This window comes from Alkalihalophilus lindianensis, assembly GCF_032843265.1.
GTDB classification, from domain to species: domain Bacteria; phylum Bacillota; class Bacilli; order Bacillales; family Bacillaceae_D; genus Alkalihalophilus; species Alkalihalophilus lindianensis.
In genome coordinates, this window is the sequence record NZ_JAWJBA010000001.1 from 689,554 (window position 1) to 747,224 (window position 57,671).

60 protein-coding genes and 1 riboswitch (2 of these 61 only partly in view) are annotated in these 57,671 nt (G+C 37.8%); of the genes, 45 read left to right on the top strand and 15 right to left on the bottom strand.

Going from position 1 to position 57,671, the window contains the following annotated elements; translation table 11 throughout:
* A protein-coding gene (locus RYX56_RS03815; protein WP_317120805.1) for a ComEC/Rec2 family competence protein crosses the window boundary here: on the top strand, positions 1–718 show its 3' portion. It extends 134 nt beyond the left edge of the window; the window shows 718 of its 852 coding nt (coding positions 135–852); its start codon lies off the left edge, out of view; the stop codon is at positions 716–718.
* A gap of 32 nt (positions 719–750) precedes the next feature.
* Positions 751–2,061, top strand: a complete 1,311-nt coding sequence (locus tag RYX56_RS03820) for an amidohydrolase (RefSeq protein ID WP_317120806.1) — start codon at positions 751–753, stop codon at positions 2,059–2,061.
* Positions 2,062–2,138: 77 nt separating this feature from the next.
* Here the strand turns inward: RYX56_RS03820 and RYX56_RS03825 are convergent, their stop codons facing one another.
* Positions 2,139–2,309 (bottom strand): hypothetical protein, encoded by a 171-nt coding sequence (locus tag RYX56_RS03825; RefSeq protein ID WP_317120807.1) that lies wholly within the window; start codon positions 2,307–2,309, stop codon positions 2,139–2,141.
* A gap of 111 nt (positions 2,310–2,420) precedes the next feature.
* On the opposite strand from RYX56_RS03825, the gene RYX56_RS03830 reads away from it, so the two are divergent.
* From RYX56_RS03830 to RYX56_RS03865, 8 genes are all read left to right on the top strand, one after another.
* Positions 2,421–2,591, top strand: a complete 171-nt coding sequence (locus RYX56_RS03830) for a YpmA family protein (RefSeq protein WP_317120808.1) — start codon at positions 2,421–2,423, stop codon at positions 2,589–2,591.
* Positions 2,592–2,602: 11 nt separating this feature from the next.
* Positions 2,603–3,091: a cell wall elongation regulator TseB-like domain-containing protein gene (locus RYX56_RS03835; protein WP_317120809.1), complete on the top strand. Its 489-nt coding sequence runs from the start codon at positions 2,603–2,605 to the stop codon at positions 3,089–3,091.
* Positions 3,092–3,196: 105 nt separating this feature from the next.
* Positions 3,197–4,381 (top strand): pyridoxal phosphate-dependent aminotransferase, encoded by a 1,185-nt coding sequence (locus RYX56_RS03840; RefSeq protein ID WP_317120810.1) that lies wholly within the window; start codon positions 3,197–3,199, stop codon positions 4,379–4,381.
* A 156-nt stretch (positions 4,382–4,537) separates the two neighbouring features.
* Positions 4,538–5,830, top strand: coding sequence for an asparagine--tRNA ligase (asnS, locus tag RYX56_RS03845; protein ID WP_317120811.1), 1,293 nt, complete (start codon positions 4,538–4,540; stop codon positions 5,828–5,830).
* Between the two features lie 156 nt (positions 5,831–5,986).
* Positions 5,987–6,688, top strand: a complete 702-nt coding sequence (locus tag RYX56_RS03850) for a DnaD domain-containing protein (protein ID WP_317120812.1) — start codon at positions 5,987–5,989, stop codon at positions 6,686–6,688.
* A gap of 20 nt (positions 6,689–6,708) precedes the next feature.
* Positions 6,709–7,365 carry an endonuclease III gene (gene nth / locus RYX56_RS03855; protein WP_317120813.1) on the top strand — a complete coding sequence of 219 codons (657 nt, stop codon included), beginning with the start codon at positions 6,709–6,711 and terminating at the stop codon, positions 7,363–7,365.
* A 29-nt stretch (positions 7,366–7,394) separates the two neighbouring features.
* Positions 7,395–7,859: a YpoC family protein gene (locus tag RYX56_RS03860; RefSeq protein ID WP_317120814.1), complete on the top strand. Its 465-nt coding sequence runs from the start codon at positions 7,395–7,397 to the stop codon at positions 7,857–7,859.
* Positions 7,860–7,942: 83 nt separating this feature from the next.
* The gene (locus tag RYX56_RS03865) at positions 7,943–11,512 is read left to right on the top strand and encodes a dynamin family protein (RefSeq protein ID WP_317120815.1); all 3,570 of its coding nucleotides are present in this window, start codon (positions 7,943–7,945) and stop codon (positions 11,510–11,512) included.
* Between the two features lie 32 nt (positions 11,513–11,544).
* Here the strand turns inward: RYX56_RS03865 and RYX56_RS03870 are convergent, their stop codons facing one another.
* Both RYX56_RS03870 and recU read right to left on the bottom strand, forming a co-directional pair.
* A complete protein-coding gene (locus RYX56_RS03870) occupies positions 11,545–14,232 on the bottom strand; it encodes a PBP1A family penicillin-binding protein (RefSeq protein ID WP_317120816.1) in 2,688 nt (895 codons plus the stop codon).
* A gap of 32 nt (positions 14,233–14,264) precedes the next feature.
* A complete protein-coding gene (recU, locus tag RYX56_RS03875) occupies positions 14,265–14,873 on the bottom strand; it encodes a Holliday junction resolvase RecU (protein ID WP_317120817.1) in 609 nt (202 codons plus the stop codon).
* 164 nt (positions 14,874–15,037) lie between these two features.
* Here recU and RYX56_RS03880 point away from each other — a divergent pair, with 164 nt between their 5' ends.
* Positions 15,038–15,988 (top strand): DUF2515 family protein, encoded by a 951-nt coding sequence (locus RYX56_RS03880; RefSeq protein ID WP_317120818.1) that lies wholly within the window; start codon positions 15,038–15,040, stop codon positions 15,986–15,988.
* 47 nt (positions 15,989–16,035) lie between these two features.
* On the opposite strand, the gene RYX56_RS03885 is transcribed toward RYX56_RS03880, so the two are convergent.
* A complete protein-coding gene (locus RYX56_RS03885; protein ID WP_317120819.1) occupies positions 16,036–16,158 on the bottom strand; it encodes a hypothetical protein in 123 nt (40 codons plus the stop codon).
* A gap of 218 nt (positions 16,159–16,376) precedes the next feature.
* On the opposite strand from RYX56_RS03885, the gene racA reads away from it, so the two are divergent.
* From racA to RYX56_RS03900, 3 genes are read left to right on the top strand one after another with little or no spacing between them, the layout of a single operon-like run.
* Positions 16,377–16,925 carry a chromosome-anchoring protein RacA gene (racA, locus tag RYX56_RS03890; RefSeq protein ID WP_317120820.1) on the top strand — a complete coding sequence of 183 codons (549 nt, stop codon included), beginning with the start codon at positions 16,377–16,379 and terminating at the stop codon, positions 16,923–16,925.
* 42 nt (positions 16,926–16,967) lie between these two features.
* Entirely contained in the window at positions 16,968–17,354 is a 387-nt protein-coding gene (locus tag RYX56_RS03895) for a YppE family protein (RefSeq protein WP_317120821.1), read from the top strand.
* 1 nt (position 17,355) lies between these two features.
* Complete coding sequence (locus tag RYX56_RS03900) at positions 17,356–18,207, top strand: sulfurtransferase (protein ID WP_317120822.1); 852 nt, start codon at positions 17,356–17,358, stop codon at positions 18,205–18,207.
* A 29-nt stretch (positions 18,208–18,236) separates the two neighbouring features.
* Here the strand turns inward: RYX56_RS03900 and RYX56_RS03905 are convergent, their stop codons facing one another.
* Positions 18,237–18,848 (bottom strand): trimeric intracellular cation channel family protein, encoded by a 612-nt coding sequence (locus tag RYX56_RS03905; RefSeq protein ID WP_317120823.1) that lies wholly within the window; start codon positions 18,846–18,848, stop codon positions 18,237–18,239.
* Between the two features lie 97 nt (positions 18,849–18,945).
* Complete coding sequence (locus tag RYX56_RS03910) at positions 18,946–19,149, bottom strand: hypothetical protein (RefSeq protein ID WP_317120824.1); 204 nt, start codon at positions 19,147–19,149, stop codon at positions 18,946–18,948.
* A 282-nt stretch (positions 19,150–19,431) separates the two neighbouring features.
* Here RYX56_RS03910 and ilvA point away from each other — a divergent pair, with 282 nt between their 5' ends.
* The 8 genes from ilvA (at position 19,432) to RYX56_RS03950 (ending at position 25,317) form a co-directional block, all read left to right on the top strand.
* Positions 19,432–20,679 (top strand): threonine ammonia-lyase IlvA, encoded by a 1,248-nt coding sequence (ilvA, locus tag RYX56_RS03915; protein WP_317120825.1) that lies wholly within the window; start codon positions 19,432–19,434, stop codon positions 20,677–20,679.
* A 70-nt stretch (positions 20,680–20,749) separates the two neighbouring features.
* Positions 20,750–21,658 carry a chemotaxis protein gene (locus tag RYX56_RS03920; protein WP_317120826.1) on the top strand — a complete coding sequence of 303 codons (909 nt, stop codon included), beginning with the start codon at positions 20,750–20,752 and terminating at the stop codon, positions 21,656–21,658.
* A gap of 263 nt (positions 21,659–21,921) precedes the next feature.
* Positions 21,922–22,557 carry a YitT family protein gene (locus tag RYX56_RS03925; RefSeq protein WP_317120827.1) on the top strand — a complete coding sequence of 212 codons (636 nt, stop codon included), beginning with the start codon at positions 21,922–21,924 and terminating at the stop codon, positions 22,555–22,557.
* 108 nt (positions 22,558–22,665) lie between these two features.
* Positions 22,666–23,583, top strand: a complete 918-nt coding sequence (gene rnz / locus RYX56_RS03930) for a ribonuclease Z (RefSeq protein WP_317120828.1) — start codon at positions 22,666–22,668, stop codon at positions 23,581–23,583.
* 64 nt (positions 23,584–23,647) lie between these two features.
* Complete coding sequence (locus RYX56_RS03935; RefSeq protein ID WP_317120829.1) at positions 23,648–23,911, top strand: YtzC family protein; 264 nt, start codon at positions 23,648–23,650, stop codon at positions 23,909–23,911.
* Between the two features lie 112 nt (positions 23,912–24,023).
* Positions 24,024–24,380 (top strand): thioredoxin family protein, encoded by a 357-nt coding sequence (locus tag RYX56_RS03940; RefSeq protein ID WP_317120830.1) that lies wholly within the window; start codon positions 24,024–24,026, stop codon positions 24,378–24,380.
* A 3-nt stretch (positions 24,381–24,383) separates the two neighbouring features.
* Positions 24,384–24,821, top strand: coding sequence for a BrxA/BrxB family bacilliredoxin (locus RYX56_RS03945; RefSeq protein ID WP_317120831.1), 438 nt, complete (start codon positions 24,384–24,386; stop codon positions 24,819–24,821).
* A gap of 73 nt (positions 24,822–24,894) precedes the next feature.
* Complete coding sequence (locus tag RYX56_RS03950; protein ID WP_317120832.1) at positions 24,895–25,317, top strand: TlpA disulfide reductase family protein; 423 nt, start codon at positions 24,895–24,897, stop codon at positions 25,315–25,317.
* 6 nt (positions 25,318–25,323) lie between these two features.
* Here RYX56_RS03950 and RYX56_RS03955 read toward each other — a convergent pair whose 3' ends face one another.
* Complete coding sequence (locus RYX56_RS03955; protein ID WP_317120833.1) at positions 25,324–26,046, bottom strand: metallophosphoesterase family protein; 723 nt, start codon at positions 26,044–26,046, stop codon at positions 25,324–25,326.
* Between the two features lie 169 nt (positions 26,047–26,215).
* Here RYX56_RS03955 and RYX56_RS03960 point away from each other — a divergent pair, with 169 nt between their 5' ends.
* From RYX56_RS03960 to RYX56_RS03975, 4 genes are read left to right on the top strand one after another with little or no spacing between them, the layout of a single operon-like run.
* Complete coding sequence (locus RYX56_RS03960; protein ID WP_317120834.1) at positions 26,216–27,349, top strand: conserved virulence factor C family protein; 1,134 nt, start codon at positions 26,216–26,218, stop codon at positions 27,347–27,349.
* A 12-nt stretch (positions 27,350–27,361) separates the two neighbouring features.
* A complete protein-coding gene (locus RYX56_RS03965) occupies positions 27,362–27,571 on the top strand; it encodes a hypothetical protein (RefSeq protein ID WP_317120835.1) in 210 nt (69 codons plus the stop codon).
* 19 nt (positions 27,572–27,590) lie between these two features.
* Positions 27,591–28,067, top strand: coding sequence for a PH domain-containing protein (locus RYX56_RS03970; RefSeq protein ID WP_317120836.1), 477 nt, complete (start codon positions 27,591–27,593; stop codon positions 28,065–28,067).
* A complete protein-coding gene (locus RYX56_RS03975) occupies positions 28,060–29,538 on the top strand; it encodes a PH domain-containing protein (RefSeq protein WP_317120837.1) in 1,479 nt (492 codons plus the stop codon). Before RYX56_RS03970 ends, RYX56_RS03975 begins: the two co-directional genes overlap by 8 nt.
* 7 nt (positions 29,539–29,545) lie before the next feature.
* Here the strand turns inward: RYX56_RS03975 and RYX56_RS03980 are convergent, their stop codons facing one another.
* The 4 genes from RYX56_RS03980 to RYX56_RS03995 form a co-directional block, all read right to left on the bottom strand.
* Positions 29,546–30,535 (bottom strand): DUF2777 family protein, encoded by a 990-nt coding sequence (locus RYX56_RS03980; RefSeq protein ID WP_317120838.1) that lies wholly within the window; start codon positions 30,533–30,535, stop codon positions 29,546–29,548.
* Between the two features lie 40 nt (positions 30,536–30,575).
* Positions 30,576–31,508, bottom strand: a complete 933-nt coding sequence (locus RYX56_RS03985; RefSeq protein WP_317120839.1) for an MBL fold metallo-hydrolase — start codon at positions 31,506–31,508, stop codon at positions 30,576–30,578.
* 92 nt (positions 31,509–31,600) lie between these two features.
* Positions 31,601–32,512, bottom strand: coding sequence for a hypothetical protein (locus tag RYX56_RS03990; RefSeq protein ID WP_317120840.1), 912 nt, complete (start codon positions 32,510–32,512; stop codon positions 31,601–31,603).
* A gap of 32 nt (positions 32,513–32,544) precedes the next feature.
* Positions 32,545–33,555, bottom strand: coding sequence for a toxic anion resistance protein (locus RYX56_RS03995; protein ID WP_317120841.1), 1,011 nt, complete (start codon positions 33,553–33,555; stop codon positions 32,545–32,547).
* 208 nt (positions 33,556–33,763) lie between these two features.
* On the opposite strand from RYX56_RS03995, the gene RYX56_RS04000 reads away from it, so the two are divergent.
* The 8 genes from RYX56_RS04000 to kapB all read left to right on the top strand — a co-directional run bounded on the left by RYX56_RS04000 (position 33,764) and on the right by kapB (position 43,287).
* Entirely contained in the window at positions 33,764–34,540 is a 777-nt protein-coding gene (locus RYX56_RS04000) for an NRDE family protein (RefSeq protein WP_317120842.1), read from the top strand.
* 334 nt (positions 34,541–34,874) lie between these two features.
* Positions 34,875–39,467 carry a glutamate synthase large subunit gene (gltB, locus tag RYX56_RS04005; protein WP_317120843.1) on the top strand — a complete coding sequence of 1,531 codons (4,593 nt, stop codon included), beginning with the start codon at positions 34,875–34,877 and terminating at the stop codon, positions 39,465–39,467.
* A 100-nt stretch (positions 39,468–39,567) separates the two neighbouring features.
* A complete protein-coding gene (locus RYX56_RS04010; protein ID WP_317120844.1) occupies positions 39,568–41,055 on the top strand; it encodes a glutamate synthase subunit beta in 1,488 nt (495 codons plus the stop codon).
* A gap of 99 nt (positions 41,056–41,154) precedes the next feature.
* Positions 41,155–41,805, top strand: a complete 651-nt coding sequence (locus RYX56_RS04015) for a YpjP family protein (protein ID WP_317120845.1) — start codon at positions 41,155–41,157, stop codon at positions 41,803–41,805.
* Positions 41,806–41,954: 149 nt separating this feature from the next.
* Entirely contained in the window at positions 41,955–42,347 is a 393-nt protein-coding gene (locus tag RYX56_RS04020; protein ID WP_317120846.1) for a hypothetical protein, read from the top strand.
* 97 nt (positions 42,348–42,444) lie between these two features.
* Positions 42,445–42,702: a hypothetical protein gene (locus RYX56_RS04025; RefSeq protein ID WP_317120847.1), complete on the top strand. Its 258-nt coding sequence runs from the start codon at positions 42,445–42,447 to the stop codon at positions 42,700–42,702.
* A 10-nt stretch (positions 42,703–42,712) separates the two neighbouring features.
* Positions 42,713–42,898, top strand: coding sequence for a hypothetical protein (locus RYX56_RS04030; RefSeq protein ID WP_317120848.1), 186 nt, complete (start codon positions 42,713–42,715; stop codon positions 42,896–42,898).
* 14 nt (positions 42,899–42,912) lie between these two features.
* Positions 42,913–43,287, top strand: coding sequence for a kinase-associated lipoprotein KapB (gene kapB / locus RYX56_RS04035; RefSeq protein WP_317120849.1), 375 nt, complete (start codon positions 42,913–42,915; stop codon positions 43,285–43,287).
* Positions 43,288–43,303: 16 nt separating this feature from the next.
* Here kapB and RYX56_RS04040 read toward each other — a convergent pair whose 3' ends face one another.
* Complete coding sequence (locus tag RYX56_RS04040) at positions 43,304–44,974, bottom strand: PucR family transcriptional regulator (protein WP_317120850.1); 1,671 nt, start codon at positions 44,972–44,974, stop codon at positions 43,304–43,306.
* A gap of 177 nt (positions 44,975–45,151) precedes the next feature.
* Here RYX56_RS04040 and RYX56_RS04045 point away from each other — a divergent pair, with 177 nt between their 5' ends.
* From RYX56_RS04045 to RYX56_RS04065, 5 genes are all read left to right on the top strand, one after another.
* The gene (locus RYX56_RS04045) at positions 45,152–46,336 is read left to right on the top strand and encodes a cystathionine gamma-synthase family protein (RefSeq protein ID WP_317120851.1); all 1,185 of its coding nucleotides are present in this window, start codon (positions 45,152–45,154) and stop codon (positions 46,334–46,336) included.
* A gap of 35 nt (positions 46,337–46,371) precedes the next feature.
* Complete coding sequence (locus RYX56_RS04050; protein ID WP_317120852.1) at positions 46,372–47,430, top strand: homoserine dehydrogenase; 1,059 nt, start codon at positions 46,372–46,374, stop codon at positions 47,428–47,430.
* 4 nt (positions 47,431–47,434) lie between these two features.
* Entirely contained in the window at positions 47,435–48,874 is a 1,440-nt protein-coding gene (locus tag RYX56_RS04055) for an aldehyde dehydrogenase family protein (RefSeq protein WP_317120853.1), read from the top strand.
* Between the two features lie 48 nt (positions 48,875–48,922).
* On the top strand, positions 48,923–50,107 hold the full coding sequence (locus RYX56_RS04060) for a M24 family metallopeptidase (RefSeq protein WP_317120854.1): 1,185 nt from the start codon (positions 48,923–48,925) through the stop codon (positions 50,105–50,107).
* 118 nt (positions 50,108–50,225) lie between these two features.
* The gene (locus tag RYX56_RS04065; protein WP_317120855.1) at positions 50,226–51,149 is read left to right on the top strand and encodes a DMT family transporter; all 924 of its coding nucleotides are present in this window, start codon (positions 50,226–50,228) and stop codon (positions 51,147–51,149) included.
* Positions 51,150–51,180: 31 nt separating this feature from the next.
* On the opposite strand, the gene dapA is transcribed toward RYX56_RS04065, so the two are convergent.
* Both dapA and RYX56_RS04075 read right to left on the bottom strand, forming a co-directional pair.
* Positions 51,181–52,068, bottom strand: a complete 888-nt coding sequence (dapA, locus tag RYX56_RS04070) for a 4-hydroxy-tetrahydrodipicolinate synthase (protein ID WP_317120856.1) — start codon at positions 52,066–52,068, stop codon at positions 51,181–51,183.
* A gap of 129 nt (positions 52,069–52,197) precedes the next feature.
* A riboswitch (Lysine riboswitch) is annotated at positions 52,198–52,380 on the bottom strand.
* Between the two features lie 86 nt (positions 52,381–52,466).
* Complete coding sequence (locus RYX56_RS04075; RefSeq protein WP_317120857.1) at positions 52,467–52,634, bottom strand: aspartyl-phosphate phosphatase Spo0E family protein; 168 nt, start codon at positions 52,632–52,634, stop codon at positions 52,467–52,469.
* 296 nt (positions 52,635–52,930) lie between these two features.
* Here RYX56_RS04075 and RYX56_RS04080 point away from each other — a divergent pair, with 296 nt between their 5' ends.
* Positions 52,931–53,554, top strand: coding sequence for a YhcN/YlaJ family sporulation lipoprotein (locus tag RYX56_RS04080; RefSeq protein WP_317120858.1), 624 nt, complete (start codon positions 52,931–52,933; stop codon positions 53,552–53,554).
* A gap of 48 nt (positions 53,555–53,602) precedes the next feature.
* Here the strand turns inward: RYX56_RS04080 and RYX56_RS04085 are convergent, their stop codons facing one another.
* Positions 53,603–54,166, bottom strand: a complete 564-nt coding sequence (locus tag RYX56_RS04085; RefSeq protein WP_317120859.1) for a DUF6376 family protein — start codon at positions 54,164–54,166, stop codon at positions 53,603–53,605.
* A 112-nt stretch (positions 54,167–54,278) separates the two neighbouring features.
* Here RYX56_RS04085 and RYX56_RS04090 point away from each other — a divergent pair, with 112 nt between their 5' ends.
* The 5 genes from RYX56_RS04090 to RYX56_RS04110 form a co-directional block, all read left to right on the top strand.
* Positions 54,279–54,437 (top strand): hypothetical protein, encoded by a 159-nt coding sequence (locus RYX56_RS04090; RefSeq protein ID WP_317120860.1) that lies wholly within the window; start codon positions 54,279–54,281, stop codon positions 54,435–54,437.
* 135 nt (positions 54,438–54,572) lie between these two features.
* On the top strand, positions 54,573–55,424 hold the full coding sequence (locus RYX56_RS04095; protein WP_317120861.1) for a Cof-type HAD-IIB family hydrolase: 852 nt from the start codon (positions 54,573–54,575) through the stop codon (positions 55,422–55,424).
* A 27-nt stretch (positions 55,425–55,451) separates the two neighbouring features.
* The gene (locus RYX56_RS04100; protein WP_317120862.1) at positions 55,452–56,423 is read left to right on the top strand and encodes a YbgA family protein; all 972 of its coding nucleotides are present in this window, start codon (positions 55,452–55,454) and stop codon (positions 56,421–56,423) included.
* Between the two features lie 752 nt (positions 56,424–57,175).
* Positions 57,176–57,379, top strand: coding sequence for a cold-shock protein (locus tag RYX56_RS04105; protein ID WP_317120863.1), 204 nt, complete (start codon positions 57,176–57,178; stop codon positions 57,377–57,379).
* Positions 57,380–57,538: 159 nt separating this feature from the next.
* Positions 57,539–57,671, top strand: partial view of a hypothetical protein gene (locus tag RYX56_RS04110; protein ID WP_317120864.1) — the 5' portion only. Its footprint extends 26 nt past the window's final position; only the first 133 of its 159 coding nucleotides appear in the window; it begins with the start codon at positions 57,539–57,541; the stop codon falls past the right edge of the window.

Below are 57,671 nucleotides of genomic sequence, written 5' to 3' on the forward strand. Positions count from 1 at the left end.
TTCTGTATTGTTTTTAGATTTACCAGAAGGTGAGTCGATTTTGCTGCATACAGCTGATAAACACAGTATATTAGTGGGGACGGGTACGAAAGGCTCTTTTGAAGAACTCAAGGAAAGGTTAGATTGTTTGGCGATTACTTCATTAGACCAAGTTATTCTACCTAACTTAGAGGATTCATATAGTGGGGCAACTCAACTTCTCATAGATGATATTGAAGTTAAACAATTGATTGTTGCCGAACAAGGGTTAAAATGGTCACAAGAACTATTTTCAAGCTCTTCAACTGAGGTGATAAGTTGGAGTGAGGAAACGGACTATCAATTACATCCTGATCTTCATTTTTCAGTCTTAAAAAGTAGTCACTCCATCGTCCCGTCTTTAAATATGGATGTTAAAATTGGCATTGATCATCGTTTGTTCTTAGCTAATGAAGCTTCAAAAGAACTTGAACACAATTGGATGGAGAAAGACCTTTCAACAGTAAATGTATTAAAAGTGGCAGAATACGGAAAGGCAAGGGGCACAGATGTTGAGTTTTTAGAGGCACTCGACCCCGAAGTAGCTGTTATTTTTAATCTACATGACCATATCCCTAGCTCTAGCGTGTTAGAGAGGTTACAGGAGACGTGGATAGATACGTATGAAACAAAGCAACATGGAACGATTATGATTAAAGTTCGTGATAATGATTATGATCTTTTTACCATTCGCTTTTAACAAAGGGTGAAACCAACAAGGTAGGTGAGCATATGTCTACATTGCTACATACAGTATCAATGTTAACGGGGGAAGATGTTAGGTGGATTGATGAGGGATATGTTATTTTTGATGAGGGGAAATTTCTGAAAATCGCTAGTGGCAAACCGATGGATTCAGAGTTAGAACAAGCGGATCATGTAATAGATGGTACTGGCAAGTGGTTATTTCCTGGTTTTGTAAATACACATGGGCATGCAGGTATGAGCTTGTTACGTGGATATTCAGATGATCTTCCTCTTGACCGCTGGTTGCAGGAAAAAATGTGGCCTTTTGAAGCGAAACTTGATAAAGCTTCGGTTAAAGCAGCTCGTAACCTTGCTATGGTAGAGATGATTCGTTCAGGTACGACCACCTTTTTAGAGATGTACCATCTATTTATGAACGAATTTGCTGAAGATATTGATCGCGTTGGACTTAGAGCTACATTAATGAGGTCCATGATTGGGCTATGTTCAGAAGATGAGCAAGTAGAAAAATTAAAAGAAGCTACTGATTTTGCAAAAACTTGGCATAATCAAGCAGGTTCAAGAATAAAAACAATGCTAGCCCCACATGCACCTTATACTTGCCCTCCTACATTTATTGAGCGAATTGTAGAAGAGGCGATTCACTTAGATGTGCCCATACATATGCATTTAGCTGAAACGAGAAAAGAAGTACGAGAACATATTCAACAATACCATCTACACCCCCTAGAACATTTAGAAAAAATGGGTGTGCTTGAAGAAGCCAGGTGGGTGTTTGCACATGGTGTTCACTTAAATGAAGAACATATTGACCTCTTAGGGCGCTATCAATTAGCCATTAGTCACAATCCGATCAGTAATTTAAAATTAGGTTCAGGTGTCGCACCTATTTCTAGAATGCTTCAAAAAGGAGTGAAAGTTGGAATTGGTACAGATAGTGTAGCCTCTAACAATACGCTTGATATGATTGAAGAGATGAGAATGGCTGCCTTTATCCACAAAGGTATAGAGGAAGACCCTATTTTAATTCCAGTTGAAACTGCCATTGAAATGGCTACCAAGAGCGGAGCAGATATCCTTGAACATGATCATGTAGGCATGATTAAAGAAGGGTATGAAGCAGACTTTATCCTATTGGATGCATCTGCTGCACATCTCCAACCAAAAGCACATCCGTTATCTCATTTGGTCTATGCTGCTAAGGGTTCAGACGTTACAGATATGTATGTTAAAGGACAGGCGCTAATGAGAAATAAAGAACTGTTGACGTTGGATGAAGAAAAAATTAAGTACGATGCCAATCAAGAATTTCGACGGATTCAATCCTTAATCTAAAAAGTCCTGCACCATAATGGGCAGGATCTTGTTGAGGTGTGAACTAAAAATAATAATAGTATTTTTGATTTAATATCTTAAGCTTGTTCTTTTGACGAAGGATCCTTTTCAAAATAAGCAGGGAATTTAGTTTGACGGATCGAAATGGGAAACAATTGATGCCAATCATGTCCACTGCGGCCAACAAAAGATATGGTTTCCTTCTGTTCTTGAAACAAAGAGGCGGTCTTTGATGTGTGATGCATCATCCATTCGCCTCCTTTCTTTAGCTTACTTTTAGTATGGCTTATAAGAAAGATGATATGACTAGAAAAACTTGAGCAAATAGGATTTGATTTGTGAAAATGGAGGAGAAAAAAATGGATCAAAAAATGGAAGTTCTATCTACGGTAAGAGTACAAAAAGCGAGTGATTTGTATAAAATTGTGGACACATTAAATCGAACACTAAAAGAACAAGATTTAATGTTTGGCTTATCAATGGATGAAAAAAACGAAGAGCAAATGGTTTTTACGATTTACAGAACATAGGTGGGAATTAAATGAAGAAAATTATTATCACGATTTTGACTGTTTTATGTATCGTCATTGCAGGTACAAGTGCATACGCCTATCATATTATTCGCGAGCCACTTGTTGAAAATTATACAGAGGCTTCTAATTTCGTTACAAGCAATGAGTTGTTACAGTCCATTGATAGTGTCCACTATTATCATGGGACTACAGCTCATTATGTTGTGAAAGGTTTAGATGAAGATGGTGATGAAGCGATCGTATGGGTTAAAGATGACTTTGAAACGGTCAATTATCGTAAAGCGTCAGATGGAATCACTTATGAACAAGCGCTTTCTATTGCAGAACGCGCACTAGGTGAGAGTCAAATTGAACAAATTCGCTTAGGCTTTACACGAGGGATCCCGGTATACGAAGTGATGTATAATGATGCCAATCAGCGAAAGGGATATTATTATTTAACGTTTGACGAAGGTACTTTTATAAAGCGTTATAGTATTCGAAATGTAACTGACTAAAAAAATTGCATAAATCGTTTGTCTTTTCAGAATCTACACTTGATTCATCTTAGAGGACACTCTATAGTATTAGATAGTCATGATAAGGGAGTTGACAATTTAGACATGAAATTAGCACAAAGAGTATCTGCATTAACCCCATCCTCAACATTAGCGATTACTGCAAAAGCGAAAGAGTTAAAAGAACAAGGTCATGATGTTATCGGTCTTGGTGCAGGCGAACCTGATTTTAATACGCCGCAATATATTATTGACGCTGCAGTGCGCTCTATGGAAGAAGGACACACGAAGTATACGCCATCTGGTGGTTTACCTGCATTAAAAAACGCAATTATTGATAAGTTTAAATCTGATCAAGACTTAACGTATGAGGCAAATGAAATCATTGTTGGCACAGGCGCCAAACACATCTTATACACGTTATTTCAAGCATTGTTAGATGAAAATGATGAAGTGATTATTCCTACGCCATATTGGGTTAGTTATCCTGAGCAAGTTAAATTAGCTGGTGGAGTACCTGTTTATGTAGAAGGACTCGAAAGCAATGAGTTTAAAATTACAGCAGAACAATTAGAGGCTGTCTTAACAGAGAAAACAAAAGCTGTGATCTTGAACTCTCCAAGTAATCCAACTGGTTCTCTCTATACAAAAGAAGAGCTTAAAGAACTCGGGGACGTCTGCCTAAAACATGATGTACTTATCGTTTCCGATGAAATTTATGAAAAGCTTGTATATGGTGATGTGATACATACATCGATAGCTGAAGTTTCACCTGAACTAAAAAATCAAACAGTCGTGGTAAACGGGGTTTCTAAATCTCATTCTATGACTGGGTGGAGAATTGGTTATGCTGCAGGTCCTAGTGAGCTTATAAAAGCGATGACCAACCTTGCTAGTCATAGTACGTCAAATCCTACGACAAGTGCACAATATGGGGCAATTGCAGCATATAGAGAAGATGATGGTTCAGTTGAGAATATGCGTGTAGCATTCGAAGACCGTTTAAATAAAGTATATGAAAAGTTAATTGCTATTCCAGGTGTTTCATGTGTGAAACCTAAAGGAGCATTCTACTTATTCCCTAATGTAAGTGAAGCGGCCAAATTAAATGGATACGATGATGTAGATTCTTGGGTGAAAGATTTATTAGCTGAAGAAAAAGTTGCGTTAGTACCAGGTTCTGGTTTTGGAGCTCCACATAATGTTCGTTTATCATATGCAACCTCTCTTGATGCGCTTCTGAGTGCACTAGAGAGAATTGAACGCTTCGTTCGTAAAAAAACAAAGTAATCATCACAACCAATTAAGCCCTTGCTCATTCAAACATAGCAAGGGTTTTACCTTGTTTTAGAATAATAAGTTCCACAAGACGTTGACTTCAATTTTCTGAGAAGGGTATAATGAGGACTGATATACATAGCTTTTGTAAGTGATGGAGGGAATAATGTGAAAACAACAATTGCCAAGGTGGGAAATTATGTCGAGCAAGAAGTGAAAATTGGTGCTTGGCTAGCTAATAAACGTTCAAGTGGTAAAATTGCTTTTCTACAATTACGTGATGGTACAGGCTTTATCCAAGGAGTAGTTGTAAAGGCAGAAGTTGGAGAAGAGGTATTCCAAGGTGCTAAAAATGTAACGCAAGAGAGCTCGCTTTATGTTACAGGTGTAGTTCGTGCAGATGATCGTGCGCCTTCAGGGTATGAGCTCACTGTTACTAAAGTAGAAGTTCTTCATGAAGCAACGGATTATCCAATTACACCTAAGGAGCATGGTACGGAGTTTTTAATGGACCATCGTCATCTTTGGTTACGCTCAAAACGCCAGCATGCTGTTATGAAAGTTCGTAATGAAATCATTCGTGCAACATATGAATTTTTCAATGATAATGATTTTGTGAAAGTCGATCCACCTATTTTAACGGGCAGTGCTCCTGAAGGCACGACTGAATTATTTGCTACAAAATATTTTGATGAGGATGCTTACTTATCTCAAAGTGGTCAACTTTATATGGAAGCAGCTGCGATGGCTCTTGGACGCGTATTTTCATTCGGACCTACTTTTAGAGCAGAAAAGTCTAAAACGCGTCGTCATTTAATTGAGTTTTGGATGATTGAACCAGAAATGGCTTTCGTTGAATTTGAAGAAAGTCTTGAGATACAAGAACAATACGTTTCATACATCGCAAAATCAGTGCTAGAAAATTGCCAGCTTGAGCTTAAAACATTAGGCAGAGATACAGAGAAGCTTAAAAAAGTACAAGCTCCTTTCCCACGTATCTCATATGATGATGCGATTGAATTCTTACATGAAAAAGGATTTGATGACATTAAGTGGGGTGATGACTTTGGTGCACCTCATGAAACAGCTATTGCCGAACATTATGATAAGCCGGTATTCATTACGCATTATCCTACATCATTAAAACCTTTCTACATGCAGCCGGATTCGAATCGTGATGATGTTGTATTATGTGCGGATTTGATTGCTCCAGAAGGATATGGTGAGATCATTGGAGGATCAGAGCGTATTCATTCTTACGAGTTGTTAGAACAACGCATTAAAGAACATAATTTATCACTCGATACGTATAATTGGTATTTAGATCTGCGTAAATATGGTTCAGTCCCACATTCAGGATTTGGTCTTGGCCTAGAACGTACAGTGGCTTGGTTATCTGGAGTTGAACACGTGCGTGAATCGATTCCATTCCCACGTCTTCTAAATCGTTTATATCCTTAATACGTATGGTGAAGCCTCCAAATTTGGGGGCTTTTTTAGTTTTTATATTCTAACAATTTCATGTGTAGAACAAAGACAATTGTTAGAGGCTAAGAAGTGTAAAAGACAACGACTTCGAAGTGGATGCATGTTATAATAGCGGGCAGAGGTGTTTTTATGAATCAGAAATTATTACTTCAATGGATCAGCCAAAAACAAGTGGTAGTACCCGTTTTTTTAATTGAAAATTATGCAAAACTTGGGCTCAATGAACAAGATTTTGCCTGTGTATTGCAGGTTCAATCATTTATTGAGCAAGGCGAACCATTTCCTACTCCAGATCGTTTAAGCGAGAGAATGAGCTTGACGACAAGTGAATGTGCGGCTCTTATGGGCGGCCTCGTGAAAAAAGGATATTTATCATTAGATAAACAATGGGACCAACATGGAATACTATATGAATATTATTCTCTTGACCCACTTTGGGAAAAATTGTGTTCGTTTATTCAGTCCGAGGAAACAAAAGGGGTTGAAAAAGAGGAAGAAGAGAATGCAGCCAATTTATATCAAATGTTTGAAAGTGAATTCTCGCGTCCATTATCACCAATTGAAGCAGAAACGTTATCAATGTGGATTGACCAAGACCATCACTCTCCTGAGCTCATTATAGGTGCACTTCGCGAAGCAGTTGTTTCAGGAAAGTTGAACTTTAGATATATCGATCGGATTTTGTTTGAATGGAAGCGGAATGGTATCAAAACAATCGCACAAGCAAAAGCCCACGGTGAAAAATTTAGAAAGCACCAACAACCACGAAAACAAGAGAAAGAACGTGTACGGTCAGACTCTTATCCAAGTTTTAATTGGCTGCAGAAATAACGAAGAAATGGAGAAAGAACGTGTTATCTAAAAAACAAACAATTGAAGTATTAGATGTTATCGCCGAAATGTATCCTAACGCTGAATGTGAACTTACACATTCAAACCCCTTTGAATTGTTAATTGCCGTTGTTCTTTCAGCTCAATGTACCGACGCTCTTGTAAACAAGGTCACTCCAGGTTTATTTGAGAAGTACAAAAAACCAGAAGATTATATCGCAGCTCCTCTTGAGGAGTTAGAGCAAGATATTCGTTCAATCGGATTATTTCGCAGTAAAGCAAAAAACATAAAAAAATTATCACAGTCGTTAATTGAGCAATACAATGGAGAAGTACCACATGAGCGAGATGAATTGGTCAAACTGGCTGGTGTAGGGCGGAAAACAGCTAATGTGGTGACCTCTGTTGCTTTTGGAGTACCAGCTATTGCTGTAGATACTCATGTAGAGAGGGTCTCAAAAAGGTTAGGTATTTGCAGGTGGAAAGATAATGTTCGAGAAGTCGAGGAAACCCTAATGAAAAAAATCCCTGTAGACCTATGGTCTGACTCTCATCACAGGCTTATCTTTTTTGGACGTTATCACTGCAAGGCACAGTCGCCTCGATGTGAAACTTGTCCATTACTTGAGAGGTGTAGAGAAGGGAAGAAAAGATTGAAAGCAAAAGGACTTCTCTAATGCAACTCACTATACGAGAAGGTTTTAAAATGGCTCCTTTTTATGAATCAGATACAGTAGAAATAAAAGCAGAACAATCATATGGCGAACGATTGCGCTCAGTCTGTTTTTATTATGATATTACAAAAGAATGTTATCCTTGGAAAGAGCCCGAGGTATATTTACCACCATTATTCTCTGTTTGGAAAGAGACAGAAAAGGAATTAATTCCTCTCTTTCGAAGCAGAAAAACAATGCAGGTTACATCGAATATGATTCGGATGACGGCATTATGCATCGATGCTCTTTTTTGGATGAATAAAAAAGAATTGATAGAACTTTATGATTTAGCTACTCAAACCGACTCATTAGGGTTAAAACCTGCTAATATAAAGGAAAGGATTATGTTTATTTTAACTAAGCCAAATTCCTATCATAGCTTCACTCAGCTACGAATGTTAATGCAAGAAATTGAAAAATGTTATGCGAGAAGTAAAGTGATCCAAAGAAAGTGACGGTGTCCAGTTAGCGACGCCTCACACACAGAACGTTCAGAATACATAAAAAGTAAGGGATTACATCGAGTGGGGGAAACGATATGAAAGTAGATGTAAAACAACCTGTATTTACAGAAACAGAAGCACTCAGGCAAAAGATGATTCGAGAAAAAGAGATGGATGATCGCTTTGAAGTTGCTTTTTGTGGGCATTTTTCTGCAGGTAAATCAACGATTCTTAATAAGTTATTAGGGGCAGAAGTATTACCTACTAGTCCCATTCCAACAAGTGCAAACATTATTGGAATAAAGAATGGTGAGTTAGGTTTACATGTTGAGCGAATCGATGAGACCGAAAAAGAATGGAATGGTGAGATTCCATGGGAGCGTGTTAGAGAATGGGGAATGAATGGATCCGATATTTCTAAAATGACGATCTATGCTCCTTTGCCATTTATGCACCCTTCAAGTGTTGTATATGACACCCCTGGGGTAGATTCTACAGACCCTACTCATCAGGCAGTGACGATGGAAGCTCTGTACACGACAGACTTAATCGTCTATGTAATGGATTATAATCATATTCAATCAGAAACAAACTTGTATTTTCTAAAGCAGTTATCTGATGAAAATAAGCCGCTTTACATTGTGATAAACCAAGTTGATAAACATGACGAAGAGGAGCTATCTTTTGAGTCCTTTAAGCAATCAGTGTTAGACGGGTTCAATGAGTGGGGTATTCGTCCATTAGATCTTTACTTCACCAGTATGAAAGTCCATCAACATCCTCTTAATCAATTTGATGCATTTAAACAGAGAATCAAAGCGATTCTTCATTACAGTCATGAATTAATGATGACATCTAAAAAACGTTTAAATGAAAGCTTTTATTTAAGTGTTGCTCAAAGGCTTGAAGAAGAAAAGCAAGACGAGATTGAGGAAGTGCTAGATACTTTAAGTGAGAATGGCTTTAATAAAGAAGACTTGAAACAAAAAGAGAAGGCTCAAAAAGAGTTAGTAGAAAATGAGCGTCTTGAACTATCTATTCATGAAAGCTTTGATGAAAATTGGAACCACTTAACGAAAGATGTCACCATTTTTCCTTATGAAACAACCGAGCTAACGCGGGAATGGTTAGAGTCCATGCAGCCCAATTTTAGAGTAGGGTTATTATTTACTAAGAAAAAAACAGAAGAAGAACGTGAGATGCGTCTGAAAAAGCTCATAGCTAGTACACAAGATAAATTGAAAAGTCAACTTGAATTTCATATCCATCGCTTGTTTGAGAAGTATGACCGTACTCATTTATCAAATCGAGAAGAATTCGAACAAGCGATTTCACAGCTCCATGTTGAAGTTAAACGAGATGATTTTGTCAAAGCCGTTACTGCTTCACATTTTGATCGAGATTATGTTTTTACCTTTACGAAAGATCGAACGGCTTACTTCATTAAAGAGCTAAGAAAGCAAGCTGAAGGAGTAGTAGACCTATATATAATTGGTCTCAGCAAGCATGTTGAGACGAAAAAAAAATCCTTATCAAATCAACTAAAACGATATCAAGAAATCGAAGTATATACGTTGAAAATAGAAGAAATTGAAGAGAATTATAATAAAGAAAAAGAGAACATCCATCAAATTGCTACTGATTTTAATGATAAAGGGCGGTTTGAAACCCAATTAGATGGAATGGCAAACAGAGAGGTCCCAGAAGATGTAGATCAATCTGTTTTTAGTCAAGTAGAACTACCGAAAGAAAGTGTCATTGAAACAACTTGGGAAGAAGAAAAAGAAAGTAAGCGTGACGTTTTCAATGATAAAGAAGCAAAGGATTGGCTCGATCAGCTCGTGAATGTTATGAATACAAATCAAACTCCAATGAGCTTGGATCATGAAAAAAATAAGTTGATTGAGCGAATTAATCGTTACAATGATCGTTCTTTTATCATTTCATTATTTGGCGCATTCAGTGCCGGGAAATCAAGCTTTGCAAATGCTTTATTAGGTGATTCAATATTACCTGTGTCTCCACATCCAACGACGGCCACTGTTACGACGGTAAAGCGTTCAGATGATGCTCATCCTCATCTGAGTGCAAGAGTAGAGCTTAAATCACGAGAACAATTGGATCAAGAAATCAAATCAGTTGCAAAACATTTAGATGAGAATATAACCATCACTGACTTAAAAAAATGGAGACCAAAAGATACTCTTCAAGCCACTAGTTGGCAAAGGACCTATGTATCATATTTACTAACATTAAAAGAAAGCTTAAAAACAACAGAATGGGAATTAGGGGAAGAGTTATCGGTCAATCACGAAACATTGGCTCAATATGTAGCTGATGAACAGTATGCTTGTTTAATTGATCATGTGACAATTTATTTTGATTGTCCACTCACCCTTGAAGGAATTGTTTTAGTCGATACCCCAGGAGTTAACTCTATTCATGGGCGACATACGAATGTAGCATTTACTCAGTTGAGAGAATCTGATGCGATCTTTTATGTGACGTATTATAACCATGCATTCTCAAAATCTGATCAACATTTCCTAACTCAAATGGCTAAAGTAAACGATCGATTTACTCACGATAAATTATATTTCATTTTAAATGCAGCAGACTTAGCGAGCAGTCCAGCTGAATTAAACGGGGTTAAAAAGCATATCAATGATCAGCTATTAAATATTGGGATAGAGAAGCCACGTCTTTATCCGCTTTCAAGTAAAAAAGGATTGGCAGCTAAGGAAAGTGAAACCAAACATGATGAGATGTTTAGTCGATTTGAGGACGCTTTTTACACAGAGACCGTACAGGAATTAAAGCAATTAAGTTTCTCTTTAATTCAAGAAGAGGTAAAAACCTATCTTAATCAATTACAAGAGGCGATTGATTTTGTTGATGCAAAAGAGGATGTACGAAAAAAGAAACAAGCACAGAGAAAAGAACAAGTAGATAAGTGGAAGAATCATATTTTAGAGGTTGAACCGGTATCAGCAAAACGAAGAACTGCTCAAGAAATAACTGAACTATTTCTTTATTTACGGGAACGCGTTCAGTACGTTTTAAATGATCAGTATACAGACGCGATTAATGTGACCACTGTTACGGGAAAAACAAAGAAGGTTCAGCAGCAAACGTTTGTAGCAGCGATCAAAGAATGGAGAAATTCAGGTGAATATTTCTTATCACAGGAATTAGAAGCGACGATTCTTCGTGTTGAAACATCGATGAAGCTATCGTTAGTAAGCTGGATGAGAGAAATGGAAGAGTCAATACGTGGGGATTTTCAAAGTTTTTTATTAGATCTTGAAGAACTTAATGTTTCCTTTAATCATGAACGACAACATCATATTTTTACTTTAGATCCTACATCTTATTTATCGTCCCTATCCACTCTCAAGAGCTTTTTTGAAGAGGGAGGCACTCGTCAACTAAAAGATCAATTAGTGAATGACGGAACGACTTTGGCAAAAGACTATTTACTAAAGCTAGAGGCTGAAATAAATAGGGAAAGCGCATTGATCTTTGATGATGTAGAAAGCGAAATGAAACAGCAGATCGTAAAAGGGTTAGATCGAGAATTTGAGCGATTAACGATGATCATGACGGATGATGAAAAAGAAGCGATTGAAAAGGAATACAAGAGCCTTAAAGCTTTCATCCAATAATAAAAAGAGGTGCGCCATGGCGCACCCTCTTTTTATTCATCTTCCTCTTCTCTAGTCGAGCTGGTATTGGTTTCAGCTTCAGCAGAATCGTTTGGTTCTTCTGGTGCTGTAGGTTCTTCTTCGGTATCAGTTTCATCATTATTTTCGTTACCGTTACCATTACCATTACCATTTCCATTGTTGCCATTACCGTTATTTCCATTGTTATCGGTGTTATCATTATTGTTGTTATCATTTTCTTGCTCGGTTTCGTCTTCATTTTCTACTTCAGGTTCTTCTGTTTCTTCTTCAATTTCTTCTTCAATTTCTTCTTCCTCGATTGGTTCTTCAATTTCTTCTTCTTCCTCACCAATAGTTACCTCAGCGCTTGCAGGGTCACTGCGTAAGCTTGAGTTGTCATTTGACACTGCAGTAGCTATAAAGCGATAAGTTGAACCAGGCTCAATATCCGTTAAGATATATTGCATATCGGATCCTTCTGCTACTGTTTGAGGACTTGATCCATTCACACTTAACTGCAATTCAAACGTAACAGCAGAACGCTGATTACTTGGATAATCCCAACTTACAATGACTTGATTAGATGATTCATCGTAACCAGCCGTCATATTAGATGGAGCTTGTAACTGGATAAACTCCTCTGACACACGTGATGGTTCATTTCCACGTACAAACAACTCTTCGACAATTTCACTTCGTGGAGTGAATTCACTTGGCAGTAGGCCAGTTGAACGTTCAACTCCAACTTTTACCACAGAGTTAGGCATGGTGAAGTCTGGCGTTTCAACGCCACGTGATACTTCCTCCATAACTGCTTTAAAGATCTGTTGTGAAAGACGACGCTCTTCAGCAGCCTGAAGATAGTTCCCCTCATCATTTCTTCTAAATCCAGACCATACTGCAGCAGTGTAATTCGTTGTATATCCTGCAAACCACACATCAGGTACCCCGTCGGTTGGGATATTGTATTGCTCACGAGTTTCTTGAGCGAAGTTTGTTGTACCTGTTTTACCAGCTACAGGTAGACCAGGAATATGGGCTGCTGTTCCGGTACCATCAGTCATGACACTTTTCAACATATCCGTGACCATATATGCTGTATAATCACTCATCGCTGTTGTCGGCTCAGGTGCAGTGTTCATTTCACGGCCATCTGGGAAAACGATTTTACGTACCGTATGAGGTTTATTAAACGTTCCATTATTACCAAATGCTGCATAAGCCCCAGCAAGTTCTAACGTAGAAAACCCGGTATCAAAACCACCTAAGCCATATGATTCAGGCATTGGGTCTTTATCAATTGGAATGCCTAACCCTTGCGCGAAATTAGCTGCACGGTCGACGCCAACTTCCTGAAGGGCTTTAACAGCGGGGACATTTCTTGATCGAGCTAGAGCACGGCGCATCGACATCGCACCTTCATATGTCCCACCAAAGTTTCTAAAGGGAGTTCCATTACTATAAGTATGTTCTTCATCCACTAAGACTTTGGCCGTTGACCATTGAAGGTATTCAATCGCCGGACCAAAGTCAAGAATCGGTTTAATCGTCGATCCCGGTTGTCTCTTTATTCCAGTTGCATAATTTGTACCTCGTTGGATGCCAGTGTCTTCTAAGCCGCTTCCGATCGCTCGAATTTCACCGGTCTTCGTATCCATTAACGTCACACCGGCTTGAAAGTCTTCATTATCTGGAAAATTGGATATGAATTGATCAGATTGTAATACTTGTTCGACATGTTCTTGTGCCTCTACATCAAGTGTTGTGTAGACTCTTAACCCAGAGTGATATAAATCACTAATGGACACGCCTTCCATCTCTTCGATTTCTTGCATGATTTGATTGTAAAACGCTTCGTACGTGTATGATTCTCTATCCTCAGAAGGATTCAATTGATCTTCAATTGGAATTGCTTTTGCTTCTTCAGCTTCTTCACTTGATATTTTTCCATGTTGCTCCATTAAGGAAAGGACTAAGTTACGACGACTCTCCGCAGCATCAGGATTGTGAAGTGGATCATAGAAGCTCGGTCGACGTGGAATCCCTGCTAAAAGGGCCGCATCTGCAAGAGATAAGTCTTGAACGGACTTGCTGAAGTAACTCTGAGAAGCTGCCTCAACACCCCAGCCACCTGAGCCTAAATAAATTTGGTTCATATACATCTCAAGAATTTGGTCTTTAGAGTAATTTTGTTCTAATTTGATGGCTAAATATTGCTCTTGAACTTTACGTGTTAATTGTTTCTGCTCATTTAAAAATAAGTTCTTTACAAGCTGTTGGGTGATGGTACTAGCTCCTTCAGCACCGAAGCCGCCGGTTATGTTTGCAGCAAGAGCCCCAAACATACGTCTGACATCAACCCCGAAGTGCTCATGAAAACGAATATCTTCAACGGCAATAAATGCATCCTCTAATACTTGCGGAGCATCTTGAATACTAATCGTAATTCGTCGTTCAGACGAGTCTAATTGAGATACAACATCATCATTTTTATCATGAATGATTACAGCTTGAGATAACTTCAATCGTTCTTCATCTAATGGTGGGGCCCCTTGAATCATTACAAAGGCTGTAACACCTCCTGCAATAACGGCTAACACTCCAAGAGTAACGAGTGTTAGGAGAATCTTTTTAAAGATTCCTTTTCTCGATCCCTTTGTTTTTTTGGTTTGTTGACGATTTTGACGACGACCAGTTCGTGTGTTTTGTTCTTCTGACATCGTAATCTTCCTTTCTTAACATCGGCTACTTATTATTCTGAGAAGTAGGCGTGCTGTACAATAGGTAAGTAATCTATTCGTGGCTGATATCCTATTTTAATCAAATGTCCATATTTTTCAACATCAGACTTTCGAATCGATTTTCTCGAATGTTTCATGTCCTCATAGAAAGAAATCAAATAACTTGCATCAAGTAAATAGACTTCATCTGTTGTTGTAAAACGTAATAGGACAAAACAAATCCCATCTTGTCTTAAGACTTCTTTCATGTGTTTTACTTGGTGGTCGTGAAAATTGTTTAATGGGAAGGAAGTCTTATTTTTTGTTTCTTTTGCTTCAAAATCTACATAACGTCCTTTATAAACACCATTATAGTCGGTTGTAGATGCTTGTTTAAAGTACGCTTCTTTTATAACTGCTGCACTTCGTTGTGGGTAATCTACTTGTACAATTTGAACAGGTGTCGGCTTTTTATGGATCACCGCAAGACCTTGTTCGACATACCATTCATTTGTAGTGTTTATATCCTCCTCTAATGTCATTCCTCGATTGCTGTAGGTAATCTGATTTGGCTTTTTTGTTTGATTTTTTTTTACAGTTGAAGTCTCAAATCGTTTTCCGTTAGGATAGCGAATCGTCATCTTCATCACAACCTTTTTTAAATCATCTCTCACTTTCATGCATGGAATGTAAAAAATGTTAGAAACTAAGAATTAGATTCCATCACACAATCTTACCACATCTCTTGTTAAAGTGGGTAGATAGTAATTTTGAGAAGTGTGTGACAAATGAAAGTAGGTTAACGATGAATCATCTTTCAGTTACAGAAACTCAAATACAAAAAATAAAGCGAATGACGATGAAAAATAATCTTGATAATATTTCAAGAACGAAGGCATATGAACGTTTTTACAAAAGAAATCCTGAAATTCGTTGGGCTCTGCTCGCTGGTATCGTCTCACGAAATGCGGGTTGGAATATGACTGATCTAGAAAGCACTTGGTTTAAAGAAATTCTTGAGCCAAGTACAAGAGCCACGATCTTTGCGATGTACGAACGTTCTAATTGGCTTATCTTTCAAGATGCATACCCACAACTACTACTATATGAATGGAAGAAAAAAAATCAACTAGTAGAATTTGAACAATTAAAGGCATTAAATGTCTCAAGCTTCATGCAGAAAGAGTGGCAAGTATTTTGGGATAAAAGAGATGAAATCCGTTTGTGTACAGCGCTTATAATTAATGAACAGCAACTACTTGAAAAAGAAGTGATGAGTAGGAAAACATATTCAAAAAAGATCTTTCACACTTTACGATATCAATTAGAAGAACATGCACACTTTAGTTATGTTTTGTTACCGACATTGGAGGGCTCTGTTTATGGTCAGTATGTCCGGAATTTTGCCAATGTAGGCCAAAGAATTAAGCTTGGTAAACGATTAGCTATGTTGCTGTTCCATCCAACTATTCACACAGACATTCTAGATTTTATGTATTCGATCGAACATACAGGTTCAAGAAGGGATTATGAACGGATTTGTAAAATGGAGTCGCAAAATTCAAGTCCAATTCTTAGATGGACCTACCCAATCTTTTCTCACCCTCCAGCTAAAGGGATCGACTGGTCTACTAATCATAAAGGTGTGACGTCTTTCTTTCGGCGGGTAAAGGAAAAAAAGCCTAAAGAGATTAGAAGGTGGGTACATAAAAAGAGAGTAGAGCTCTATTGGTTGTATAAGCTCAGCCGATTATAAGACGAAAAGCCGAGATGGCAACCATCTCGGCTTTTCGTCTTATAAAGTCATTCAGCAGGACGGTTTGGCCCGCCTAATTTCTTGTCACCTGTGTATTGAGAATCCTTTTGATTATCTCTTTGCTGGTTCGGGTTTGTTTGTGCTTGTTTTTTGTTCGTTTTATTATCCATGTTCTATCCCTCCTTATACTTAGTATGGCTATTGAAATGAAAATACATGTATAAGAGGCAAGCATTCCTGATAATTCGTCAAAAAGTCATCGATTTGTAGAATAAGTGTAATTAGAGGCTTTCTTTGACGAATGCATTCTAGTTTTGTCAGGTAGCAGGAAATGAGCATGGTCAGTAGCGAAACGTTTCTTTAGAAAACATTACGGGAGGGACGTCTTATGGAAATGACGATGAAGACAAAAGAGGTTTCAGAACAATTAGGTGTAAACCCTACTACGATTCAACGTTGGATGAAGTTTTTTGAAATTGGTTGTGATACAAATGAGCATGGTCATTATTTTTTCTCAGATGAACATGTTGTCGTATTAAAATCAATCCAAGAACAGCTGCAAGAAGGGAAAAAAATGAAAGAAGTTGATCTATCTCAGTTTTCATCCTTGGTCAATAAGCGTCCTAATTCTTCAGTGAAAAAGGAGAAGGTCTCAGCTGCCGCCTATGATGAGAAGCTTGATCAAGTGATGAGACGTGTTGAAGACTTAGAGATGCAATTATCACAAAAAGCAGATGAAGTGGTGAGCTATCAACTTTTAAAACATCGCTCAGAAATTGAGAATATGATGAAAATGCTCCAAAAACTAGAGGCGAGATTAGATCAGATGGAGGAAAAAGTTCACGATCCATTTAGGGACGAAACAGAACTACCAATAGCTGCAGGAGCAGAACCTAAGCGTAAGTGGAGGTCTTTTAAGCAGATGTTTTCCTTTTAAATCCCCTTACTCATTTGCTATGATAAGGATGAGGTGAGGGATATGAATAAAGATGAACGGAAGTTAGAAGAATTAACAGAAGAACTTCTTCATTTAAATAGTGAAGCTGAATCCTATTATTTAAATCAGGTTCGTAAAGAAGGATATGAACCTGATTTTTTTGGTGTAGTTAAACCCTTTGCCGATCGAGTGAAGATCGTCTCGGATGAATGGAAACCTTTAGCTGAACAATTCGTACTGAACGTTAAACCAAGCCATTTATACCCGATTCAAATTGGCCATACACATGATAACCTTGAGGTCGTTGCGATCAAATCTTTTTATCCTAAAACGGGATTAAAGAAACAAATTGAAACATTTAAGTCTGTAGCCTTTGTCCTTCATCAGTTAAGAGATGAATTAAAGGCTTTTCAAGAGGAGGTTGAGTAAGTTGGTTGAATCCAAAACTCCTATCAAATCAATAGAAGAAGTGGTTAACTGGATAAACGGAAATAAGTCAGTTCTTATGATTGATTGCCGTTATAAACTCAGTGAACCGGATGATGGATTCGATAGATATAAAAGCGATCATATTAAAGGGGCTTTGTATATCGATCTTGAAAAGGATCTCTCTGACAAGGTGGAAAAGCACGGCGGACGACATCCTCTACCATCCATCCATTCTCTAGAAAGGACGATGGGACGATTAGGCATTAATGATGACACAGTTGTCGTCGCTTATGATGATGAGGGTGGAGCTTTTGCCTCTAGATTATGGTGGGTGTTAACGTATTTAGGGCATGAACATGTCTATGTCCTTGATGAAGGTTACACAAAGTGGAAATCTTCTGGATACGCTGTGGATGATGTGATTCCAACCTATACACATACGCAATTTAAAGCTAATCTCCAACATGAAATGTTAACTACACAGGAAGAAGTTTTAACAGCTGTTCAGCAAGGGAATGCTACCATTTTGGACTCAAGAGAAGAAGCGCGTTATTTAGGTCTAGTGGAACCGATTGACCGTATAGCTGGTAGAATTCCAGGAGCTAAACATGCTTTTTGGAAAGGTAATTTAAATGAAGACGGTACATGGAAGAGTAATAAAGAGTTAAGTGAGAGATTCAATATGATAGATAAAAAAGACTCTGTCATTGTTTATTGTGGCTCCGGTGTTACAGCTTGTCCTAATGTATTAGCTTTAACAAGTCTAGGTTATAAAGATGTAAAATTGTACGCAGGTAGTTGGAGTGATTGGATCACGTATGAGGGTAGACCAATCGAAACAAACAAAAAATGAACCGCATCTATTCGCGGTTCATTTTTTTGTTAGCTTGGTAATTGTTCGATTTTCCTGTGGGGAAGCTGCCATTTATAATGGACTGAAAGCATCCTCAAAATGACCATCACTGTAAACAATGTCCAAAGTCCGACTGTGCCACTGACAAGATTTAATCCAATAGCAAGCCCCGCTAGCATCGTCCAACCAATGTAGATTTCTTTTCGTAAGAATAGCGGCCGCCTCCCTGCCAAGACGTCTCTTATCATTCCACCACCAGTACCAGTTAAGGCGGCTGCAACCAATACTGCGCTTAACGGATGCCCCATCTCTGTTGCATAAATTGCTCCTTGTATAGCAAAGGCAGCAAGTCCCATAGCATCAAAAAGTATGCCGAACTTTAACCATCGATTAATCCACAAGGCAGGAAATAAAAACGCGACAGTCATCACGATGATTGCGATTGTAAAAAGAGTACCCTGATCCCAAAGAGCAGAGACTGGTACTCCGATTAATAAATTCCGAATAGCACCGCCTCCAAAAGCAGTGACAAGACCTAATATGTAAACACCCATTAAATCGTAATCTTCTTCCATTGCCACAATTACTCCACTTAAAGCAAAAGCAACTGTACCAATGACATTTAATACATCCCACGTCATAGTGTTTCTCCTTTGTGTTCAATCCTCGGGAATGACATAAAGCAAGGGTTTGGCTCAGTGTCATGTGTGAGCCAAACCCTTTTTACGTTAGTAACTCTTATCCATTATCGCGGAAAGAAAGAAAAATCATAAAAGCAAGAGTAACAATTGATAATGCAGTAAGTGCACCAGTAATTAAGCCAGATGGTTCAGCATGAGCAGCATCTTCTGCAGCACCGCCACCAGCGGCTAAAATAGCTTGTGCTCCCATGAAAAATGATGTTAATAAAATCGCTGTCATCATCGCTAGTTTTTTTAACATGAACGACCCTCCTCTTTGTCAACACAAACATCGATCTATGTATGACGAATGCAGTCATACTCTTTCGTCCACTTTATTATAGTGTTGCCCCTAAAAATAATCAACAAGCAATCGCACGATAAATGTCAATTCAAGTAAGTTAATCGGAAGAGGGAAATCAAACAAGGATGGGAGCTTGATATGGGGGTTCGCAAAAATAAGCCCATATGGTAAGATGATGAAGATAAAACGTAATTTTTAATGTCTAAAAGGAAAACGAAAGCAAACGAGGGGATTACACAAATGGGAACCTTACATATTGAAGATATCATCATTGCAAATCAACGCTTAAAAGATGTAGTCACGCATACACCATTGCAGAAGAATCAGGTCTTATCTGAACGCTATAATTGTAATGTCTATTTAAAAAGAGAAGACTTGCAAGTCGTGCGATCATTTAAAATTCGTGGTGCCTTTCATCAAATATCTAGTCTTCCAAGAGAAGAATTAAATAATGGTGTTGTTTGTGCCAGTGCTGGTAACCATGCTCAAGGTGTAGCCTATTCATGTCATACCCTACAAATCATTGGTAAAATATTTATGCCGTCTACTACACCACGTCAAAAAGTAGATCAAGTGAAGTTTTTTGGAAAAGAATTTGTAGAAGTGATTTTAACAGGCGATACATTTGATGATTCTTTTAATGAAGCAATTACCTACAGCAATGAACATCAAATGGCCTTTATCCACCCATTTGATCAAGAAAAAATTGTAGCAGGCCAAGGAACCGTTGGAATGGAAATTATGAATGACATCGATGAAAATATCGATTATCTATTTTCATCCATTGGCGGGGGCGGCTTAATTAGCGGAATCGGCACCTACATTAAAAGTATTAGCCCGAGAACAAAATTGATTGGCTGTGAGCCTTCTGGTGCTCCTGCAATGAAAGAATCTCTTGAGCAGGGAAAAGTAATAGAACTTGAAAAAATTGATAAATTTGTAGATGGAGCAGCAGTTAAAAAAGTGGGCGAGCTTCCTTTTGAGATCTGTCAGAAAGTGCTTGATGATATTGTCTTGGTTCCTGAAGGCAAGATTTGTACAACCATTCTTGAACTATACAACCAAAATGCTATTGTTGCTGAGCCTGCTGGTGCGATGCCAATCTCTGCTCTTGATTTCTATAAAGATGAGATCAAAGGAAAAACGGTTGTTTGCGTGGTGAGCGGTGGTAATAACGATATTGGACGGATGCAAGAAATGAGGGAGCGGTCATTGATATATGAAGGACTACAACATTATTTCATTGTTCAATTTCCACAACGTGCTGGTGCGCTACGTGAATTTATTACAGACGTATTAGGACCGGACGATGATATTACACGTTTTGAATACACAAAGAAGAATAATAAAGCAAACGGTCCAGTATTAATTGGGATTGAACTGAAATGTGATGATGATTATCATCTTCTTATTGAGCGTCTTAACAAAAAAGGTTTTGGTTACCACGAAATTAATAAAAATGAAAGCTTATTCAATTTGTTAATTTAAGGCGAAAGCTCGTTTCGAAACGAAACGAGCTTTATTATGAACGTGAACTAGTACTTAAGGAGTGTGTACATTGGCGGTTAATCAAGAGGGGATCTTACTCGATTCAGGCACAAATGAACTAGAAGTGATTGTTTTTAATGTTGGAGAAGGTACGTATGGTATAAATGTAATGAAAGTACGAGAAATTATTCAAACAGAGCCCGTTACCCCTATACCAAACAGCCATCCTCATATAGAGGGAATGATCCGTTTACGTGATGAAGTACTAACAGTGGTGAATTTAATGGAAGTATTAGGTTGTGTGCCTTCTCGGGATCCATCTCAAGATAGGTTTATCGTTTCTGAATTAAATAAGTTAAAAGTAGCATTTCGAGTGAGTGGAGTATCACGTATTCATCGTATTTCATGGGAACAAATTGAAAAGCCCACTGAATTATCACAAGGAATACAAAGTGCTACAACTGGTGTGGTGAAAATGGATGAGCAGATGATCTTACTTCTTGATTTCGAGAAAATTGTCGTAGATATTAATCCTAGTAAAGGAATTAATGTAGAGCAAGTAAGGAAGTTAGGTAAAAGGGAACGGAGCATGAAGAAGGTTGTAGTGGCTGAAGATTCTGCCATGCTTAGAAAACTTCTTCATCAAACATTATCAGAAGCAGGATATGACCAAATCACGTTTTTCGAGAATGGTAAGGAAGCATGGGACTATTTAGAATTTATAAAGGCTGCAGACGACCAACAACTAGAAGAGGAAGTCCAGCTATTAATAACTGATTTAGAAATGCCGATGATGGATGGATTACACTTAACAAAAAGGATAAAAGAAGACGATGTTTTAAAAAGAATACCTATCATCATCTTTTCATCTCTCATTACCGATGACCTTTATCATAAAGGTATTGCAGTGGGTGCTGATAAACAAGTTAGTAAACCGGAAATAATCAAACTCATTGAAGAGATTGACCTTTTAATCTAAAAACCACCTCAATATGAGGTGTTTTTTTTATTTCGTTAAACGAGGTAAATGTATGGATTATGTATATACATACTTTTCTTATTAGTATTTAACTATTAAATTAAAGTTTTTCTGATAATTCAGATGAATAAAAATTCATGAAGATACATTGACGATTTCCTCATATTGCCTTACTGTTATAGAAGGTATTTTCTCAATTTATTAACTAAATGTTTACTGACAAAAGGTTTTATAAAGAGATAGAGAGATAATAGGAGATGAGAATGTTGGAGAGATTTAGAGTAATGGGGCTAGTCTTAGTGGGTCTAATTTTGACTTCACTTGGATTACGCTTTTTAGCTATGCATGACTTAACCTTTGGAGGGACTGCAGGGCTTGCGACGGTGCTTACATATATGAGTCCCTGGTCATGGGGAGTGCTGTTCTTCTTAGTCAATTTGCCGTTCTTTTTGATTTCATGGACGAAGCTAGGGAAGTGGTTTACACTTTCTAGTTTACTCTCCATTACGGCTATTTCAGTTATTCGTGATTTGCTTGATGTTATGCCATTTTTTAATGTGCCTTTATGGCTTGCTACAGCTTTAGCAGGAATCTGCATTGGCATTGGTGTGACTCTTGTTTTAAATAACGGATCCTCGCTTGGGGGTATTCATATTCTTGCTCTTTATATTGATCAGAAATGGGGAATTAATCGAGGGCTGACTATTTTTATCAGTGATTTTCTCATTATCGTCTTTGCCACATTATTAGTTGGTTGGAGTCAAGCATTGCTTTCTGTATTTGTCATTTTTGTGGCAAGTACGATTATAGGGCGTTATAAAAAATCGCCAATTCCAAAAGATGCGGAAAATACTGATGGTGAATTTTCCTCACTACAAACAAATAGTATTCAAGATTAAATCTAACACGAGCAATCATTGATTGTTCGTGTTTTTTCAATGTTGCTTTAATCTTATTAATAGGAAATGCTATACTTTTAATACTAAAGATAAAATTGGAGGTAGAGGATGGAATTTCATTTTTTAGGGACTGGCTCTGGAGTTCCAGCGATTGAGAGGAATGTGAGTGCACTTGCTCTTCGCTTCCTACAACAAAAAGGGACACAGTGGTTATTTGATTGCGGTGAGGCCACTCAGCATCAATTGCTACATTCTCCTATCACCTTAACAAAGATTGATCGAATATTTATTACACATCTACATGGAGATCATATATTTGGCTTGCCTGGATTATTAGGTTCAAGATCTTTTCAAGGGGCAAGATCGCCATTAACAATATACGGTCCAAAAGGGTTAGCAACTTTTATAGATGCATCTCTTACTGTTTCTAGAACACATTTACGTTATCCTTACAAGGTTATTGAGGTAGAAGAGGGTTTAGTATTAGAGACAGAAGATGTGCTTGTGTATGCTCTTGAACTTGAACATGTAATGCCTTGCTTTGCTTTTAAAATTACTGAAAAAGATAAGCCAGGGAAGCTTGATATGGGAAGACTCCAATCATTGAATATACCTAAGGGGCCGATCTATCAAAGAATTAAAGAAGGTAAAACGGTTGAGTTAGAAGATGGAAGTAAAGTAAATGGCAAAGATTTTGTTGGGCCACCTCAAAAAGGTCGTATGATCGTTATTGCAGGAGACACAAGACCGATCAAAAAAATGGTCGATTTTAGTAGAGGTGCCAACGTCCTAGTACATGAAGCCACTTTTAGAGGGGATAAACAAGAACATGCTGCCCAATTTGGTCATAGTACCATTGAAGAAGCAACGGCACTAGCGAAAGAGGCGCAAGTAAAGACGTTGATACTCACTCATATAAGTTCTCGTTATTCTGGCGAGGAGGAAGAATTCGAACTGGAAGCGAAGCATTACTTTTCGAATGTGCATATTGCTCACGATATGATGGTGTATAAGCTTTCTACTTGAATAAAATTCTCTCATGGTACGCATAGTAACATCATTCACTATTCTAAATTTGTAGGAGGAATGAATGATGGCGAATCGTGATCAATTGGATGAATGTATGGAAAAGGCAGAAGGAATCATTGAAGCAGCACAAAAAGTTTTTGATGATGCAAGACGAGTGCAGCCTGGTACAGACGAAGAGTACACTAATGCACAAATGATGTTAGAGGAAATAAGTGGGGAATTAGATGATGTGTTGCGAGCAGCAACCCCGGAACAACGGGATCAATTAAACCGAAAGCAACAACAAATTCGCCAACTTCAAAACCACATGATTTTAAGACAATAACGAGGAGCAAGGGTCTATTTAGACTCTTGTTTTTTATATCCCTTATCTCTTTTTCGTGCGAAAAATTCTATTATTTGCTACAATGGATAAGGATAGGGGTGTGAGACACTTTATGGAATCGATTTCTGAAAGTAGCTTAAATCATATACTTGATCAGCGTAAATCGGTTGAATTTATTTTCATATCTACACCTTTATGTGGGACATGTAAATTAGCTGCCAAAATGTTAACAATTTTAGAGCAGACAACTCCTCACCTGAAGATTTATGAAATAAATGTAAATGAAGCCACTCGCTTTGTGCAAAGGTGGAAGGTACATAGTGTTCCTGCTTTATTTATCTTCCAAAAAGGACTAGGAATAGAGCGGATTTATGCTTTCCATTCCATTGCGCATTTATATGAAAAGCTCTCACCATATATATCATTCATTGAGTTACATAATGAAAACAAAAATAAAGGGGGATGTTAAATCATGTCAATGCATTATGAAGATTATATGAAGCAGGTCGTACTGCCAATGAGAGCAGAATTGACTGAGGCAGGTTTTACAGAATTAACAACATCAGAAGAAGTAGATCAATATATGGATCAAGCAAAAGGCACAACGTTAGTCGTTATTAACTCTGTATGTGGATGTGCAGCAGGACTTGCAAGACCTGCTGCAACTACATCACTTCAACATGATCAAAAACCTGATCATTTAGTAACCGTTTTTGCAGGACAAGATAAAGAGGCAACAGCAACGATGCGTTCTTATTTCCCAGAGATTCCACCATCTTCACCTTCGATGGCGATCTTAAAGGGAAAGGAAGTGGTTCATTTTATTCCTCGCGAACAAATTGAAGGAGCTTCACCGGAATCGATTATTCGTAATTTAGCTCTTGCTTATAATGAACATTGCAGTTCTTAAAAAACAAATAGAGCCTCCTTGCCTTGTTCCCAAGGTGAGGAGGCTTCACTATTACTTATAAGGAGAGATTCGTATGTCTGTTATTGCCCCTAATTTCACTTTAACAAATCCGTCACAAACAGAAAGCGTGTCACTAGAGTCATTAAAGGGGAAAGTTGTTCTTCTTACCTTTTGGACTTCTTGGTGTCCGGATTCCAAGAGAGATCTAAGTGAAAAGAATACGCTTTATCAGTCAATGAAAAATGATGACGTTCACATGGTCTTTATCCACGTAACAGGTCGTGATTCATCAGTTGATGTGGAAGCTTGGTTAGATGAAATGAATTTAACTTTTCCCGTTTATAGTGATGTTGGAACGAAAACGTATGATGCTTATCGGTGTATGGGCGTCCCAACGACCATTTTAATTGATAAAAAGCAGCAAATTGTAGCAACATACAATGATCAAGCTCGTTTTATTTCAATTGTTAAAGGACTTGGTGAACTACTTGATTAAAAGGTGTTAAGGCTTCACGCCATAAAACACAACCCTGCCCATCGTTTCAATATCCGGGTAGCCACCTTGATGATAAAGCTCGACAACATGTTCTCTGTTATACGGTACACGATTAATTTGGAAAGAATGTCGTCCTTCTTCAAGGTCACCGACGATGTATGAAGCAAGTGGATGACCATCAAAAGGTAAGCCCACACTACCTGGGTTTACTACATTTTTCCCATGAAAAGAACGGATATAGGGAAGATGAATATGTCCATATGCATAGACATCTGCTTCATCTTTTTGCATCAATTGATGTTCAATTTTAGTTGTTTCATCCGGGTTGATAACGTCAAAAAGGTTTGTAGGTGTTGCATGAAAGGCATGAATAAGTTGATCTTGTCCTTTATCAACAATCATTTCAGTTGGAAGCTCTGCTAAATAAGTGAGATCTTCATCATTTAAGCGCTTTAACGTCCAATCGCGTTCTTGATTTAAACCTTCAAGAGCAGTAGTTGGAACTTCGCCTTCTTTAAAGCCTCGAACAAGCCATTCGTCAGCATTTCCTTTGATAACTGAGGCATCAAGGGAGCGAATTAAATTAAGACAACGCTTTGGTTCTGGGCCTCTAAAGCAGAGGTCTCCTAAAACGACAATGTGATCAACATCTTTCTTATTTAGGTCTGTAATGACTGCTTCAAGGGCAGTGGCATTACCATGTATATCTGATAGAAAAGCAAATCGCATGATGAAACCTCCTTTTTATAGTAGTATAACAGAGGTGAGAGTTGTTTTAATATAACAATTTTGTTAAATCTGAAGATTCATACGTTACGGTAAAGCGTAAATGTCTATTGGTGGAAACGCTTAGATACCTATGATAAGATCAATTAAAGATTAAGAGGAGGTCATTTGAATGAGAATTCTATCCATCGAACCAACACCAAGCCCCAATACAATGAAATTAACGTTGAGTGAGAGTTTAGGTCAAAGTTCTAGGAATAGTTATAATGAAAAAAACAAAAATGAGGCACCCGAATACATAAAAGAACTATTTGAAATAGAAGGAGTAAAGGGCGTTTATCATGTAGCCGACTTCCTAGCGATCGATCGTCACCCAAAGGTTGATTGGAAAGTGATATTACCTCAGGTACGTTCCGTTTTCGGAGAAGATGCCGAAACAGTAAGTGAGAGTGAAGATACTATTCAAGATCATTTTGGAGAGGTATATGTACATCTACAAATGTTTAAAGGAATCCCGATGCAAGTAAAGCTTACAAACGGAGAGGAAGAGCAGCGTGCTGGTTTACCTGAGCGCTTTAGTGATGCAATTGCAAAAGCTCAAAAACCTGAAGATAACGTAGTAATGGAGCGTAAGTGGGTAGAGCAAGGTGTACGCTATGGTGAACTTGAAGAAGTAGCAAAAGAAGTCGTCGATGAATTATCTGCTGCTTATTCCGAGGAACGTTTAACTGAATTAGTAAATATCGCTAATGGTAATGTGACTTCTGAAAAGCAAGAAGTCACAAGTCGTTTTATTAAAGTGAGCGAAGAGATGTTAGCAGTTGACGATTGGAAGGAACGTTATGCGTTATTAGAGCGTATGGACCCAACAGAGGAGGATCTTCCTGTTTTAAAACGTGCACTGGAAGATGAGAAAGCATCTATTCGTCGTCTTGCGACTGTTTATTTAGGGATGATCGAAAAGCCTGTTGTTTTACCATTACTATATCAAGCATTAAAGGATTCTTCTGTTACGGTGCGCAGGACTGCTGGCGACTGCTTATCTGATATAGGCGATACAAAAGCTATTCCCGCAATGATTGAAGCGTTAAAAGATAAAAATAAGCTTGTAAGATGGCGTGCGGCCATGTTTCTTTATGAAGTAGGCGATGAATCAGCATTACCATCACTAAAAGAAGCGGAAGCGGATCCAGAATTTGAAGTAGCGATGCAAATTAAGATGGCGATTGGACGGATTGAAGGCGGCGAGGAAGCAAAAGGTTCCGTGTGGAAGCAAATGACAGATTCAATATCATCGAAAGAATAAGGAGGAGACGTATTGGATAAACAATCCATTTTGAATGAATTAGAGGCAAGGAAGATGGAAGATATTATTGAATTAATTGAAGATGCAGAGAAGGGTTACCTAGAAGAATTAGAATTGGTGAAGTCTGTAGGTCTTCTTTATGATAAAGAACTCAATGATGCGATCATTTCATTGTTAAAGGACCAAGGTGTAGAAATTATCTACGTTTCCGAAGAAGAATAGTTTTTAAGGAGGAGAGAGCGTGCGAGGAGCACCATCAACCCTATTACCAGTAAAGGCACGTTCAGTATGGAGGCTACAAGCATTTTTTGAAAGTTTGCTTGTAGCTCTTCTTCCTATTACATATGGGGTACTACTTTATTTTTTTGACTTACCTGTTTGGATTTTATTTACTTTTATTGCGATCTATTTTTTATACATCTTCATTACTGTCATTTTCTTACCGCCATTAAGGTGGAAAAGGTGGAAATATGAAGTGTTAGAAAGCGAAATTGATTTACAATTTGGCGTATTGATTGTTAGAAGGCAGTTAATTCCTATGACGCGTGTGCAACATGTCGATACTGAACAAGGTCCACTTTTAAGACGATATAAAATGGCTGATGTGACGATTATCACTGCAGCTACAAGTCATAGAATTCCTACCCTTTCATTAGAAGTTGCAGAAGAGTTAAGAGATCGAATAGCTGCACTAGCGGCGGTGGCAGAAGATGAATGAGTTTAAAAGACTCCACCCGGCAAGCATCATCTTACTATTTTTACAAGGTTTGAGGGGCATATTGTTACCTCTCATTATTACCTTATTTTTTAGTAATCGTTCTGAAGAACAATTTATTCGTTTTGAATACATATGGCTTGGATTTATCATCATTTTGTTTGTTTCTAGTTTATTATCCTATATAAGCTTTCGTTATCATCTTCATGATGGAGAGTTATTTGTACAAAAAGGGATTTTTATCAAAAAGAAGCGTTACATCCAGCAAAGTCGTGTACAAAGTATTGATATGACTGCAGGTATCATTCAAAGGATCTTTGGTCTTGTTAAATTAACGGTAGAAACGGCTGGAAGTGGCGGTGAACCCGAAGTACAATTAAATGCGATAAAAAAAAGCGAAGCCAAGGTCATTAGCGAAGCGTTAAAAAGAAATAGACCACCTATCTCTCGTGTAGAAGAGCAGCAAGTTGAACATGGAGAGTTTACGCATGAAGACAAGCCATATTCAGAACCTCAACAGGAAAAGACATGGATACTTTCTACTAAACATTTAGTAGTTGCGGCACTAACTTCTAGTGGTATTGGGTTAACGATCTCTATGGTAGGGGCATTGTTTAGCCAATTTGAGCAAGTCATTCCTGAATCAATTTATGAACGAACATTTGGTTTTTTTGTAGGTTCAGGTATGTTGTTTGTTTTAGCAATCATTGTATTCGTGTTTATTATATCTTGGATTATTTCAATTATTAACACGATATTAAAATATGGAAAGTTTAGTGTTGAGAAGCATGGCGATGAGCTTATCATAAAAAGAGGACTGCTTGAAACAAGACAGTTAACGATTAAGCAACATCGTATAACAGCAGTGAGATTTGTCTCAAATATATTCAGACAACCCTTTGGATATACCACGGTTTATGTAGAGAGTGCTGGTGGGGGGACTGGGGAAGAACAGGGGTCAACTGTGTTTCTTCCTTTAATAAAGAAAAGGGACGTAGAAACCATTCTAGCAGAATTCATACCAGAGTATGCAAAGCCCTATACCCTTCATTCTGTACCTAAAAGAGCTTCAATGAGGTATTTACGACGCAATGCACTCATTCCAGTTAGTGCTACAGCTCTTGCATTTTATTTTTATCCAGATTTTGCTTTTTACGGTCTATTTCTCACAGGAATGATGCTTCTTATTGGCTACGCACAATACCATGACGCTGCTAGTGGGTCATACGAGGATACTATCTATCTTAGGTATAGAAAGCTAAGCCAAGTCATTGTCGTTGCAAAGCACAACAAAATTCAATCAATCGAGCGGCAAGTCAATTATTTTCAAGAAAGAAAAGACCTTGCTTCATTAAAATTTGCTGTGCAATCGAGCTTTAGTTGGAAAATATTCCAAGTGAATGATGTTGACCTGACTAAAGCAAATGAACAGCTATATTGGTACTCATGTAAAAACCAACATAAAAGCTCATAAGGAGCTTTTATGTTGGTTTATTTGTCATATTGGAGATATATGTTGCAACTGAGCGTTTGCCATTATCTGAAGTGAACTCAAACCGATCAAAAACGTGATCATTTTCTTGATCGGCCAATGTTCTTTCATAGTGATGCTGAACCATTACTTGCCCTGCTTTTGAACGGAACATTAAGAAATTAACACCTTTGAACGATTGTTGGCCAGTAGACTGCAATAATTGAAGCAATAATGAATTATGACAATCAATTAGATCTCGATGAGTTAATTGATACTCCATTAAGTTTGATTCTAATAATTCAAGAGAGGAAGGCTCTAGTTCATTACGCAATATAAAATAGGGTTCAAATTGCTCTTTGTCAATATAGATCGTATCGCCTTCTGTAGGACGATATTCTTCACCATTATGACTGGTGAAAATTCCGTCCCCCGCATAATACCCTAAAACCTCTTTCTTCTTATTTAGCCACCTAAATTCAAACGGACAATCTGCTAAATCTAATGTCGTTTCTTGTTCATCGATCAAAAGGTACCTTGATCCACTTTGATAAAATGCATAAGAAATATAACTTTTTTCATTTGAGTTTTGCCCATTAAGCAAGTGATCAAGTTTTTCTTCTTTTAAATAAACGAGATATTGATTTTCTTTGATCTGTAATTGTTTTTGTTGCTCAAAAATATCTGTTAAATTTGCAGCTATGGCATTGGCATGAGAATGCTCATAAGATTTAGGCATGTTGAATGATGATGGTAGAGGAGAAAGTTTATTTCCTGGAAATTCAATTTTATCTCCATCTTTATAAGCTGGAGGAACAATAATCCCATCTTGATCTATATTTTTCCCTACATTTATCACGTATTTTATTTCTACTTTTCCACGCCAAGGTTTGTTTGGTAATGTAATCACTTCTAGTAATTTGCCTACAAATAGACTACCTAGGTTGTCATTAATAAGGACCAATTGGTTCAAATTTTGTTGTGCTTGTTTTCTATCCATGTTAAACCCTCACTTTATCTAATAGACCTTACTAGTATGATTATTTATTTAAATAATCTATTATTCCCATGGAACATACTTGCAGGTCTAAACGGATGTGTTGATATGCAAGATGATCGCGGCTTACCCCTTTTTCATCCAGTTCCTGTTGGACAAGTTCGAGTAAGAGAGCAGACAATTCACTGACCCCTTTATTTTGCTGAATGATTACTTGGCCTTTCTCAACAAAAATAGGAAGCCATTTATTTATATGATTATAAACAACTTCTGGATGTGTAGATGCGCTAAAGTGTCCAAAGTAAATTTGCTCTACGTTTAAACGTTGGATTCTTTTCATCGATTCATTGGTTGCTTGTGGATCAAATTGATTTGGAGAAGTAGAAGGGAGTATAAACTCAATGCCTTCTTTAGCTAATGGTTCATACCGTACGCCTAATGTATCCCCGGTAAAAATACCATTTGAAGCAGAATCATAGATGCTGAAATGATGCGCTGCATGTCCTGGTGTATGTAAGAAAGTGAGCGTGCACGTTTTACTTAATGTTAGAGTGTCCCCATCCTCCATTGAGAGCAATCGTTCATCTGCAACCGGTAAAATTGGGTCAAATAGTCGGTCAAAGTCATGCTGATAGACAGCTTTAGCCCCATGGATTAGGCGGGATGGATCGTTTAAATGTCTGAAACCTTTAGGATGAACGATCACGGTTGCTTTAGGACAATGCTCTAATAATAAGCCTACACCACCTGCATGATCAAGATGGATATGAGTGACGATAATGTATTCAACATCTTCAATCTTCAAGCCAAGTTCAATAAACCCATTTAAAATATGTTTAATAGATGGGCTGGGGCCAGTTTCAACGATCGTCAGTTTATCTTCATGGAGGATGTAGCTTCCAGTTCTCTCTGGCATGTCCATGTCATAGCCGTCAATTAGTGAGAGACGAGGTGATAAGGATATAGGTTTAGACATTAGAATATTCCCCCTTAAATAGCATTCGAACCCTTACTAATAGTGTAAGGGTCCTATTGGTAGAACACAAGCGGAAAGAATAGTGATTTCACTTATAGCTTGCGATCTTGTTCATATCGAAGTTTTTGCAAGCGGAGAAGGTGATTCATTTTTTCCATTCTCTTTTCTTCTAGTTGTTCATGGTAGGAAATCAACGTTAATTCCATTTGTGAAAGTGAAACAAAAACATCTTCTTTATGGTCCAATTGATTTTTTACAGACAATGACAAGAAGGTATTTAACAGCTTAGGTATGTCCTCTTTAAGCATTCTCCGAACAGTATGCTTTTCTTCATAATCAAGCAGTTCAAAATCCTCTTGTAGCTTTTCGGTCTGTCTTAGAATTCGTTGTAATCGATTTTCAATTAAAGGATCAACGGTAAATTGTTTTACAGTATCTAAATACCTTGAAGCTTCTTGTCTAATTAAACGAAAATCTTGTTGATGACTCAAACCAGCAGATTGCAGAGAATTCAATTCTAGAGGAGTTAATGCTCCGCTCGCACCATTAGAGTAGGCCTCGTCTAATCGGTGGATACGATAAAACAACCCATTAAAGAGAGGAGAGTCGGAAACCTTACGAACATGAGCACGTCCATCTTTTAAATAATGAATGCTTGCTTCCCGACACAGACCAACCCCATTTTTTGCTTTCAAATATTTTCTGTAGCATATAATGGTAATTCGTTTATGAATGGCAGCATTAGTGTGCTTTGTATCATTCATTTTGATCAGAATCTGCTTATGATTAATTTTTACTTTAATTTTATAAGCTTTATGTTTACGCCTAATAATACGTGGTTTGTTTTGTCCATCAGCTCGCTCAAGCATCCTCTCTAGGAGGTCTTCAGTTTGATGAATTAATGTTTGAGTAGCCGTATCCTTTAATAAATGCTCTTCAACAGGACGTTTATGAGCAGGTGTTAGAAACCGAAACATGGGCGATTGCAATAAGGTTTTGCTCAAAAGACCTCACCTCCTTAGTGAAGTGTATCGACTTATTTGTCTAATAGTTTCATTTGCATTTCTTTGTTTAATGTATCCATCTCACTAATAAATTGTTTGCCACTAGTAACAATTCTTTCATTAGATTGCTCAGTAAGTTCGATCGCTTCAAATACATTATTGTAAGCTTTTTTAAATGCCTCAATCGCAATAGCAGGTTCTTCTAGCGTTTTTAACGTTTCTTCAGTATTTTGTTTTAGCATTTCTGCATTTGATATTAACATTGATTCAGTTGCTTCATTAACATTACGGACAGCACTGATGACTTTTTGTTGGTTATTTAAGGCGAGTTGAATGGAAGCAGTCACGGTAATGATATTTTTAGTCATCGTAATGGCATTAAAGATTGCCTCTTCAAGCTTATCATTGTTTTCAATAATCAAGTCAACAGAAGCTAAAGACTGTTGGAGTACCATAACTGCTTGAGACATGTTCTTCACTCGTGAAATCACTTTAACTTGTCCTTTTTTTAAAGCGTTAGGATTATCTTTCCATTTTTCAGAGGTCATTTCTTCTTCAAGCATAGCGTGCAACGTATTTCCAGCATCGATTTGCTGATTTAAATTCACAATACGCTCTCTTGCTACATTTTTAAGTTGCTGCAACATTAACGTGTCTTCTTGCAACTTGTCCTTCCCGCTAAGAAGACCTTCAATGACTTGTTCAACTTGAGCTTCAACAGTTTGATATTTTCGTGCGTATTGTTCAATAGGGCTACGTCTTAATAATTTATTAGTCCACTTCTTGAGGGGACTATCTTTTAAATAGTCTGGCTCAAGTTGACTGACCATCTCTTTTAATTGATGTAACTGATTAGGAAGTTGATTGGATTGGTCATTCATCATCTCTTTAACTGGACGTTTAAGAGCTTCAAGTGATTCACCAGCTTCACGTTGTTCTTCTTCCCCTAATGTATTTAAAGAGTTAAGTAACTGGTCAATGTCTTCTGTTTTTTTATATTCTTTAATTAGATCAAGTTCTTCACTTTTATTTTGTTCGTTCATGATTGATCTCCTCCAACTTCAATTCTGTTAACATATACGAAAAGATAGATGAAAAGTTTCACAATTCGTCTTACTAACTACATCTATTATGGATCAAATCAAATTGAATGACAATGAATCTGATATTAGCTCGTTAGATGAAAAGAGGTCGTTTGTTTTTTATTTGTCTACTCATTAAGGATATACTTACAAAAAGGAGGTTTTCATTATGTGCTTAGTAGCATTGGCATTAGGGATTCATGAGAAGTTTCCATTGATTGTGGCTGCCAATCGAGATGAGTTTTACGAAAGGCCGACAACGAGGGTTCATTTTTGGGAAGATGATCCTACTATTTTTGCTGGGAAGGATTGTTTACGTGGGGGGAGTTGGTTAGGTGTATCAAAAAAAGGGCGATTTGCTTGTGTAACCAACATTAGAGAAACGGTAGAATCGGAGGAAATCGACTTTATTTCAAGAGGAGATCTCGTAAAAGGATTTCTCCAATCCGATTTTTCACCCAAAGAATATGTTACTCAAATCGAACAACAAAAAGACAAATTCCAAGGCTTTAATTTAATTGTACATAATGGTACTCAAACTATTTACTATTCAAATAGAATCGAGCAACCAATTGAATTAGCTGCAGGTTATTATTATGTGAGCAATTCAACACTAAATGTGGAGTGGCCTAAGGTAAAGAGTTTACGGTCAGGGTTTAGTGATGTAGTTAATGCTAGACCGCCGCTTGAAGAAATAGTGGAACAAACATTAAAGGTGCTAAAGACTGAAGATCTTTACTTAGACAAAGATTTGCCAGAAACAGGCGTTGGTTTGAAGTGGGAGAGGATGCTTTCAACCATATTTATTAAAAGCGAGCTATATGGGACAAGAGCCTCTACGATTGTGGCCATTAATGAAGATGGCTGGGCTCATATAACGGAGCAAGGTTTTGAATCAATGGGTGTTGCTACTGAGAAAATTCAAAAGAATATAACATTCTTGTAAAAAAGAACCTCAATTTGACCTATTTTTTTTATAAATAATCGAAAGGGGTATATATAAAATTGAAATTATACTTTTATACTAAAATGTTCTAAAACAACCCACTTTTGTATATTTATGCATTAAACGAATGATTATATACACTTTTGCTGTGTGTGAATTTGAATATTTTTTGAAAGATAGTAAAAAAAGACGATAAGTAAGCGTTTTCATCTAATAATTTACTTATTTAAAATTTGCCGAAATGTCAGAAAAATGATATGATCCTGTATATTAGCTCGAATCGGATTTGGGGAGAGTTGATTGATTTTACTTTTTGGAGAAAGGTTGGGTGCTAATGCAGAACGCTAGATATCCTAAAAAACAAGGCCTATATGATCCTCAATTTGAACATGATAATTGTGGTATTGGCTTTTTAGCACATATGAAAGGTCAGAAATCACATGAAGTTGTACAAGATGCCCTTCATATTCTTCGGAATTTAGAGCATCGTGGAGGACAAGGAGACGAAGTGAATACAGGTGACGGAGCTGGAATCTTGCTTCAAATCCCGCATCGCTTCTTTCAAAAAGTTTGTTTAGCAGAAGGTATGACTCTTCCTGAAGAAGGGAACTACGGAGTTGGGATGCTGTTTTTGCCACAAGATGAACAATTACGTGAGCTGTGTGAGAGAAACGTTGAAGAAAAGATAGAAAAAGAGGGATTAACGTTTCTAGGTTGGCGTACCGTTCCAGTTGATGACACAATGCTTGGCAATGCGGCAAAAACAGCCATGCCATATATTCGCCAGTTATTTATAAAAAGAGATGATAATTGCGCGGATACCTTAGATTTTGAACGTACATTATACGTTGTTAGAAAGTGTGCAGAACAGGAGCTTGCCAAGCAAATACCTATTGATCAGTCCTTTTATTTTGCTAGTCTATCAAGTCGCACGATTGTCTATAAAGGCATGCTAACAACAGAGCAAGTCAATCAATTTTATTTAGATCTTTGTGATCAAGATTTTGAGACAGCGATTGCACTCGTTCACTCTCGCTTTTCAACAAACACATTTCCTAGCTGGGAAAGAGCTCATCCAAATCGTTACATGATTCATAACGGTGAAATTAACACGTTAAAAGGAAATGTGAATTGGATGCACGCTCGTGAAGCAATGTTTGAGTCAAATGTATTTGGTGAGAACATCAATAAGATTCATCCGATTGTGGACCAAAGCGGCAGTGATTCTTCAATGTTTGATAATACGTTAGAATTCTTATCACTTGCTGGTAGGAAAATGTCTCATGCAGCAATGATGATGATTCCTGAGCCATGGCAAAATGATCCTCATATGAGCCCTGAGAAAAAAGCATTTTATCAATTTCATAGTACATTAATGGAACCATGGGATGGACCTACGGCTATTTCATTTACAGATGGGACGCAAATAGGCGCCTGTCTTGATCGTAATGGACTTAGACCAGCTCGCTACTATGTCACAAAAGATGATTATATTTTAATGTCTTCAGAAGTTGGTGTATTGGATATAGATCCAGAAAATGTCCTATATAAAGAGCGATTACATCCAGGGCAAATGCTTTTAGTAGATACAAAAGAGGGACGTATTATTCCAGACGAGGAAATCAAAAAAGAAATTGCTACTGAGTATCCTTACAGTGAATGGTTAAAAGGAAATTATATTCAATTAGAGGATGTACTCGAAACTTCGCACGTGCAAGGTTCGCAATTTTCGAATTTATTAGAACGCCAATTAGCTTTTGGCTACACATATGAAGAACTTTCGAAAGTAATTGCACCGATGGTTACAGAAGGCGTAGACCCTGTTGGATCGATGGGGTATGATTCACCACTTGCAGTCTTATCGAAGCGTTCTCAGCTTTTATACAGCTACTTCAAGCAGTTATTTGCTCAGGTAACAAATCCAGCCATTGATGCGATCCGTGAAGAAGTCGTTACTTCTTATGGGACAACAATTGGTGCGGAGCGCAATCTATTGAATCCAGAGCCTGAAAGTAGTCGCCATATTCACTTACCATATCCTATTTTAAACAATGAGGAATTAGCTAAGTTAAGACATAATAAGCTCACAGGATTTAAAGCGATCACATTACCGATTTTATTTAATGCCGATCATAAGGAAAATCGTCTCGAGCAGGCACTCGATGAGTTATTTGCAAAGGCAGATCAAGCCATCGCAGACGGTCATACATTAATTATTTTAAGTGACCGTGACATGAATAAGGATTTAGCAGCCATTCCTGCTTTATTAGCAGTTTCAGGTTTGCACCATCACTTAATCCGTCAAGGGACACGTACAAAAGTAAGTATTTTACTTGAGTCAGGTGAGCCAAGAGAAGTTCATCATCATGCTGTATTACTTGGGTACGGAGCAGAGGCGGTTAATCCTTACTTAGTGTTCGATTCTATTGATGAACGAATTCAAGACGGGTTACTTGAGGGCTACTCTTATGTAGAAGCGGTCAATCGCTATGTTTTGGCTGCAACAAAAGGGATTATGAAAGTTCTATCAAAAATGGGTATCTCGACGATTCAAAGTTACCGTGGAGCTCAAATTTTTGAAGCAGTAGGGATCGATCCAACTGTCATCGATCGGTACTTTACATGGACGACTTCACGAATCGGTGGTATTACCCTTGATGTAATAGCACAGGAAGTATTAATTAGACATGACCGAGCGTACTCGGAACAAGAAGGTTTAGATCGTACACTTGATCCAGGTGATGATCTTCAATGGAGACGTAATGGTGAGCCTCATCAATACAATCCACATACGATTCATATGCTTCAACATGCATGTCGTAATGGAAATTATGATTTATTTAAAAAATATTCACAAGCTATCAATGAACAAACGAAAGAACAAACAACTCTTCGTGGTTTATTAAAGTTTAAATCGAGTTCTCCTATTCCCCTAGAGGAAGTAGAACCTGTCGACACAATTGTAAAACGTTTTAGAACTGGTGCAATGTCCTTTGGATCGATTTCAAAAGAGGCACATGAGACGCTAGCGATTGCAATGAACCGTATTGGAGCAAAGAGTAATACAGGTGAAGGTGGAGAAGATCCACGCAGATTTACTGAAGATGAAAATGGAGATTTACGTCGTAGTTCGATTAAGCAAGTAGCATCGGGACGTTTTGGGGTAACAAGTCATTATTTAGTTAATGCGGACGAAATTCAGATTAAAGTGGCACAGGGAGCAAAACCTGGAGAAGGTGGTCAACTTCCTGGAAATAAAGTCTATCCATGGGTTGCTGAAGTTCGTGGGTCGACTCCGGGTGTAGGTTTGATTTCTCCACCACCTCATCATGATATTTATTCGATCGAGGACCTTGCTGAATTAATTCATGATTTAAAAAATGCAAATCCACAAGCTAAAATCAGCGTTAAATTAGTTGCTGGAACCGGAGTAGGAACGATTGCTGCTGGTGTAGCAAAAGGCCGTGCTGATGGAATTGTCATCAGCGGATATGATGGTGGAACAGGGGCTGCTGCAAGAACGAGTATTAAACATACAGGCCTTCCTTGGGAAATTGGTCTTGCTGAGACCCACCAAACACTAGTCTTAAATAATTTGCGTGATCGCGTCACTCTTGAGACCGATGGTAAACTAATGACTGGTAAAGATGTTGTAGTCGCTGCGCTTTTAGGTGCGGAGGAATTCGCCTTTTCAACAGCACCTTTAGTTGTTTTAGGATGTATTGTGATGCGTGTTTGTCACCTAGATACATGTCCAGTTGGTATCGCTACTCAAAATCCTGAACTGCGTAAGAAATACATGGGTGAACCTGACCATGTGGTTCATTTTATGCAATTTATTGCAGAGGAAATCCGCGAACTAATGGCTGAACTAGGAATTAAGAAAATTGATGATTTGATTGGTCGTACAGACCTTCTTGAAATGAATCCAGAGGTAGATAACTGGAAAGCAAAACATATCGATCTTACAGGTCTTCTTTTCCAACAAAGATCAGAGGATGCTTCTCGTAACTATTGTACAAAAGCGCAAGATCACCAATTAGAGTATTCGTTGGATGCTAGAGAATTATTAAAAGCGAGTGAACCAGCACTTTATGAAGGAAAACCTGTATACGGGTCTTATCCAATTAAAAATGTTGATCGTGTCGTTGGGACAATTGTCGGTAGTGAGATCAGTAAACGTTATGGTGCCAAAGGACTTCCGGAAGATACGATTCAATTTGAATTCCAAGGATCGGCTGGTCAAAGCTTTGGGGCATTTGTTCCTAAAGGTATGACGTTGAAGCTTGAAGGGGATGCCAATGATTATATTGGTAAAGGGTTATCAGGTGGAAAACTAATTGTCTCCCCTCCAAAAGTAGCAAGCTTTAAAGCAGAGGAAAATATAATTATAGGTAATACAGCATTTTATGGAGCAACCTCTGGTGAAGCCTATATTCGTGGGATTGCCGGGGAACGTTTCGCTGTTCGTAACTCTGGAGTAAATGTGGTTGTTGAAGGTGTAGGGGATCACGGGCTTGAATATATGACAGGTGGAGTTGTAATCAACCTTGGAGTGGTAGGTAAAAACTTTGCTGCTGGTATGTCAGGTGGTGTAGCCTTTGTTCTTGATGAAAAAGGTACGTTCCCTACAAACTGCAATCTCGAAATGGTCCATCTTGAAACGTTAACAACGGCTGAAGATGTTGTATTAGTAAAATCTCTATTAGAAAAACATCTTTCCTATACAGGTAGTGAGCAAGCTAAAAAAGTTCTTTCTAATTGGGAGCTTTATGCTACTAAATTTGTAAAAGTAATTCCAAAGGATTATAAGCGGATGCTTGAAGCGATTGAACGCGTGAAGCAGGAAGGCTTATCAGACCGTGATGCAGTGATGGTTGCCTTTGATGAAAATAAAAGTGATAAATCAAGAGTTAGCGGAAAATAACGAGTGAAATAGAGCGTTCTACACGCTCTATTTCCACCTAGATAAAAGGTAGCTTATAGATAGAGTAAACTAACAATGTGTGTAGTTTGGAGTGATGAGAATGGGGAAGCCAACTGGTTTTATGGAATATAAGCGAGAGAGTCCTGCAAAAAAAGATCCATTTGAAAGAACGAAAAATTGGCAAGAATTTCAGTTGTTAATGCCAGAGGCAAAATTAAGAGAGCAAGGTGCTCGTTGCATGGATTGTGGAGTACCATTTTGCCAAGCGGGAACATCAGTACCTGGCTCTGCAGATATCGGTTGTCCTGTTTATAACTTAATTCCTGAGTGGAACGATCTTGTATATCGTGGGAAATGGCGTGAGGCTCTTGAGAGACTTCATAAGACAAACAATTTTCCGGAGTTTACAGGACGAGTTTGTCCTGCACCATGCGAAGGTTCTTGTACTGTAGCTATTAGTGATGATCCAGTTTCCATAAAAAGTATTGAATATCACATCGTGGAAAGAGGATTTCAAGAAGGATGGATTACAGCACAACCTCCAAAACAAAGAACAGGTAAGAAAGTTGCGGTTGTCGGTTCTGGACCAGCGGGTCTTGCTGCAGCGGCACAGTTAAATAAAGCAGGTCATTTGGTCACTGTTTTTGAAAGAGAAGATCGCATTGGTGGGTTATTGACATACGGTATACCTGATGTGAAATTAGCATACCAGGTCGTGGAGCGTCGTGTGAAGATTCTTGAAGAAGAAGGCGTCAGCTTTAAACCGAATACAGCAGTTGGCAAAGATATCACCTCTGAGCAATTAGAACAGGAGTTTGATGCTGTTATTCTTTGTACCGGTGCGACAAAGCCACGTGAAGTTGAGGTAGAGGGTCATTCTCTTAAGGGAATTCATTTTGCGATGGACTTTTTAACGGCGAATACTAAAAGCTTATTAAACTCAGAACATAGAGATGCCAACTATATTTCTGCTGAAGATCAACATGTCATTGTGATCGGTGGAGGGGATACAGGTGCAGACTGTATTACGACATCCGTCAGACATGGTGCTGCATCAATTACTCAATTTGATATAAACCGTCAAAAGGGTGAAGATCGCACGGCTGATAATCCGTGGCCACTATTCCCTTATGTTCATCAAATTGAAGATGGCCATAAAGAAGCATTTGCGGTATACGGCGAAGACCCGCGTGCTTATCAATTGATGACGACGAAGTTTGTTGGAGATGAGAATGGGCATGTGAAGGAACTCCATACGATTGCAGTTGAAACGACGGTACAAGAGGATGGAGTCAAATTACGTACGCCTATTGAAGGATCTGAAAAGGTTTGGAAAGCGGATTTAGTATTGCTAGCAGTTGGATTTACAGGACCTGAACAAGAATTAATTAACCAAATGCAGCTTGAGACAACTAAGAGGCAAACAGTTAAAGCTGAATATGGTCAATATGCGACAAATAAAGCTGGAGTATTTGCAGCTGGGGATAACCGTCGTGGGCAAAGTCTGGTTGTATGGGCGATTCATGAAGGTCGAGAAGCGGCAAGGGAATGTGATCGTTACTTGATGGGAAGTTCAAATTTACCTTAATGACACATAATATTCAGTAAGTTTGTCGTAGCGTTTTCATAGGTTTCATGAGAAAATAGAGAGAGTGAAAAATTGAATCTATGAAAGGGCGTGTTTACGATGATGCCATGGGTAAAACGTGGACTCGTAATCTCATCTGCCCTCCTGACATTAGGCTTATTTGTTCCACCGAATGAATATGTCAAAGATGTGCAAGCTCAAGCACCTTCAAAGTCTTTGGGAGATAGTAGTGAGAAACCACTCATTTACAAAGTTAATGAAACAAGTTATGAATTGTATCACGATGTCTTACCATTAAGTACCGATCATTACATCCACAGAGATTCGTCTTCTGCTGAAATTTTTACTGATTTTGTTATGAATTATACGTATGATTTGAGCTTAATGAAATTCGGCTCTACGATAGCTGCTAAGATTGAACAGCCTTTTGCAGAGACGATCCTTCCAAAGTTAAAAGATGTTGTTATAAAGACAACAATGGATTTAACAAAGGAAGAGTGGGAACAAGTCAAGTTATCGAAACATCCTGCATCTGGATTAGGTGAAAAAATTGTTCATATCTACAACGAAGAGAGTGGAGAAGACCTGCTACGTTTCCATGTTAGACGTGATCAACCACCTAAACAAGGATTTATGTTTAATTTTCATTATCATACTTACGCAGATGAATTTGAAAAACATCATGATCTTGGAAGTATTTATTGGGGAAAGAATAGTCCTCCACAATGGATGTCTGAAAACCGTATCTAAATTAAGATACGGTTTTTTTTGTAGTTTATGTTTCAATCCACTGACAATATACAAAAGAGATGATAAAATAGACCTATAAACAATTAGTGTTTTATCATACTTAAGGATGAATTCATTTAATTCGTTAGTGGGAGAAAAGAGTGGTGTTGATGAGTAAACAAACAGCTATTATTGTTCTTTCAATAATTATGTTTATTAGTGTGTGGGTAATCGTGATTGTTCAATTTAGTACGAAACAAGAGGTTGTTCCTTTAGAAGTGACTGTGGTTGAAGGAGAGAGCGAACATGAGCGGGCAATACCTCTTCCAAATACGATCGAACAGGGCTCAGTTCAAGAAGATGTAAACAATGAAGAGGACCAAACTGGTGATTTAGAAGATCCTTCTCCTTCTTCAACAAATCAATTACAAGAAATTGAAGAAACAAACAATACGATGGGAAGAAATGAAGTAATGGATTTACGTTTATACGATTTTAGTGATATTTCTACACCTGCTGGGATTCCGATAGAGGGGATTTTGACAAAATTAAACTTAAATTAAAGAATTCATTATTTTTTAAGAAATTCTCTCTCATCTTTCACATAGTTTTGTTACGATAGAAAGGTAGCAATTGTGAGAAGATGAAGGGGGTTTTTTTATGGAAGTAAAGGCCGATGAGCAAACGAAAACGCGCCCTTCATGGGTCAAGTGGGTACTTCGTATCGCATTAGGTTATGTGGCACTATTAGCTCTGGTCCTAGCTATTACAATCATAGTCATTTTAATAACATTTACCTTAATTGTAATTGATGGGGTAACAGAATCAAATCGTTTAGGCCAATTTTCTGAACAGTATTTAGTCCCAATATCAGAATCTATGTGGAGACTTTTTACATGGCTAGTACCAGGTTTGTAGGAGTGATCAAGTGGAAGAAGGTTTACTTTTAGTTATATTTGCAATGGTATTTTTCCTGTTAACAGGTGTATTTGGTGGGATAGGAATCTATTATGCCCTGCATAATAATAAAAAGCGTGCAATCTGGAATCTAGTCATTGGATTCATCTGTATTATTACTTTTATTATTTTCAGTTTCTTAGGAGCGATGCAATAATAGTTTAAAGGAGAATGCACGTGGAATTTATTCAAGCTAAATATAAGACAGGTTTGTATATTGGTGAATTATTAGAAAAGAGAGAGTCTGAACAAAAAGGGTTGATGAAAGTGTTGGCTGTTGTCAAACATCCAACACAAGGAGATCTTCATCAGCCTAAACAATCAGATGTTGCTTATTTTCATCAGCGGAAGGCCCTTGCTGAATTTGAAAAAACTTGGGTTCCGCTCGCTACGGTTACGCTATATAAAGGAGAAGTACCTTCTTACAAGGACTCTTTAAAAACGGCATGGCAAGAAAAATATGATCAGCTGGCAACCAAACAAACTCCATTTGCACAGTTGTCGATCCAACATCTAAAAGAATTAAAAACCGAGTACGGCATATAAATGTCGCACTCGTTTTTTAATTTTCCTCAAGAGATGTCCATAAACGTGTACTTAGATCTAATAAAAATAAATCATCAGCATTATCAAGAGAACAACCAGTTAAGGCTTCAATTTTTCTTAAACGGTATAGAAGAGATTGGCGATGAAGATTAAGTGTTCTTGCCGTTTGACTTACATTCCCTTTATTGGCGTGATACGTCATAAAAGTATGGAGCAGATCGATTTGACGTTCTTTGGAGTAATGGATCAACGAGTCAAGCAAGTGTCTTGTTAATTCTGTTAACTCTTCTACACCAACCATCGCCTCAATCATACGGTCGATTTTTGTATCAGCAAAAAGATTTTTACTGCCTTTTCCATTACGTTTCTTTCCTATAGCCAATGCTTTTTTAGCTTCATGATAACTTTCATAAAAAAGGTGATACCCATACTGCTTACTAATTCCCCAGCTTAAGCGAATTGAAGGATATAAAAAGACCAGTCTTTCATCAAGTGCTTGGATATATCTAAAGGCCGTTTCTGTTGCTTGATCATGTAATACCTCCAAAAAAATAATAAACTCTTCATTTTGATAAGTAATCATAGCTTTAAGAGAGTGTTTTTTGGCAATTTGTTCTGCTTCTTCTTCCATCTGTCTAATTTGCTGGTGGAGCCAATGATCATATGAAATGTCTACTTCTTTTTTTTGATCATACATAAGCTTTAAATATTCAGGTGTAGCAACAAGAGCGACATAAGGGAGGTTTAGTCGATACCCAAGTGATTTAGCACGTGATTGTAAGGTTTCATTTACATGTGTTCCGCCTTTAGCTACTTCCCAAACAAAGTCATCACGTAATAACCATTCGGTTTCTTTAATGGCTTGCTCATGTAAAAAGAACAATGCGATTGCTGTTGTAACGTGTTTGACTAAGCGAATCCATTCTTTGTGCTCTTTTTCACTAAAAGGTTTTGGACCGAAGCCTCCAACAACTAAGTATCCTTGGAGTTGATTTTTCGATTCAATTTCAAGCATAAATGCATGTTCTGCGCCATATTGAAACCATTCTAGTGAAGGGTGTTGTTGTGAGATAATGCCTGTTTCAATAAGCCGGTTGTGTAGGGCTTGTGAAAAATATTGTTTCATAGTAGGTGTAACACGAACACATTCCCCGCGCAGACTTCCTCGATTATCCGTGATAAAAACGGGAGCGGAGATGGTATTGGATACATGGTCGCACACATCTTGAATCTTTTTTCCTTTTAAGATGAAATCTAGTAATGTTTGTTGCATCGATTCAATCTGGTTATAGTGAGCTCGTTTTTTTTGATCAAGCATCTTTAAGGATTGTTGAATGATATCTGAAAAACGTACATCCCAATCTATCTCAAGTAATATAAAATTCTCTGCTTTTGCTTTTTTAATCATTGCTTTTGGAATTTCTTTAATGAATTTCCCTTTTGCAATCGCCAAGCCTGCAGCTTTAGCATTGATAATGTCTTGAATAAAAGTTGATAACAGAGCTTCATTATCGCCTAAGCCAACACCCGTTGTAAGTACGAACTCATCTGGCCGTACAAATTGTTCAACCGGAGCCTCGATTACCGATACCCACTCAACGTTTTGGGCAGACAGATCAACTGATGTATGAATGATGGCCTTTTTCAGTAGAGGTAATGATGTCACTTCATCCATCGTCAAATTCATGTAATTGCCCCCTCTCTTTATTATTGTAAAAGATACCCAATGGCTACAGCAATATTTTTCTGAACATTTGTATAATTTATCTAAAAGGTTGGATGAAACTTCATACAGTTTGACGAATGCTTTTTATGTTCAATGAAACGTAGGATGGAGGTATAGATAGAAAGGAGCGGATGACTAATGAAAAATCCACTAATTAATAATGCTACCAAAAGTGTATGGTCTGGAGAAAAAGATGCTCTCGTTCACGGTGCGTCGCAAGTACCGGTTGTCAATAGTGTCGCTTATACGTATGACGACATTGATGAATGGTATGAAGTGGCAATAGGAAAGAAAAAGGGACATATATATGGCCGTAATACGAACCCTACTGTTCAAGCTTTTGAAGAAAAATTGAGAATATTAGAGAATGGAGAAGCTTGTACTAGTTTTTCAACAGGGATGGCTGCAATATCGAATTCACTTTTAACTTTCTTAACGCCAGGAGATCGGGTTGTTTCACTTAAAGATACGTATGGCGGTACAAATAAGATTTTTAGTGAGTTTCTTCCGAGACTTCAAATAGAAGTTACTCTTGTAGATACAGGGGATCACGAACAAATGGAGCGAGAAATTGCAAAAGGGTGTAAGATCGTCTATTTAGAAACCCCGACGAACCCAACTGTAAAAATTACAAATATTGATCGTATGGTGAAAGCGGCTAAAGAAGTGGGCGCGATGACATTTGTAGATAATACGTTTGCAACACCTATCAATCAACAACCACTTCATCTTGGAGCGGATTTAGTGTTGCATAGTGCGACCAAGTTTTTAGGTGGCCATGCAGATGCGCTAGGAGGGGCTGCAGTAGGTAAAAAAGATTTAGTTGAGAAAATTTATCATTACCGAGAAATTAATGGTGCAACAATGGACCCAAATGCTGCTTATTTATTGTTAAGAGGGATGAAAACATTGAAATTACGAGTTGACCAACAACAGAAAAATGCACAAATAATAGCTGAATTTCTTCAAGGTCATGAAAAAGTAGAAGCTGTTTATTATCCAGGTTTAAAAGATCATCACCATCATGATATCGCTAGCCGACAAATGACTGGTTTTGGCGGGATGTTAAGTTTTGCACTGAAGGGAGAACTTGACGCAGTCAGACAATTCCTCCCGAAATTAAAATATGCTCATAAAGCGGCTAACTTAGGAGCTGTTGAGACAACTGTCGGACCGGCGAGAACGACAAGCCATGTTGAGAATACACCGGAGGAGAGAGCAGCACTCGGCATACCTGAAGGGTTAGTAAGGTATTCAGCTGGAATTGAAGATAGTACTGACTTACTCAATGACCTCGCTCAAGCATTAGATGCGATCGAATAGACGTTCACGTTCGTATAATAAGGGGTGATAGTAAAATGACACATAAAATTGCTCTAATTGGATTTGGTAATGTTGGTCAGGGTGTCGTACGTTTAATTAAAGAAAAAGAATCTCTGTTAAAACAGGTCTATCAAAGTGAATTTGAAGTAGTATCTATCTCTGATTTACACAAAGGCTCGCTTCATTGCGAAAATGGATTGAACATTGATGATGTATTACATTCTATAAAACAGAATGGAACTCTTCATTATTATCCTGATCATGAAGGCTTGGTGCGTGGACTTTCAAGTGAGGATACGATTAAGAAAACGAATGCAGATACCATTGTTGAAATGACTTATACAAATGTTCATACTGGTCAACCGGCTATTGACCATTGTAAATTAGCATTTAATCATAAACGACATGTTGTCATGACAAATAAAGGTCCAGTTGCACTTGCTAAACAAGAATTAGAAGCATTAGCAAAAGAAAATGGAGTGACCATTTTTTATGAAGGGGCAGTGATGAGTGGAACTCCTGCTATTAGAATGCCGAAGATGACTCTTAGTGGCAATGAGTTTTTAAGTGTAAAGGGAATTTTAAATGGTACGACGAATTATATTTTAACACAAATGGAAAATGGATCGGCTTATGAGGAAGCACTTTCATCAGCTCAAGAGCTAGGCTATGCTGAAGCTGATCCAACAAGTGATGTGGGTGGGTTTGATGTTCTTTATAAGGTGCTTATTCTAGCATCAGAATTATTTGGTGTTTCTTTAAAAAAAGAAGAGGTTCCTTGTGTTGGCATAAGTGAAATCACACAGGCTGATATCAAACAAGCGAAAGCGGAAGGAAAGCGCTGGAAACTTATAGGTGCTATTGAGAAAACGGAAAGTGGAGTTGAGGCATATGTAAGACCTCTTAAATTACCTCTTTCTGACCCGTTATCTTCCATTAGTGGTGCTACAAATGCGATTACTTATGATTGCGATGTTTCTGGTCCAATAACTCTCGTTGGAGCTGGTGCTGGCATCAAAGAAACGGCATTTGCTGTATTGATTGATTTACTACATCTAAACAAAAAATTAAGGTGGACTGTAGAAGAGGGGTGATAGTATGAAAAAACAAATTGTGCAAGAGGGCATGTTGCTTGGTGGTAAGTGGCAAAGACGTGAGGAAACGATTGAAGTATTTGATCCGGGTAATGGTCAATGTGTGGCAACTGTACCAAAAGCAAATGCAGAGGATATGAGAGAGGCGATTCAACAAGCAAAAAATGGCGCAAGGGTTGCTAAAGACCTTCCCATTCATAAAAGGCAATCCATTCTAATGAGTGTTGCATCTTATATAGAAGAGCATAAAACACTCTTTGCTGAAACGATCGTGCTAGAGAGCAGTAAAACGATAACAGAAGCAAGACGAGAGGTAGGACGATGCATAGAGACAATTCGCTTAAGTGCAGAAGAAGCTAGACGGATAACAGGGGAGACCATTCCATTCTCCCAAATGCCAGGTCATGAATCACGAATAGGGTATATCTCGCGCTGCCCGATTGGCATCATTGCAGCTATCACTCCTTTCAATGATCCGTTGAACTTAGTCGCACATAAAGTTGGTCCAGCCATCGCTTCAGGAAATGCCGTGATTGTTAAACCTTCAAGTGAGACACCCTTAAGTGCGATTAGACTTGCAGAGGCATTTATGGAAGCAGGCTTGCCAGATGGAATTCTCTCGGTGATTACAGGTAGTGGCCGTGAAGTAGGGGATGAATTAATTACATCAGATGATGTTCGGTTTGTTTCCTTTACGGGAGGGTTTGATACGGGAGAAGCGATTACCCGAAAAGCAGGGGTTAAAAAAATGGCTATGGAACTTGGCTCGAATGCTCCGACCATCATTTTAAGCGATGCAGATCTCGATGAAGCCATACATTCAACCGTTTCGGGTGCATTTGGGGTAGCTGGTCAAAACTGTATAGGTGTGCAACGAATTTACGTAGAGCAGTCCGTCTACTACGATTTCACTGAAAAATTTATTGAAGTTACGAAACGGTTAAAAGTAGGTGACAAACGAGAAGAATCAACTGATATTGGACCGATGATTTCTGAACGGGAAGCAAGGCGTGTTAAATCATGGATTGGAGAAGCTTGTCAAAAAGGAGCGACTTTGCATTGCGGAGGGGAGAGAAAGGGTGCGTATTTAACTCCAGCGGTACTGACTAACGTCGGACAAAACGAAAAAGTAGTGAAGGAAGAGATATTTGGTCCTGTGGTTGTTATCACTCCAGTTGAATCCCTTATGGAAGCAACCCGCTTAGCGAATGATAGCTGTTACGGACTACAAGCAGGTATTTTCACTTCCAATTTAGAATCAGCCTTTTATGCAATTCAAGAATTAGAAGTAGGTGGTGTCATGGTAAACGATAGTAGTGATGTGAGAATTGATGGGATGCCTTTTGGGGGAGTGAAGCGCTCTGGCTTAGGGCGAGAAGGAATAAAATATGCAATTGATGCAATGACCGAAGAAAAGGTTGTTTCTTTCAAGCTTAAAAGATAATAAAGAGTTAAAAGTAGCAATGGTTTTTATTTAGGTGGGGGTGGAAGGATGTTTTCTCTAGCAGAATATGAAGAGCGTTTACGGAAAACGAAAGTGAAAATGGTTGAGAGTGGGATTGATGTCTTATTAATCTCCAACCCCTCTAATATGTATTACCTAACGAATTACAATGCATGGAGTTTCTATGTTCACCAAATGATGATTGTTACGTTAGAAGATTCGCAGCCAATCTGGATCGGAAGACAAATGGATGCGACAAGTGTTGCGAAAACAACATGGCTAGATGAAAACCATATTATTTCTTATCCAGATTATTACGTTCAATCAAGTGAAAGACATCCAATGGATTTTGTAGTAAAGATCATTGAAGAAATTGGGCAAAGTAAAAGACGAATTGGCCTTGAAATGGATGCTCATTACTTTACGGCTGCTTGCTATACAAAGCTGCAAGGTGGTCTTCCAGATGCTGAATTCAAAGATGCAACCGTTCTTGTTAACCGCGTCAGATTAATAAAATCCGACCAAGAGCTAATCTATATGAGAAGGGCTGCGAGTATTGTTGAAGGAGCGATGCAAGCTGCATATGATCAACTTGCTGTAGGAGTGCGAGAATGCGATGTTGCGGCTGCCATTTATAAAGCGCAAATCCAAGGATTAGATGAACATGGGGGGGATTATCCATCTATTGTTCCCATGCTGCCAACAAATGAAAATACATCGTGTCCGCATCTAACGTTTAGTGAGAGACGTTACAAAAAGGGTGATTTTTTAACAGTAGAAATAGCAGGGGTTTATAAACGTTATCATGCACCTCTAGCCAGAACAATTGCTATAGGAAACGCGCCATCTCATGTAAAGGAACTGTCTAAAGTGGTCCAAGAAGGAATTGAGAAAACCCTCGACATTATTTCTCCTGGTATCACAGCAGAAGAAGTGGAGCGAACATGGAGTGATGCGATTGCAAAATACGGTTATCAAAAAAGTTCGCGACTAGGTTATTCAATAGGCGCAAGTTTTCCACCGGATTGGGGAGAGCATACGATTAGCTTTCGAACGGGTGACAAATCCATCTTAAAGCCTAATATGACGTTCCATCTCATGCCAGGAATTTGGTATGAATCCTACGGCGTTGAAATAACCGAATCGATTGTCATAACGAAAAAAGGGGTTGAAATGCTTACTAATTTCTCTCGAGACTTATATGAGAAACCGATTATTGAATCAGCTCTATAGTGAAAGAAAGCACTAATTTCAATTAGTGCTTTCTTTCGCTTTACGAAAAAAAGCAATGACGATTGTGTCTACGGGTGTTAAGATACAAGAAAAGATGATTGAAGGGTAGGAGTAGGAAGTGGAGAAGCGAGCCTTATTGCTTACATATGGTTTAATTTTTTTCGTAATGGTTTCTTGGGGGTTAAATGTAGTGATGCTGAAATTATTAGTAGAAGCATTTCCTCCCCAAACAATGACTGCTTTTAGAATTTTAACTGCTGGTATCGTGACCATTCTCATCGTATTATTTGGATCCTCATTTCAATCGTTATCAAAAAGAGAGTGGCGCTATACTTTATTAGGGATGGTGTTTGGTGTCGTGCTCCACCACACATTTTTAGCACAAGGTCTAACAATGATTGATGCATCAAATGCTGTGCTTATATTAGCACTACTTCCATTAACAACGGCGTTATTTGCGGTCTTTTTTTTAGGAGAAGCGCTAACGAAATGGCGTTTATTAGGTATTTGTTTTGCTTTAATTGGGGTATTTTTTATCCAAGGAGGCATTGGGTCTTTCCAGATGGAGAAAGGCGAAGTGTACTTATTTATAGCGATGATTGTGCAAGCCATAAGTTTTATTTTTATTAAAAAGACGACGGCAACACTGGATTCTAAACAAGTAACAGCGATGATGCTTCTATTTGGTTCAATTGGGTTGTTATTGGTTAGTTTAGTAGTAGAGCCTACGGGTGTAGGGAGTATGATGGGAGCATCACCTTTTATTTATATTGTCTTTTTCTTTTCAGCTATAGTAGCAACAGCAGTTGGTCATTTTGTTTTTAATGCAGCCATTCAAAAAATCGGAGCAGGTCAGACCGCGATCTTTAATAACTTTGTTCCTTTTTTCGGATTAGTTTTTTCTGCTATCTTTTTAAAAGAAACCATTTATTTATACCAGCTAGTAGGCTTCTTATTTATAGTTGCAGGAGTGTTATTTGGTACTGGGTATGCAGAAAAACATTGGGTAAGGAAAGTCCCAATACAAGGAAAAAGCATGTAGCGAGGGCTACATGCTTTTTTTATTTATGTTATTAACTAACGAAAAAGCTCATTGATGGCTTCATTACACGTTGAAGCTCTTGTTGTTGCTCGGCAGTTAAAGGGACAAGTGGTAATCTTACAGGTCCTACTTGAACACCATTCAATTCAAGTGCCGCTTTCACTGCAGTAGGGTTTGGAGCCATGAATAATGTGTTCATAACCGGAACCAACTGACGGTGTTGCAAAGCAGCAGCTTGGACTTGTCCAGCTAGATAGTGACGAACCATTTGTTGCATTTGATTCCCCACAATATGAGATGCAACCGAGATCACACCAGTACCGCCAATGGCTAATATAGGTAGAGTCAAGCTATCATCACCACTATATAGAGAAAAACCTTCAGGGGCGTGCTCAATAATCGTTGCAATCGCATCTAAATCACCACTTGCTTCTTTCGTGGAAACAATGTTTGTAATTTGTGCTAAGCGTAACGTTGTTTCTACACTTAAAGTGACTGCACTACGTCCTGGGATGTTATAGAGCATAACGGGAAGTGTAGTCGCTTCAGCAATTGTTTTAAAATGTTGATACAGCCCTTCTTGAGAAGGCTTGTTATAGTATGGTGCGACTAGCATGATACCATCTACACCAAGTGCTTGTGCCTTTTTAGTAAGTTCAATTGAAGCAGCGGTATTGTTTGAGCCAGTTCCAGCGATAACTGGAATTTTTCCATTCACTTCTTCAACCACGGTTTTAAATAATTGTAATTTTTCTTCTGTCGTTAATGTTGGAGATTCACCTGTCGTTCCACCAACGACTAATGCATCGGAACCATTTTCCATAAGGTGTTGTACCAGTTTTTTTGTTGATTCAACACAAAGCTCGCCTTGTTGGTTAAATGGAGTTACCATCGCAGTAAGTATTCGTCCAAAATTCATCCTATTCACCCTCAATTCGTATTAATGTCTTTCATTTCTGAGTGGGCTATGTGCCTAAAGCACAAAAAAACAACAATGAGGCAGTCTCATTGTTGCATGGACATGTTGTGGCTGCACAATCATTCCAATGCGTGAGATAGCCCTCCACGTAACAAAATTGTTACATGACAGTCCTGCATTTATTAAATACAGTCCCAGCGTAAAAAGAAATGAGTATCCCTACGCTTCGGCAACTATCCCTTTCAACGTGTTTCAAAGGAGCTCATTCTCCTCCACACTTTTACTAATGATAACTGCGCCTCTACCCTCACTTCAGTATGTGAAGTAAAGATTATTGATTTTGTGAGTTAACCTTATCAAAACTTTTAAATGAATGCAATCACTTTGTCCAAAATTCCTCAATTTACATATCTTTCATGGTTAAAATTCGTCTGCTTTACTTGTAATTTATTAAGAAGTTGATCAAGTTCTTGACTACATTTCACTGTTTCTTTATGAGTGAAACCATGTTTTTTTGCAAGGATTAACATTTGTCTACGTTTTAATTCGATTTTTAGACGTAACATATTTTTCAACTCCATTCATATTAGCATTTTTTACTGTTTTTCCGAAGTGTATGGTAAGTAAGTCAGTTCTTTTTTCACATAGAGATTATTATACCCATTCTAAAAAAGTTGAAAAGCGATTCTGCTAAAGTAGTCATAAAAGTCGAAAAGTAGTAAAGGTTCGACAAACATTTTAGGAATAAGTGGTAGATAAAGGGAGGAGCTTTAGCTCATGCATGAATTGGAAACAACCTTTTTTTGTTTACTGGTGTCGATCTTTGCGAAGTCGTAAACACTATTAATAAAGGAGGGGAGTTATGAAGAGAATCATGCTTATATTGCTTGCACTAATGTGCATGACTGGATGTACCATAGAACAAAAATCGACTCTTGGTGCAAATGCCGATCGTGAAGAAGGCTTTAGTGGATATGGAGTTAAAAGAATGAAAGGCTGGGAAGGTCCATTAATGGATATGATGGTCCCAGATGCAGCACCTAAAGGCATTACAGATTCAGTGACGCGGATAAATAATCGATACGATTATGTCTCAGGAAACCGCGATTTAGGGATGGCCCATGAAGGTACGGGTACTGCGCATTCTGGTGCGAAAATTTTAAATAACAGACCAGGGATCCTTAGAGATAAAACTACTCATACAGATCATATTAAACGTGATATGAAGAATGGCCAAAAAATCTTAACAACAAAACAGGACAAAAGTCATTTAAAAGAAACAATTGAATCCTTTGAAGAAGTGGAGCAGGTGTATATCCTTGCTGATGATCAAACAGTAGTGATTGGAGTAGTAGCCGATCAGACGAATCTCCAATCTTTAAAACAAATGGTTGAGGGTGTTGCTCACGGTTACTATCCCTCTCATCAAATCATCGTCACAGCTGATCGTCAGTTTTTACGAAGAATGAATCGACTCCAAGATTAAAAGGCATGCACCAGCATGCCTTTTATATGCTTGTTTGGGTATCTCACTTTAGTAAAAACCATATTCCTCTGCTAATGACATATATTCTCGCTCCATAAGCTTATGCGCCATCATGATATTCTCATAATGAACGCGAGCATTTTCTGCTTGTCTAGAATCGATAGGCTCTCTCATGTCATCAATTACTCTTTCTAAATTTGTTAACTCAGTGATAAAGGAAAGGTGTATTTGATGAAATCCTTCAAATTCATGAGGAATTCGAAGGTCATGAAACCTCTCACTGTTGTTTTTAATCGAATGAATCGTACTCAACACTGAAGTTTTAGAATCGTTATTTAATGTTTTCTGCTGAAGAATTGGAGCAATTACTTCAAAGTGATTAATGGTTTCTTCTAAATAAAAGGCTGCTTCTTTTGCGTAGGCTAGTAACTCTGTGTCAGCACGATGAAGAACCCTATTTTGATCTGTATTGTTAGAAAATCTTTGTGCACCTAGTGTACCCTCTTGTTCGTTTTGTTTTATATCATGTATAAGGTCAGAACTATTATCTTGCATACATCCCGTAACGATTACAAAGGTACTTGTCAGCAGGAGGATCATTTTTTTGTTCAACTCATCACCTCATTCGTTCTATTAACCAAAGTATGTAACGAAAAAGGAAAAAATATGCATGTAACCTCACTTCTGTTCATAAGTTGGTACAAAGCGAATGGGAGGGATTTACATGCTTATTTTTTTAGTACTCCTATTTTTTTCACTGTTTTTTGGTGTGATGATGCTTGGCAATCATATGTCTCATGTTTTCGAACAACTTCTCGAACAGAAAGCGAATGAAACATTAGCACGTATTGATCAATCCTTAAATGACGTAAACAAGCGATAATGACGAAAGCAGAAGGATCACCGTTCTTCTGCTTTTTTATATGGAGAATTAAAGTTATATAAGCGCAACTATTTGAAAGAAAGAAGCCATTTGATTAGAATAGGAAAAAAGGGTATTGAATTGGAGTGGTAAGTAGTGAAATTAATCGCAATTGATATGGATGGCACATTATTAAATGATGAACGAAAAGTAACAGCGGAGAATGCTGATGCGATAAAGCAAGCTCAAAAAAAAGGGATAGAGGTAGTGATTGCGACTGGACGTGATGATAAAGAAGCAAGAATCCCTTTGCAAGAAGCTAAATTAAGTTGTCCGGTCATCAGTGTAAACGGAGCCGAGATACAAACTGCAAAAGGGGAAGTACTAAAGGTCGTATCTCTTGATAGCTCTACAGTTAAAAAGACGATGGAAATCCTACATAAGCATGATGTTTATTACGAATTATATACAAATAAAGGTGCCTTCACAGATAACTATGAAAGAGGGATCGAAACAGTCATTGATGTTCTTCAGTCTGCTGGTTCAAATGATTCCGTCGAGGAAATGACTAGAATTGCAGAAGAACGTTATGAAAAAGGCGCTGTTACCCATATTGAGGATTATAAAGCCCTGTTTAATGATTCATCCATTCATTTCTACAAAGTATTAGCTTTTTCAAGGAATGATCAAAGCCGTAATGCAGCGAAAGATAAATTATTGTCTTTCTCTAACTTAGCGATCAGTTCGTCTGCTTCGGATAACATTGAAATTACTCATAAGGAAGCACAAAAGGGGATAGCTGTAAGACAATTCGCAGCACAAAAGGGAATTTCTTTAGAAGATGTTATGGTTATAGGTGATAACGGGAATGATCTATCTATGTTTAAGATTGCAGGACATGCAGTAGCTATGGGAAATGCAATAAAAGAAGTAAAAGAGATTGCAAATGAGATTACGGCTACAAATGATGAAAGTGGAGTAGCTAAGGCGATTTTAAAACAACTGTAAATTGAAGTGTGTGATTGGAGTGAGCCTATGCGTTCGTTTGCTAAACCAAGGGTTGTTGTAAGTAAATGTCTTGAATTTGAGGCTTGCCGTTATAATGGTGAAAGAATACCAGATAAATTAATTGAAAAATTAAACGAATATGTGGAATTTATTCCTGTTTGTCCTGAAGTTGAAATTGGATTAGGTACACCTCGAGAGGTCATTAGGTTAGTGGCAGATGGGGATAAAACAAAGTTAATGCAGCCTGATTCTGGATTGAATTTAACTTCAAAGATGGAGGAGTTCTCACTGGAATTTCTAGGATCATTAAAAGATATTGATGGATTCATTTTAAAAACTCGTTCTCCAAGCTGTGGCGTATTTGATGCCAAAGTGTATAGTGGGATGGAAAAGACCCCTGTTTTAAGGACTGAGGCTGGCATTTTCGCTTCTCATGTAAAGGAACATTTTACTTTAGTTGCAAAAGAGGATGAGGGACGTCTAAAGAACTTTATTGTTAGAGAGCATTTTTTAACTCGATTATTTACTGTAGCTGAATTCCGTGAAGTAAAAAAGGAAGATTCCATTTCAAAGTTGATGCAATTTCAGGCGAAAAATAAGTACTTATTTATGGCTTGTAATCAAGATTCGATGCGAGCTTTAGGAAGAATTGCTGCAAATCACGAGAAGCTTGCAAACGAAGAGGTTTTCACTCAATATGAAGACGAGTTACATAAACTGTTTCATAGAATGCCTAAACCAAACGATCATATTAACGTCTGCCAGCATGTATTTGGTTATTTCTCAAAACATTTAACAAAAGCAGAAAAAGATCATTTCTTAACTTCACTTGATCAATTCAAGGAACAGAAAATTCCATTAAGCAGTCTATTAACGATGCTACGATCATGGAGTTATCGTTTTGAAAATGACTATCTCCTGCAACAATATTATTTTACCCCTTATCCAGAGTCACTTGTAGCGATTTCAGATTCTGGTAAAGGAAGAAGTTTATCTTAAAAACTCGATCTTAATGGATCGAGTTTTTTATTTATAAAAATTTATCAATCAAAATAAGAAAGACAGTATGCGTGAAACATTAGTGAAATAAAAATGTAATAATACAACAACAAAAAGTTGTTGACTATTATAGTACAGTTGCATATACTATGAGTAAGATAAAAGATTGAACATTCGAAAAACAAAATGAAGGGGTGTTGAAAATGGAAAAAGTAAAAACAAATGCGGATCGTAAACAAGTAGAGGTAAAAGAAGAGCCATCTATCCTTGAAATGATTAATGATTATTACAGCCGTAACTAATTAAATAAAAGCCGCTCCTAATCATTTAGGAGTGGCTTTTGTTATGGTACAGTTAAGTATTAATTGGGATTCATCATTCTGTATTTAAAGGATATAATACAGCTAGACTTGCAAAATTAGTATGAATCAGTTATAGTGATATTAACAGTTTAATTCTTCTCCAACTATCAAGCGCTTTTCACTCAGCTGGCGCGGTCATCGGAGCCGCAAGGATGAAAGAGAGGTAGGGCTTTTATTGTTTGGAAGAATAGAACAGGATCTTTTATACTTTCTATATTATTTATTGGTAATCATGAGTAACACAAGCAGGGGTTCAGTATTCACATGTTATAAGGGATATTCACTCGGTTTAGTGACTGATGTTCCTTATAATATGTGAATTTTTATTTACCACAGATTGTAAATACGATTGGCATATTAAGAAATTTATTAAGAATGGGGTTTTTTAGCATGACACAAACTGGTACAGTAAAATGGTTTAATGCAGAAAAAGGATTCGGTTTTATCGAAGTTGAAGGCGGAAACGATGTATTCGTACACTTCAGCGCTATTACTGGCGAAGGATTTAAATCACTTGATGAAGGTCAATCTGTTGAGTTCGAAATCGTTGATGGCGATCGCGGACCTCAAGCTGCTAACGTTGTTAAGCGCTAAGTAGCATATAGAGCACTACCTAATTAGGTAGTGCTTTTTTTATTTACATAAAATAAATTTCAATTACCGTATTCACCTTTAATTAAGTCAAACCTAAGAAGTTTAAGGCAAGGTGATTGGTGGAATAGTACTGTAACAACCCTATTGGAGGTAATAATAATGAGTGAAAATTTAGAGCCGAATATTGTTGAGATGAGAAAGAAAATTAACTTGATGAAAGAGGATCGTCATCAATACAAAAGAGAAGCATTTATCGAAGTGTATGAAGAATACGTTCAAATGCTTGAGGCGC

Coding starts and splice junctions, on each gene's coding strand:
- RYX56_RS04020 (WP_317120846.1), top strand. CDS start 41,955: ATGAGTAAACAAACAGCTATTATTGTTCTTTCAATAATTATGTTTATT.
- RYX56_RS04010 (WP_317120844.1), top strand. CDS start 39,568: ATGGGGAAGCCAACTGGTTTTATGGAATATAAGCGAGAGAGTCCTGCA.
- RYX56_RS03925 (WP_317120827.1), top strand. CDS start 21,922: ATGTTGGAGAGATTTAGAGTAATGGGGCTAGTCTTAGTGGGTCTAATT.
- RYX56_RS03870 (WP_317120816.1), bottom strand. CDS start 14,232: ATGTCAGAAGAACAAAACACACGAACTGGTCGTCGTCAAAATCGTCAA.
- RYX56_RS03935 (WP_317120829.1), top strand. CDS start 23,648: ATGATGGCGAATCGTGATCAATTGGATGAATGTATGGAAAAGGCAGAA.
- RYX56_RS03885 (WP_317120819.1), bottom strand. CDS start 16,158: ATGGATAATAAAACGAACAAAAAACAAGCACAAACAAACCCGAACCAG.
- RYX56_RS03910 (WP_317120824.1), bottom strand. CDS start 19,149: ATGTTAAAAAAACTAGCGATGATGACAGCGATTTTATTAACATCATTT.
- dapA (WP_317120856.1), bottom strand. CDS start 52,068: ATGAATTTTGGACGAATACTTACTGCGATGGTAACTCCATTTAACCAA.
- RYX56_RS03880 (WP_317120818.1), top strand. CDS start 15,038: ATGAATCATCTTTCAGTTACAGAAACTCAAATACAAAAAATAAAGCGA.
- RYX56_RS03865 (WP_317120815.1), top strand. CDS start 7,943: ATGAAAGTAGATGTAAAACAACCTGTATTTACAGAAACAGAAGCACTC.
- RYX56_RS04040 (WP_317120850.1), bottom strand. CDS start 44,974: ATGAATTTGACGATGGATGAAGTGACATCATTACCTCTACTGAAAAAG.
- kapB (WP_317120849.1), top strand. CDS start 42,913: ATGCACGTGGAATTTATTCAAGCTAAATATAAGACAGGTTTGTATATT.
- recU (WP_317120817.1), bottom strand. CDS start 14,873: ATGACGATTCGCTATCCTAACGGAAAACGATTTGAGACTTCAACTGTA.
- RYX56_RS03840 (WP_317120810.1), top strand. CDS start 3,197: ATGAAATTAGCACAAAGAGTATCTGCATTAACCCCATCCTCAACATTA.
- RYX56_RS03835 (WP_317120809.1), top strand. CDS start 2,603: ATGAAGAAAATTATTATCACGATTTTGACTGTTTTATGTATCGTCATT.
- RYX56_RS03995 (WP_317120841.1), bottom strand. CDS start 33,555: ATGAACGAACAAAATAAAAGTGAAGAACTTGATCTAATTAAAGAATAT.
- RYX56_RS03980 (WP_317120838.1), bottom strand. CDS start 30,535: ATGGATAGAAAACAAGCACAACAAAATTTGAACCAATTGGTCCTTATT.
- RYX56_RS04105 (WP_317120863.1), top strand. CDS start 57,176: ATGACACAAACTGGTACAGTAAAATGGTTTAATGCAGAAAAAGGATTC.
- RYX56_RS04045 (WP_317120851.1), top strand. CDS start 45,152: ATGAAAAATCCACTAATTAATAATGCTACCAAAAGTGTATGGTCTGGA.
- RYX56_RS03830 (WP_317120808.1), top strand. CDS start 2,421: ATGGATCAAAAAATGGAAGTTCTATCTACGGTAAGAGTACAAAAAGCG.
- RYX56_RS03860 (WP_317120814.1), top strand. CDS start 7,395: ATGGCTCCTTTTTATGAATCAGATACAGTAGAAATAAAAGCAGAACAA.
- RYX56_RS04000 (WP_317120842.1), top strand. CDS start 33,764: ATGTGCTTAGTAGCATTGGCATTAGGGATTCATGAGAAGTTTCCATTG.
- RYX56_RS04025 (WP_317120847.1), top strand. CDS start 42,445: ATGGAAGTAAAGGCCGATGAGCAAACGAAAACGCGCCCTTCATGGGTC.
- ilvA (WP_317120825.1), top strand. CDS start 19,432: ATGGGAACCTTACATATTGAAGATATCATCATTGCAAATCAACGCTTA.
- RYX56_RS03940 (WP_317120830.1), top strand. CDS start 24,024: ATGGAATCGATTTCTGAAAGTAGCTTAAATCATATACTTGATCAGCGT.
- RYX56_RS03960 (WP_317120834.1), top strand. CDS start 26,216: ATGAGAATTCTATCCATCGAACCAACACCAAGCCCCAATACAATGAAA.
- RYX56_RS03850 (WP_317120812.1), top strand. CDS start 5,987: ATGAATCAGAAATTATTACTTCAATGGATCAGCCAAAAACAAGTGGTA.
- RYX56_RS04050 (WP_317120852.1), top strand. CDS start 46,372: ATGACACATAAAATTGCTCTAATTGGATTTGGTAATGTTGGTCAGGGT.
- RYX56_RS03985 (WP_317120839.1), bottom strand. CDS start 31,508: ATGTCTAAACCTATATCCTTATCACCTCGTCTCTCACTAATTGACGGC.
- RYX56_RS04015 (WP_317120845.1), top strand. CDS start 41,155: ATGATGCCATGGGTAAAACGTGGACTCGTAATCTCATCTGCCCTCCTG.
- rnz (WP_317120828.1), top strand. CDS start 22,666: ATGGAATTTCATTTTTTAGGGACTGGCTCTGGAGTTCCAGCGATTGAG.
- RYX56_RS03825 (WP_317120807.1), bottom strand. CDS start 2,309: ATGATGCATCACACATCAAAGACCGCCTCTTTGTTTCAAGAACAGAAG.
- racA (WP_317120820.1), top strand. CDS start 16,377: ATGGAAATGACGATGAAGACAAAAGAGGTTTCAGAACAATTAGGTGTA.
- RYX56_RS04055 (WP_317120853.1), top strand. CDS start 47,435: ATGAAAAAACAAATTGTGCAAGAGGGCATGTTGCTTGGTGGTAAGTGG.
- RYX56_RS03820 (WP_317120806.1), top strand. CDS start 751: ATGTCTACATTGCTACATACAGTATCAATGTTAACGGGGGAAGATGTT.
- RYX56_RS04100 (WP_317120862.1), top strand. CDS start 55,452: ATGCGTTCGTTTGCTAAACCAAGGGTTGTTGTAAGTAAATGTCTTGAA.
- RYX56_RS03895 (WP_317120821.1), top strand. CDS start 16,968: ATGAATAAAGATGAACGGAAGTTAGAAGAATTAACAGAAGAACTTCTT.
- RYX56_RS04060 (WP_317120854.1), top strand. CDS start 48,923: ATGTTTTCTCTAGCAGAATATGAAGAGCGTTTACGGAAAACGAAAGTG.
- RYX56_RS03975 (WP_317120837.1), top strand. CDS start 28,060: ATGAATGAGTTTAAAAGACTCCACCCGGCAAGCATCATCTTACTATTT.
- RYX56_RS04075 (WP_317120857.1), bottom strand. CDS start 52,634: ATGTTACGTCTAAAAATCGAATTAAAACGTAGACAAATGTTAATCCTT.
- RYX56_RS04080 (WP_317120858.1), top strand. CDS start 52,931: ATGAAGAGAATCATGCTTATATTGCTTGCACTAATGTGCATGACTGGA.
- gltB (WP_317120843.1), top strand. CDS start 34,875: ATGCAGAACGCTAGATATCCTAAAAAACAAGGCCTATATGATCCTCAA.
- RYX56_RS03950 (WP_317120832.1), top strand. CDS start 24,895: ATGTCTGTTATTGCCCCTAATTTCACTTTAACAAATCCGTCACAAACA.
- RYX56_RS03905 (WP_317120823.1), bottom strand. CDS start 18,848: ATGACGTGGGATGTATTAAATGTCATTGGTACAGTTGCTTTTGCTTTA.
- RYX56_RS03945 (WP_317120831.1), top strand. CDS start 24,384: ATGTCAATGCATTATGAAGATTATATGAAGCAGGTCGTACTGCCAATG.
- RYX56_RS04090 (WP_317120860.1), top strand. CDS start 54,279: ATGCTTATTTTTTTAGTACTCCTATTTTTTTCACTGTTTTTTGGTGTG.
- RYX56_RS03955 (WP_317120833.1), bottom strand. CDS start 26,046: ATGCGATTTGCTTTTCTATCAGATATACATGGTAATGCCACTGCCCTT.